This is a genomic window from Bradyrhizobium sp. AC87j1 (assembly GCF_002936975.1).
In the GTDB taxonomy this organism is placed as follows: domain Bacteria; phylum Pseudomonadota; class Alphaproteobacteria; order Rhizobiales; family Xanthobacteraceae; genus Bradyrhizobium; species Bradyrhizobium shewense.
In genome coordinates, this window is record NZ_PTFE01000060.1 from 1 (window position 1) to 50,397 (window position 50,397).

Here is a 50,397-nt window from a genome sequence, read left to right on the forward strand (position 1 = left end):
GCGCTCGTGAGCGCCGCGATCGAAGCCCGGCCGAGACCATCGGCCGGGCTTTTTCTTTGGTCGCGCGCTATCGCGCCGCCTGGATCGAGCGCAGCACCTCTTCGCTCGGCCAGCAATCGACCTTGAGGCCTGCCGACTTCTGATAGGCACCGAGCGCGGCGCGCGTCTGCATGCCGGCCTTGCCGTCGATCTTGTCCTTGTAGAGCCCGACGCGCGTGAGCCCACGCTGCATGGTCTCGACATCCCTGGTGCGCAATTGCTTCGAGGCCACCCATGGCGTTGCGAACGGAAGCGGGCTCGTTATGCGGTCGGCAAGGTGCCCGACGAACAGCACATAGAGATCGGAGAAATTGTATTCCTTGATGACGAAGTAGTTCTTCGTCGTCAGGAACGAGGGGCCATAGATGCCTTCCGGCTGGAGCAGCGAGGCCGGCTGCGCCTGTTCAGTGGCACTCAGCTTCTGCCCGCGCACCGGCACGAAACCTTCACGCAGCCACTGGCTGATCGGCTTCGTCACCTCGGGCACGCCGGTGGTGCAATCGACCTTCGACGGCGCCTGCACCTCGTAGGCCCAGCGCACGCCGCTCTGCCAACCCTTGTTGACGAGCTGCTGCGCGGCGGACGCCAGCGCATCCGGCACCGAATGCCAGATGTCGATGCGGCCGTCGCCGTCGAAATCGACGCCGTGCTTGTAATATTCGGACGGCAGGAACTGCGTCAGCCCGGTGGCGCCCGCCCAGGACGAGCGCATGTCCTTGCGCGTCATCACGCCTTCGCCGAGGATCTTCAGCGCAAGGATGAACTCGGTGCGGTATTGATCCTTGCGTCGCCCGACATAGGCCTGCGTCGCCAGCACGCGGACGAGATCGTAAGGCAGCGTGTAGCGGCCGTAATCGGTCTCGCGGCCCCAGATAGCGAGCATCACGGTTGCCGGCACGCCGGACTTCTTCTCGATCTCGCTCAGCGAAGCGCGATATTTCTGCAGCAGCCGCTGCCCCTCGCCCGCAAGCCGCGCGATCGAGGCTTCCTTGACGTAATCGGCCGGCACCTGCACGAACTCGGCCTGCGACGGCGCACCTAGCGCGGGCCGTCCCGGCAGGATGAGATCAGGCAGCTTGTAGTCGGGCTCAAGCCCGCGCGTCTGCTCGTCGAACGTCTTGCGCGAGACGCCTTCTGCCTGCGCCTCCGGCCACAGCGAGGCGATGAACTGCGTGAAGGCCGCATCGGCGGCGCGGGCGGACGACCAGCCGCAGGTGACAACGATCACCGCAGCAATGAGCGCCCGCCGCATCATGCCGGGATCACCGCGTCAGCTTCTTGTACTTCACGCGGTGCGGAATGATGCTGTCCTGGCCGAGCCGGCGCATCTTATCCTTCTCGTAGTCCTGGAAGTTGCCTTCGAACCATTCGACGTGGCTGTCGCCCTCGAAGGCCAGCATGTGGGTCGCGATGCGGTCGAGGAACCAGCGATCATGGCTGATGATGACGGCGCAGCCGGCAAAATCCTCCAGCGCCTCTTCGAGCGCGCGCAGCGTGTCGACGTCGAGGTCGTTGGTCGGCTCGTCGAGCAGCAGGACGTTGGCGCCGGACTTCAGCATCTTGGCGAGATGTACGCGGTTGCGCTCACCGCCGGAGAGCGCACCGACCTTCTTCTGCTGGTCGGCGCCCTTGAAGTTGAAGGCCGAGCAATAGCCGCGCGAGTTCACTTCCTTCTTGCCGAGCAGGATCAGCTCGTTGCCGCCGGAGATCTCCTCCCACACGTTCTTGTTGCCGTCGAGCGCGTCGCGCGACTGGTCGACATAACCGAGATGCACGGTCTCGCCGACCGTGATGGTGCCCTTGTCCGGCGTGTCCTGCTTGGTGATCATCTTGAACAGCGTGGTCTTGCCGGCGCCGTTGGCGCCGATCACGCCCACGATGCCGCCGGGCGGCAGCTTGAAGGTGAGATCGTCGATCAGCAGGCGATCGCCAAAGCCTTTGCTGAGGCCCTCGAAGTCGACCACGTTGGCGCCGAGCCGCTCGGCAACTGGAATGATGATCTGCGCGGTCTGGGTCTGCTTCTCGCTCGCCTGCTTGAGCAAGTCTTCGTAGCGCTGATAGCGCGCCTTGGATTTGGCCTGACGCGCCTTCGGCGACGAGGCGACCCATTCCTGCTCGCGCGCGAGCGTCTTCTGGTGCGCTGCGTCCTCGCGTCCCTCCTGCTCCAGCCGCTTCTGCTTCTGCACCAGCCAGGATGAGTAGTTGCCCTCGTAGGGAATGCCCTTGCCGCGATCGAGCTCGAGGATCCAGCTCGTTACGTTGTCGAGGAAGTAGCGATCGTGGGTGACGATCAGGATCGCGCCGGGATAGTTGCGCAGATGGCCTTCGAGCCAGGACACCGACTCGGCATCGAGATGGTTGGTCGGCTCGTCCAGCAGCAGCAGTTCGGGCTGGTCGAGCAGCAGCTTGCACAGCGCGACGCGGCGGCGCTCACCGCCCGAGAGCTTGGTGACGTCGGCATCGTCGGGCGGGCAGCGCAGCGCGTCCATGGCCTGGTCGACCTTGCTGTCGAGATCCCAGAGGCCCTGGGCCTCGATCTCGTCCTGCAGCTTGGTCATCTCGTCGGCGGTCTCCTCGGAGTAGTTCATCGCCAGCTCGTTGTAGCGATCGAGGATGGCCTTCTGCTTGGCGACGCCCAGCATGACGTTCTCGCGCGCGCTGAGTGCCGGATCGAGATGCGGCTCCTGCTCGAGATAGCCGACACGGGCGCCCTGCGCGACCCAGGCCTCGCCGTTATACTCCTTGTCGAGGCCAGCCATGATCTTGAGCAACGTCGACTTGCCCGAGCCGTTGACGCCGAGCACGCCGATCTTGGCGTCCGGGTAGAACGACAGATGGATGTTATCGAGCACCTTCCGGGTCGGGTAGCTCTTGGTCAGGCCCTGCATGAAATAGATGAACTGGCGCGCCATCGGTCCCGAAAACCTTCGATTTGAGGAAATTTGCTTAGCCTGCGATGTAGCGATCCCGCCCCCAAAGGGCAACGTTTTCCGTCCGTTCACCACGGATGAATACGGGACGGACACCATCCGGTCACCGATCCGGACAATTGAAACCATCTTTTAATAAATCAGGCCGAAAGCTCGGTTTCGCGCGGAAACAGCGCCACCCGCTCAGAACGAACGGGAGCACAGCGAGGCCGCATCATGGCTCTGATCGAGACCAACTCACTTCCTGTTCCGGCAGAAGCCGGCCACGTCTCCGGGCTCGTCTCGGAGGTCATGGGATTCTGGAAGCGCTTCTTCGCCACCGCCTTCAATCCCTACCGGCCCGAACTGCACTACATGCGTGGCCCCGGTCCCGCCTGGCGCGCCAAGCACGGCATGGATGCGCCGTTCCGCCTCAAGCCCCGCGACCTCTGAGCGCCTCCTTCCTATCGGACTTTTGAAGACGCAAGCGGCTTGCGCGCCGTCCTGATTGCGCGCAACCATGGCCTGGTTCCGACGATGGCGCTCGCCCAGCGCCCTCACCTCTCGCCATCAACTCTGGCCTTGGATGAACGCTGATGAGCCGGCTGCGCTGTGCAATTCTCGACGACTATTTCAACCTCGCGCTCGACGTCGCCGACTGGCAGAAACTGTCCGACCGCCTCGACGTCACCGTGTTCAGCCATCCCTTCGCCTCCGAACAGGCCGCAGCCAGCGCGCTGGCCGATTTCGAGATCATCTGCGCGATGCGCGAGCGGACGGCATTTCCGAAGAGCCTGTTCGAGAGCCTGCCGAAGCTGAAGCTGCTGCTCACGTCAGGCATGCGCAATGCCGCGATCGACATGGATGCCGCGAAGGCGCGCGGCGTCACCATCGGCGGCACGCAATATTCGCGCGATCCCACAGCGCCCCTCACCATGGGGCTGATCCTGGAGCTGACCCGCGGCATCGGCCGCGAGAACGCGCGCATGCATGCCGGCGAGCCCTGGCAGACCTTTGCCGGCGTCGAGATCGAGGGCATGACGCTCGGCATTGTCGGGCTCGGCAAGCTCGGCAGCAGGATGGCCGGGATCGCCAAGGCGTTCGGCATGAACGTGATCGCCTGGAGCCCGAACCTCACGCCGGAGAAATGCGCGGCGGCCGGCGTCGGCTACGCCACCAAGGAGGAGCTGTTCGCCAAGGCTGACATCGTCACCATCCATGTGGTGCTGAGCGAGCGCTCGCGCGGGCTGGTCGGCGCCGCCGATCTGGCGCGAATGAAGCCGACCGCGTTCCTCGTCAACACCGCGCGCGGGCCGATCGTGGACGAGCAGGCGCTGCTTGAGGCCTTGCAGCAGAAGAAGATCGCGGGCGCCGGCATCGACGTGTTCGCGGTCGAGCCGCTACCGGTCGACCATCCCTTCCGCAAGCTCGACAACCTCGTGCTGACGCCGCATCTCGGCTACGCCACCGAGGACGGACTGCGCATCCATTATGGCCAGATGGTCGAGGCGATCGACGCCTTCACCGGGGGCCGCGAGCTGCCACGCAAGCTGGCCTGAATGACCAAGCTGGCCTGAATGACGCGGATCCTAAAAAACTGGGGCGTGCCGATGGCACGCCCTTTTTCAATCTGAATATTCTCGACGCGCTTAGCGCACGGTGACCGGCGCAGGCAGCGGCGGCACCACGGTCGGCTGCGTGCCGGGAACCGGACCGGACTGGGCGGCCATCGGAGCCGGACCTGCGGCAGGACCGGGCGCGGGCGCAGCAGAGGCGGTCGCCGTTCCCGGCGGCGAGCCACCCGGCATCACCACCACGCGGGTGCCGACCTTGACGCGATCGAACAGGTCGGAGACGTCCTCGTTCAGCATGCCGATGCAGCCGGACGAGACGAACTTGCCGATGGTCGAGGGCTGGTTGGTACCGTGGATGCGGTAGACCGTCGAGCCGAGATACATCGCGCGGGCGCCGAGCGGATTGCCGGGACCGCCGGCCATGAAGCGCGGCAGATAGGGCTGGCGCTCGATCATCTCGGTCGGCGGATGCCAATCCGGCCACTCGGCCTTGCGGGTGATCTTCTGCACGCCGGTCCAGGTGAAGCCGTCGCGGCCGACGCGGACGCCGTAGCGGATCGCACGGCCGCCTCCGAGCACGTAGTAGAGATAGGTGTTGGGCGTATCGACCACGAGGGTGCCGGCCGGCTCCTTGGTCTGGAACGCGACCTCCTGGCGGCGCAGGTTTTGCGGCAACTGCACCGGCGCGGCATCGGGCTGCTCCTCTGGCGGCAGCGCGGCCATCGTCATCGGCCTTCCATCGGCGCCGACCGGCGGCTGCCCGGCCTGGACCGTTCCGGTCGCGGCGGGACCACCAACGGCCTCCGGCGGACGCATGCCGTCACCGGCGGGGGCCTGACCTTGGCCCGGACGATTGGCGTAGATCACCGGCGGCGGACCGGCGGGGCGGCCGTAGCGGGGATCGTCGGGCGACATCACGGGGCCTTGCGACGGGGCGGCCGAATAGACCGGTGCCCCAGTCGGGCGGCCATAACGCGGATCATCCGGCGACATCACCGGACCCTGCGGCGGCGCGGCCGAGTAGACCGGGGGAGCGCCGACCGGGCGGCCATAGCGCGGATCGTCGGCCGGGCCGGGCGGCGGCAACGATGCCTGCGGCATCGCGTCGTCGTCATCTTCCAGCGCGTCGAAATTCGGCGTGCGGTCGCCGGGCCGATATTCGGCCGGGGCGCCGTAGCTTGGTGCCTGCTGAACCGGATAGCTCTGAGCCTGCGCGAGCGAGGTTCCCGCCGCAGCGACTGTTGCGGCAGCGCATATCGTCAGAAAGTGTTTGATCATCATCGCTCTTGTATAGTCCCCAAGCCCGATCGGACCGTTAACGGCCAGATGGCCGAAGATAGCGGCACATTCAAGACATATCAGGCTTATTTGCGCCGGACCTGCCGATTTGTGATCCGCAAGACTACCGTTGCCCCGTTGCATCACGGGGCGGAAATCAGCTAATGGCGTCAATTGCCGGAGTCTTCGGCCCCGTTTTTTGCGGAACGGGTCGGAATCGTTGCGGTATGTTCGAATCAGCCTGATTCGCCGCCCATTTGAGCTCCCGATCCCCGCGTGGCGAACGCGGCAAACAGTACCGTCACCGCGTTCAGATGGCTCTTGGGCCCTGGCCTCTTCGCCGCCGGGGCGGAAATTCGCAACCGCTCGATGCTTCCCGGCTTTCGCTTCCTGTTTGCCGCGATCCTGCTGTCAGTCTCCATCCTGGTGTTCGGCCTGGGCGCCGCCGCACTGCTGCGGGCGAGCCATGAGCAGTATGTCAGCAACCCCTCCTGGCGGAACGGCCCGCAGGAGCAGGTGTTCGCGCAGGCTCCCGAGCCGGCCCAGCCGGTGCTCGCGGTCCTCCGCGCAGAGCCGGAGCCGACCGCCGAGTCCGAGCCGTCGCTGCGCGACAGGGTGCCGACCATTGGACTGCCCGAAAGCGAGCCCGACCAGGTCGCCGTGCTGACGACCGAGACCGAGGCTCAGTCCCAGGTCGCGGCACCTCCGGCTGACGTCCCGGTCGCCGAACCGGCCAAGGCCGAGACGACGACGGAGGCCGCAGCGCCGGCGCCCGCCGACACGCTCACCCCTGCCGACACCACGGCGTCGATCCCCGCGGCCGAGCCTGCCGCGACCGCCAGCGAGCCGACGCCGGTCGATCCCAGCGCGGCCCTGGCGTCCTCCGCACTCGATGCCGCCTCGGCCAAGCTGGCCGCTTTGAACGAGCCGGCGACGACGGCCGTGAAGGATGCGCCGGCGAAGGCCAAGACCGAGAGCAAGGTCGATAGCAAGGCTGACGACAAGGCGACCAAGCGCAAGGCGAAGGCGAAGAAGCGACACCGCGTGGTGCGACGTCCGCCGCCTCAGCAGCTGCAGCAGCAGCTCGATCCGTTCGGTCAGCCGCAGACGTTCGCGACGACGACCACGCGCACGCGATGATGCGCTTGCTTTACCTCGCCCCGCTTGCGGGGAGGGAGCGCACCTTCAGCGCGGCGATATCCGAATGACTCACGCCGGCCCGGTCGCGATCGGCGGGCCTTTTTCCTGGCCCCATTCCGACCACGAGCCGTCATAGAGCGCGGTGTCGGTGATCCCAAGGCGATAGAGCGCCAGCGTCAGCACGCCGGCCGACACGCCCGAGCCGCAGCTCGTCACGATCGGCGCATCGAGCTTGACGCCGGCGCTGGTGAAGGCGGCTCGCAGATCCTCGAGCGGCTTCATCGTGCCGGTCGCGGCATCGAACAGCTGATTGTAGGGCACGTTTCGCGCGCCGGGGATGTGGCCGGAGCGGATGCCCGCGCGCGGCTCGGGCGCGCGGCCCTCGAAGCGGTCGGCGGCGCGCGCGTCGATCACCTGCTCGGCACGGCTTTCGACATTGGCGACCAGCTGCTGCATGCTGCGCACGCGATTTGAATCGTAGCTCGCCTTGAACGTCTCCGGCTTCGGCTTCACCTCGCCGCTCTCGACCGCTCGCCCCTCGGCGCGCCACTTCTTCAGGCCCCCATTGAGGATGCGCACATTGCCGTGGCCGAAGGCCAGGAACATCCACCATGCGCGCGGCGCGGCAACCCAGCCGCCGGCATCATAGAGCACGACGGTGTCGGCGTTGGAGATGCCGAGACTGCCGATGTCACGGCCGAACTGCTCGGCGCTCGGATACATGTGCGGCAGCGGGTTGGAATGATCCGACACCGCATCGACGTCGAAGAAAACGGCGCCCGGCAGGTGCGCGGCGAGATAATCGTCCTTCGGCAGCGGCAGCACGCCCGGCAGCTTGAAGCTGGCGTCGAGCACTTTGACGTTGGCATCGTTGATGTGGGCGGCGAGCCATTCGGTGGAGACGAGGGGGTCGGTGGCGGTGGTCATGTTTCTGTACTCTCCAATCGTCATGGCCGGGCTCGACCCGGCCATCCATCCTTCTTGAAATGATGGACACGCGGGTCAAGCCCGCGTGTGACAAGTTTTAGCCCTTCTTCTTCGGCTCCCACGCTTCCGTCGGCCCGCCGGCATCGCGCCAGGCGGCGTAGCCGCCCGCGATGTGGGCGACGGGCTTCAGGCCCATGTCCTGCGCGGTCTTGGCCGCGAGTGCGGAGCGCAGGCCGCCGGCGCAGTGGAAGACGAACTTCTTGTCCTCCTGGAAGACCGGCTTGGCGTAGGGGCTCTGCGGATCGATCCAGAATTCCAGCATGCCGCGGGTGCAGGCGAACGCGCCGGGGATGCGGCCGTCGCGCTCGATCTCGCGGGGGTCGCGGATGTCGACGATGACGACATCGCCGTTCTTGGAGATCTCGATGGCGTCTTTGGCGTTGAGCGTCTCGATCTCGGCATTGGCCTCGTCGATCAGCGCCTTGATGCCGCGGGTGATGTTTTGGGGCATGTGGTTCTCCCTCTTCTTTGCTGTCATTCCGGGGCGCGACGAAGTCGCGAACCCGGAATCTCGAGCGGCAGTTGATCATCTCGAGATTCCGGGTTCTCGCTGCGCGAGCCCCGGAATGACGATGGACGGCGCTAGTGCGTCAATTCCTTCATCGCGCCCTCAAGCCCCTCGATCGTGATCGGGTACATGCGGTTGGCGAAGATGCGTTTGATGATGGTGGTCGATTCCGAATAGTCCCAGTGCTTCTGCTGCACCGGGTTGAGCCACACCGCATGCGGATAGGTGCGGATGATGCGGTCGAGCCAGACCGAGCCGGGCTCCTCGTTGACGTGCTCGACCGAGCCGCCGGGCACCATGATCTCGTAAGGCGACATCGAGGCGTCGCCGACGAACACGATCTTGTAGTCGTGCGGATATTTGTGCAGCACGTCCCAGGTCGGCGTGCGGTCGGTGAAACGGCGCTTGTTCTGCTTCCACACGCCTTCATAGAGGCAGTTGTGGAAGTAGAAATACTCCATGTGCTTGAACTCGCTCTTCGCCGCCGAGAACAGCTCCTCGACCTGCTCGATATGCGCGTCCATGGAGCCGCCGATATCGAAGAACACCAGGAGCTTCACCGCATTGCGCCGCTCGGGTCGCATGTGCACGTCGAGATAGCCGTGATTGGCGGTCTCGCGGATGGTGGTGTCGAGATCGAGCTCGTCGGGCGCGCCGGTGCGCGCGAATTTGCGCAGGCGGCGCAGCGCCACCTTGATGTTGCGGATGCCGAGCTCGACATTGCCGTCCAAATCCTTGAACTCGCGCTTGTCCCACACCTTCACGGCGCGGTTGTTGCGGTTCTTCTCCTGGCCGATGCGGACGCCCTCGGGATTGTAGCCGTGCGCGCCGAACGGCGAGGTGCCGGCGGTGCCGATCCACTTCGAGCCACCCTGGTGCCGCCCCTTCTGCTCCTCGAGGCGCTTCTTCAGCGTCTCCATGAGCTTGTCCCAGCCCATGGCCTCGATCTGCTTCTTCTCTTCATCAGTCAGGTATTTTTCGGCAAGCTTCTTCAGCCACTCCTCGGGGATCTCGGCCTTCTCCATGGCGTCGAGCAGATTTTCCAGCCCCTTGAACACCGTGCCGAAGACGCGGTCGAACTTGTCGAGGTTGCGTTCGTCCTTCACCAGCGAGGTGCGGGACAGGTAATAGAAATTCTCGACCGAATAATCCGACAGGTCAGCGTCGAGCGCCTCCATCAGCGTGAGGTATTCGCGCAGCGTCACGGGGACCTGCGCGTCGCGCAGAGAGGTGAAGAATTGCAGGAACATGGGTGACAGATTGCCCGTCGGGTGGCTGACGTCAAGGGGCGGAGACCGCCGCGGGGCGCTGGACCGGGAAGCTTTTTGCTCTAGAATTGGGGCCCTCACGGGGTTGTTTTGGGGACGTTTGCAATGGGAATTGTCGCAGCGCTCATCATCGGCGCGATCGCAGGCTGGCTTGCGGGCAAGATTGTCCACGGGGCGGGATTTGGACTGATCGGCAACATCGTTGTCGGCATCATCGGCGCGCTGGTCGCAAGCTGGGTGTTGCCCCAGCTGCACATTCAGCTGGCAACAGGCACGGTCGGCGCCATCGTGGACGCCACCATCGGCGCGGTGATTGTGCTCGTCATCCTTTCGCTGATAAAACGGGTCTGAAAGCCTGACCGAACCAGGAACGGCCGCCGCGAGCGGCCGTTCCCTTGTCGCGACCGGGGCCCGCGCCTCGCGCCGACGATTACCCAAGGACACGCAATGAAATTTACCGGCACCAAGGACTATGTTGCGACCGACGATCTCAAGGTCGCCGTCAATGCCTCGATCGTGCTGGAGCGCCCGCTGCTCATCAAGGGCGAGCCCGGCACCGGGAAGACCGTGCTGGCGGAGGAAGTCGCCAAGGCGCTGAACGCCCCGCTTCTGACCTGGCACATCAAGTCCACCACCAAGGCGCAGCAGGGCCTCTATGAATACGACGCGGTGTCCCGCCTGCGCGACAGCCAGCTCGGCGACGCGCGCGTGTCCGACATCAAGAACTACATCAAGCGCGGCAAGCTGTGGGAAGCCTTCACGGCCGAACAGCGCCCGGTGCTCTTGATCGACGAGATCGACAAGGCCGACATCGAATTCCCGAACGATCTGCTGCTCGAGCTCGATCGCATGGAATTCCATGTCTACGAGACCGGCGAGACGATCAAGGCCAAGCAGCGCCCGATCATGATGATCACCTCCAACAACGAGAAGGAGCTGCCGGACGCCTTCCTGCGCCGCTGCTTCTTCCACTACATCAAGTTCCCCGATGCCGACACCATGCATCGGATCGTCGACGTCCACTTCCCCGGCATCAAGAAGCGCCTGGTGGAAGAGGCGCTGCGCATCTTCTTCGAAGTGCGCGAGGTGCCCGGGCTGAAGAAGAAGCCGTCGACGTCGGAGCTGCTCGACTGGCTCAAGCTGCTGCTCAACGAGGACATGAGCGTCGAGCAACTGCGCGAACGCGACCCGCGCAAACTGATCCCGCCGCTACATGGCGCGCTGCTCAAGAACGAGCAGGATGTGCATCTGTTCGAGCGGCTGGCGTTTTTGAGCCGACGGGAAGTGTGAGAAGACAGACTTGTAGGATGGGTAGAGCGTAGCGAAACCCATCATCAGCTTTTCCCGGAAAGAGCGAGCGATGGGTTTCGCTTCGCTCTACCCATCCTACGGACCGCATCCGGAGCCCGAGAGTGCGGTGTGACGCACCGCGGCCTCCCCATCGTCATTGCGAGCGGCTTGTCCGCCATAGCCCGAAGAGCGACGGCGGAAGCGCAGCAATCCAGAGTCTTTCCGCAGAGAGATTCTGGATTGCTTCGTCGCAAGGGCTCCTCGCAATGACGGAGCAGGCGGCGTAGCCGCACCCCTCCAACTGACATCCTGATCGCAGACACGCCTTCGCATCCTCGCGGCTCATCTCGCCCGAGCTTTGCTTCAATCGCTCCACCCTCCACAAAGAGGGCGCAGGGAAGGCCGGGTGCTGGCTCGCACCCGCGGTCTGCTGCGCAAAAGGCACACGCAGAAAACCGCACAGCAGCATACAGGTGGTGCCGAACACACGGCCTTCCCTGCGCGATGGTCGGACGGCTTATGCCGTGCTCTCCCGGGAGCCGAACTTTCCTTCTGGCCTCCCTCGCCCCTGCGAATTGACGATGCCGTCCACCCGGTTGGGCTCGCGCACATCTCCGCAAAGGCTTGACCGTGGCAACGACGGCCAAGACCACACGGTTTTGCCGTACGCGCTCAGCGCCGTTCGTCTACACGCGGCCTCGGGCTCACAGGAACTACCCGCCCTGCCCGCTACCTCTCGTGTCGACGCTGCCGCGTCCACCGCAACCCGGCCCGCGTTTCGAACGACTCGCGAACCGCCCCTCTTCGTCGGGCCGGGCTGCTTCGATGTATGCCGCAATTCCGAATTTCGGTAAAGTGGAATATTTTTGCGAGGAGGGGTTGACGGGCTGCGACACAGCCACCTCGTGGGACAAGCTAGCTTCGTAGGATGGGTAGAGCGTAGCGAAACCCATCATCTTGCCGCGCTGGCTGAGGCGCGATGGGTTTCGCTGCGCTCTACCCATCCTACGGCTACTTCAACTGCGCTCTCCGAACTTTGCACCGTCGTCGCATTGCGACAGATCGCCAGCCCAATCTGGCGGATAGTTACCGAGCGCCACGTGGCGATGGAACGACGATGGCGCCCAGTCGCAGACGCGATCGACCAAGCCGTGCTTCACGGGATTGATGTGCACATAGTCGATATGCCGCGCGTAATCCTCTTCGTCGCGGATGGTGTGCTCCCAATAGCGGCGCTGCCAGACGCCGCGCTCCGCTTTACCAGCACGGCTCGGTGAGACTAGCTCGTCGGGCGAGAGCTTCCGGGAGAAGGCTGACTTAATCTGCCTCCAGCGCATGGCGAAATCGGCATCTCCGTTCGGCATTGTCCAGACGGCGTGAAGATGCTCCGGCAGCACGACGATCGCATCGATCGTGAAAGGATGTCGTTGACGCGTTTCACGAAATGCTGCGCGCAACAGGCCGATATTCGCCGTCAAGAGCGATTGCCCACGGTCGAGCAGGTTGACGGTGAAGAAGAAACTTCCGCCCGGGACGAAGTTGCGCCGATAGGAGGTCATACTGCATGATAGCACAACCTCGGAGAATGATCGAGGAAACACTCAACTAAAAACACAAATCTCGTAGGATGGGTAGAGCGCAGCGAAACCCATCGCGCCTTTAGAAATTGCGGCACGATGATGGGTTTCGCTGCGCTCTACCCATCCTACGAACTTCGCCCTACGCCACCGCCGCGTCGGGAATCCTTGCGGCTTCCATCGGCTGCTTGCCGCGGATCAGGTCGGAGGCGCGGTCGGCGATCATCATGGTGGAGGCGTTGAGGTTCGCCGAGATCATGCGCGGCATGACGGAGGCATCGATCACGCGCAGTCCTTCCAGCCCATGGACGCGGAGTTGGTCGTCGACCACCGCCCAGGTCGAATCCGCCGGGCCCATGCGGCAGGTGCAGCCGGGGTGGAAGGTGGTGGTGCCGCGCTCGGTGGCGGCGGCGAGGAATTCGTCGTCGGTGTTGATGTTGGGGCCGGGGAAATCCTCATAGGCGTAATAGGGCGACAGCGGCGCGGACTTCAAAAGGCGCCGCGCGAGCTTCATGCCGCCGACAATGACGCGGCGGTCGAGCTCGGCGTCGAGATAATTGGTCTGGATGATCGGCGGCGCAAACGGATCGTTGGAGCGGATGCGGACATAGCCGCGGCTCTCCGGGCGCTGCTGCCAGGACGCCACCGTCATGCCGGGCTCGTCCTCGAGCTGGCCTTGCACGCCTTCCTTGTAGGACGCCGGCGTGAAGGTGAGCTGCAGGTCGGAACTGTCAGCGCTCTCACCGGAATGCCAGAAGCAATAGACCATGGTCGGCGACAGCGAGAGCAGGCCGCGGCGCGCGGTCGCCCATTTCAGCGCCTCGATCCACAGCGAGAAGCCGCGGCGGAGCTCGTTGATGGTCTTGATGTCCTTCACGCGCGCCACGGTGCGCGGGGCGTAATGGTCCTGCAGGCCCTCACCGACGGGCAGCGCGTGGCGCACGGCGATGCCGTGCTGCTGCAGCAGATCGGGCGAACCCACGCCGGAAAGCTGAAGCAGCTGTGGCGAATTATAGGTGCCGCCGGAGAGGATCACCTCCTTGTTGGCGCGCACCTCCACCGGCGTGCCGCCGCGGCCGCCCTTGGTGTAGCGCACGCCGACGGCGCGCTTGCCCTCGAAGATGATCTCGGTCGCGTGCGCATGGGTGTGCACATGCACGTTCGGCCGCTTCATCGCCGGCTTGAGGAACGCGGTCGCGCCGGAGACGCGCAGGCCCTTGTCGATGGTGCGCTGGCAGTAAGAGACGCCCTCTTGCTTGGCGCCGTTGTAATCGGGATTGCGGGGAATGCCGAGCGAGACCGCGCCTTCCATGAAGGCTTCGCACAGCGGATCGCGCCACTCCATCGTGGTGACGGTGAGGCTGCCGTCGCGGCCGCGATAGGTGTCCTCGCCCTCGCCCACGCGCTTCTCCAGCCGGCGGAAGTAGGGCAGCACGTCGGCATAGCCCCAGCCGCGATTGCCCATCTGCGCCCAGGTGTCGAAATCCATCCGCTGGCCGCGATTGTAGATGTGGCCGTTGATCGAGGACGAGCCGCCGAGCGTCTTGCCGCGCGGCGCGTAGATGCTGCGCCCGCCGGTCCAGGGCCCCGGCTCCTGCTGGTAAGCCCAGTTGATGCTCTTCATGTGGAAGGTCTTGATGAAGCCCGCCGGCAGATGGATGTAGGGATGCCAGTCGGACGGGCCGGCTTCCAGCACGCAGACGCTCACGTTCGGATCTTCGCTCAGCCGGCTGGTGAGCACGCATCCGGCAGAGCCCGCGCCGACGATCACATAATCAAATCTGTCCATGGTGCCTCGGCCGCTCCTAGCGCGGCTTGTCGTTGAGTTGAAATTCCAGATGCGTCTGCACCGTCGGCCATTCGGCCGCGGTGATGCTGTAGACCACGGTGTCGCGCAGCGTGCCGTTCGGCGCGACCTGGTGGCTGCGCAGGACGCCATCCTGCTTGGCGCCCAGGCGCTCGATGGCGCGGCGGCTCTGGTGATTGAAGAAGTGGGTGCGGAATTCGACCGCAATGCAGTTCAGCGTCTCGAAGGCGTGGCGCAGCAGCAGCAATTTGCACTGCGTGTTGAGCGCGCCGCGCTGCGCGCTCTTGCCGTACCAGGTCGAGCCGATCTCGACGCGGCGGTTGGCGGCATCGATGTTCATGTAGGTCGTCATGCCGACGATGTTGCCGCCGGCATCGAACACGGTGAACGGCAGCATCGAGCCCGCGGCCTGCAGCCCCAGGCGCCGGTCGATCTCCTTGGCCATGTTCTCCGGCAGCGGGATCGCGGTGTACCAGAGCTTCGACAGCTCGCCGTCCTTCACGGCCGTCACCAGCCCATCGAGATGCTGATGCGACAGCGGCTCGAGACGGGCGTGCTGTCCACGCAGGGTGATGGGATCGGGCCAGGGCATTTGGGGTCTCTCCTTGCGTCACTGTGCGGCGAGGCATTCCGGGTGCCAGATCCTCATCCTGAGGAGCGCGGAACGCGCGTCTCGAAGGATGAAGGCCCGGCTGGTGGCCTCGCCCTTCGAGACGCGCGCGAAGGGCGCGCTCCTCAGGGTGAGGGTCTGAGAGTTACCTCGCCTCCCGCACAATGACGGCTTGGCTCACTTGTTCAAAAAATTCAACGGCAATCCGCCTCGCGGCCAGTCCATGGCGATCAGCTCGCCCTTGCCTGATAGCGTGATGTAGGCCGTCTTCAGCTCGGGGCCGCCGAAGGCGATGTTGGTGGTGACGCGGTCGCCGGTCGGGACCTGCTCGACCAGCGTGCCGTCGGGTGCGATCACCGAGATGCAGCCGGAGACGAGGGTAGCGACGCAGACATTGCCGCCGGCTTCCACCGCGAGCGAGTCGAACATCTGGTAGCCGCCGAGGCCGCAGATCGGCTTGCCCCGCTCGCCGCGATAGATCACGTCGCGCGGCTTGAGGGTGCCGGGCGCGGAGAGCTCGTAGGCCCACAGCCGCCCGGTCGGCGTCTCCGCGATGTAGACGGTATTCTCATCCGGCGACAGCCCGATGCCGTTCGCCGGCAATATGCCGTGCACGATCTCGACGAGCTCGGTCATCCCGGGCTTGAGATAGTACATGCCGCCGACGTCCATCTCGCGCGCGCGGCGCTTGCCGAGATCGGAGAACCAGAGGCCGCCCTGCTTGTCGAACACCAGATCGTTCGGCCCGCGCAGATCGTGCTCGCCGCATTTGGTGACGATGGTCTCGACCTTGCCGGATTGCAGATCGACGCGCTGGATCGAGCCGCCGAGATAATCGTCGGGCTGCGGGCCCGGCATGATCATGTTGCGGGTCGGGATCCAGGAGAAGCCGCCATTGTTGCAGATGTAGATCTTGCCGTCGGGACCGAGCGCGGCGCCGTTCGGGCCGCCCGGAATCTTCGCGACGATCTCCTTGCGGCCGTCGGGATAAACGCGGGTCAGGCGCTGGCCGCGGATCTCCACCAGCACGACCGAGCCGTCCGGCATCACGACCGGCCCTTCGGGAAATTCGAGGTCGGTGGCGAGAACACGGACGTCAGACATTGTGGGACCCTCCCGGCTGCTTGTTATGGCTTGCACGGGATGTCCGGCACGGGCCCCACACGCAAGATTTGCCTGCGGTTATGACAAAGTCGCCTCGGCTTGCCAAGCAAGCGGGATGGTATGCCAGCGTTGCGGAAGCCTTAACGCTTCACCGGCAGCCAGATCTCGAAGCCGCCATTGCCGGTTGCGGGTTCGAACGCCTCGTCGTAGCGCTCGAAGCTCGGCGCGTCCGCGGCCGTCAAACCCGAGGCGGGCAGCCATCGATTCCAGATCGTGTTGACGGTGCGGCGGATCGAGGCGACGTGCTCGGTATGCGCGAACACCGCATAGCGCTGCTCGGGAATGCGGATGCGGGCGAAGCGTCGCGGCAGATCCGAGAACTCGGCGACCTCGACGCCTGCGATGTAGTCGAAATTGCCGGAATCGTCGCCGTTGCAGCAGACGCCGTAGGCGACCTGTCCGACCCTCGATGGAATATCGGCGACCTCCTGATGAAAGCGATGCCACAGGCCGGGGATGACGGCGCCGTTGTCGCAGGAGATGCGCTCACCGGGACCGGCGACGAGCAACGCCCGCGCGGTCTCGAAGCGCGGCGGGGCGAGATGGTCGAGCATGGTGGAGTCCATGAGGATCGGCTCCTGAAGCTTGAGGTCATTGGCGCACATTGCCGCCCTGACCGCTTCGGGCGTGGTGCCGAATTGGTCGCGGAACGCGCGGGTGAATGCTTCGTGCGAGCCGTAGTCGGCCTCCAGCGCGACACTGAGGATGTTCGGCGCGCCGTTCGCGAGAAGCCGCGCCGCTTCCGTCAGCCGCCGCGCGCGGACGTAGCGCATCACCGGAAGTCCAGTGGCTGCGGCAAACGCGCGCACGATGTGGAACCGCGACACGCCCGAGATCGCAGCGATCTCGTCGAGCGTCATCGGCTCGGCCAGATGGCTCTCGATATACCAGAGCGCGCGCTGGGCAGGGTTCATGGCAGCTCAACCCTCGTTCGAAGCGTGACGATGATGCGCCGTCAGCGCCGGCTTCGCTTGATCGGCATTGCTGTCCTCGCGTGAGGATAGTCCGGGAATGGCCACTGGCAACGCCCTGGCGTTCGCGGCTAGACTGTTTCGAAACCGCTCACGAGAAAGAGGAACCCGCGTCATGGAAATCACCGATGTGCGGGCGCACCAAATCCGCATCCCCTATGACGCCGGCGTTGCGAGCTTTCGCCAGGGCGCGTCCGCGATCACCGCCCTCGACATGGTGCTGATCGAGGTCACCACCGATGCCGGACTGACCGGTTGGGGCGACGCGTTCGCCTATGTCTGCCCGCGCACCACGCGCAGCGCCGTCGAGGAAATGATCGCACCGCAGGCCCGCGGGCTGAAAGTGCCCGATGCGGCCGGCATCCCCGCCGTGATGGAGCAGATCCAGCGCAATCTGCATCTGTTCGGCCGCTACGGCATCACCATGTTCGCGATCTCGGGGCTCGACATCGCGCTCTGGGATCTTGCTGCCAAGGTCGAGGGCGTGCCCCTGCATCGCCTGCTCGGCGAGACCAGGCGCACGGCCATTCCCGCCTATGCGAGCCTGCTGCGGATCGGCTCGCCCGACAACATCGCGGCCGAATGCAGGAAGGCGCTCGCGCTCGGCTATGGGGCAATCAAGCTGCACGAGACCACGGCGCCGGCGGTGTTCGCCGCGCGGGAGGCGATCGGGCCGACCATTCCGCTGATGGTCGACATGAACTGCCCGCTGACGGCCGAGCAGGCGATCGCGTTCGCAACGACCTGCCGCGACGCACGGCCGATGTTTCTGGAGGAGCCGGTGTGGCCGCCGGAAGACTTCGCCGCGCTCGCCGAGGTCCGCAGCAAGGGCGGGCTCGGCATCGCCGCCGGCGAGAATGCCTGCACCGAATATCAATTCCGCCAGATATTGCAGGCCGGCGCGGTGAGCCACGCCCAGCCGTCGGTGACCAAGGTCGGCGGCATCACGGAATTTCTGAAGATCGCGGCGCTCGCCGATCAACTCGGCGTCAAGATCGTGCCGCACTCGCCGTATTTCGGTCCGGGCCTGCTCGCGACGCTGCACCTTCTGGCGACACGCGAGGACGGGCTGGTCGAGATGTTCTATCTCAAGCGCGAGGCCTGCCTCTGGGGCGGCCGCGCGGACAGCGATGCCACCGGCCATGTCGCGGTGCCCTCGGGCGTGGGGCTCGGCTATGAGCCCGATCGGGACGTGATGGAGCGATATCGCGTGACGTGAGCGGCGCGCTTATTTCGCGTCCTTCGCCGGCGGCGCGTCCTGCTTCTTCTTCAAATCCTCGGCCGTCTTCACCTGGACCTGGGCGGCCTGGAGATCGCCGAGCGTCTTCTGCAAGCCGGCGAGGTTCGTCTTCAACGCGTCGATCTGGCGGTTTGCTGCATCCAGCTTCTGCTGGTGGTCGAGCGTGAGCTTGGTGATCGCCTTCTGCAGGAAGTCGACATTGCTCTGCAGGCAGCTGGTGCGCCGCTCCATGGTCTTCTCGACCGTGCAGATCTCGATGCCGGGCACGTCCTGCGCGTGCATCGGCGCATTCGCCAGCGTTGCGAGCAGCAATATCGCGAAACAAACGCCGGCGTTTCGAAGCAGCATGAAGGGTTCCTCGTCCAATCGATCACGGCAATGTGCGCTGTTTGCGCACAGCCACTCAAGGCTACCACACTCGCACCGCATTCTCGCGTTGAGCTTGCATCGTTCCCTTGGACGGGGAACGATGATCCGCACGCGGAAGAAGTGGGCGCTGTTCCGCGGCTTTGTTTAGGGGAGATTTTTGGAATGGCAACGCGCGATAGACGACTGGCGGAATTCGACGGCGCCGGAGAACCACCGCCGGGCCTTGCGCTCGAAGTGCTGTGCGAGGATCACAGCGGGACGTACCAGCTGCCGTTCGCCTGCCGTTATGTCGAGGGCCGCTGGCAGAACAACGAAGCCGGCATCGCGGTCGAAGCGACCGTCATAGGCTGGCGCCTGCCGCGCGTGAGGCAGCGCGGGGCCGCCTGACGCCCATTTTTGTTCCAAAATGCAACGGGGCCGCGCTCCGTCTTAACCTTCGGAACGCGGCCCGAACGAATCACGTCCGAATCAGCCGAACGACCGCGTACGCAGCTGTTCACGGCTAGATGTCGATGCGGCTTGGCCGGTGCGTACAATATCTGCGCAGCACGGCGGACCGCCCGGGACTGGCACGGGCGCCAAAGGTTAATCGCGACAAGGACATAGCTCGCGGGCCGCCCTGGCCAGTCCCCGCCCTCGAAACGAGCAGGGCTTCGCGCTGCCTGCCTAATATTCGACCTCGAGCTCCTCGATCTCGGCCGGCTCCTCCCTCGCCGCCGCGATCCATTCCTTCATCTCATCCATCGCCATGATGGTGTCGGCGTAGGCCTTCAGCTGCGGCTCGAGCTTGACGTCATAGGTGACGAAGCGCGTCACCACCGGCGCGTACATCGCATCCGCCATGGTGCGCCGCTCGCCGAACAGGAACGGGCCGCCCGACCTCTCCAGGCAGTCGCGCCAGATCGACCAGACCCGGTCGATGTCGGCCTGCGCGCGCGACCAGATCTTGAAGCCGGGGAAATGTCCTTTCAGATTCACCGGCAGCGAGGCGCGCAAGGTGGTGAAGCCGGAATGGATTTCGCCGCAGATTGAGCGGCAATGCGCGCGCTGCACGCGATCATCAGGCAGCAGGCCGGCTGACGGCATCGCCTCGTTGAGGTATTCGGCGATCGCCAGCGTATCCCACACCACCGCACCGTCGTGCCGCAGACACGGCACCAGGATCGACGACGACAGCAAGAGGATTTCGGCGCGCGCCGACGGATCGTCCGGCGCGGTGACGATTTCCTCGAAATCGAGCCCGGAGAATTTCGTCAGCAGCCAGCCGCGCAGCGACCAGGACGAGTAGTTCTTGCTGCTGATGGTCAGTGTCGCCTTTGCCATATGGCCCCTTCCCTCACGCCTGGGAGCGCACTGCCGCGCGTGCGTGCCCCGTCCTTCCCGCCCAAAGAGCAGCAAGCGACGTGCCAATTTTCCCGGCGGTCCGGCCCCCATCTGGCTTCGATATTGCATCAAGACGGGGGGACAGGTGGGCACTTCAGTATGATGTCGATGTATTATCAGGCTTTTCAGAACCAGATGGACCTGGCGGCGCCGTGGCGCGCGGGGGCTTCGTCCGCGCTCAGATTCCTCAATCTGGTGCCGCAGGGCATGTCGGACCAGGTCGTCGGCCGGCTGTCGGCGGCGCTGGAGCTGATCTCGCGCTCCACCCTCACCTATCATCGCCCGGCCTACGGCATCGACAGCGTCATGGTCGGCAATCGCGAAGTCGCCGTCACCGAGGAGATCGCCTACGCGACACCGTTCGGCTCGCTGCTGCACTTCAGGAAGGACGGCGTGACGGAGCAGCCGCGCATGCTGCTGGTGGCGCCGATGTCCGGCCATTTCGCAACGCTGCTGCGCGGCACCGTTCAGACGCTGCTGCAGGACCACGACGTCTACATCACCGACTGGCACAATCCGCGCGACATCCCGCGCAGCGAGGGCCGCTTCGGGCTCGACGACTACACCGAGCATCTGATCGATTTCCTCGGACAGCTCGGCCCGCGCCCGCACATGGTGGCGATCTGCCAGCCGTCGGTGTCGGCGCTCGCCGCCGCCGCGATCATGTGCGAGGACAACCATCCCTCGCGCCCGGCGACGCTGACGCTGATGGCTGGGCCGATCGATACCCGCATCCAGCCGACCAGGGTCAACGACTTCGCCAAGAGCAAGCCGATCGAATGGTTCGAGCGGAACCTGATCAACTACGTGCCAATGCAGTGCCGCGGCGCCTTGCGGAAAGTCTATCCCGGCTTCGTGCAGCTCACCGCCTTCGTCTCGATGAACCTCGAGCGCCACATCAAGCAGCACATGGATCTCGCCAACCACATCGCCAAGGGCGAGAAGGACAAGGCCGCGACCATCAAGACCTTCTACGACGAATATTTCGCCGTGATGGACCTGCCGGCCGAGTTCTACATCGAGACTGTGCGCGACGTGTTCCAGGAGCACCTGTTGCCGCAAGGCAGACTGATGCATCGCGGCCGCCCGGTGAACACCCGGGCCGTCGGCCGCATGGGGCTGATGACGGTCGAAGGCGAGAAGGACGACATCTGCTCGATCGGCCAGACACTCGCCGCGCAGGACCTCTGCACCGGCGTGCGCGCCTATCGGCGCGTCCACCACATGCAGGCCGGCGTCGGCCATTACGGCGTATTCTCAGGCCGGCGCTGGAACAACGAGATCTATCCGCTGCTGCGGGATTTCGTGCACGTGAATTCGTGACACCACGCCGCGGCAGCTGGAATTGCTCTTCAAGCCCGTATCGAGCCGGGCCACGCGACGACTTGCCCTGACATCACCAGGCGGTTGCGTCCGCCCTCCTTGGCGGCGTAAAGCGCCTTATCCGCAGCCGCTATCAGCGACGTGCAATCCGCCTTGTCGCCGAACGAATTATGTGTGGCGCCACCAATACTGAGGGTGACCTGCCTGGATGACGGGTTGAGCGCGTGCAGGATGCCGAGGTCCTCAATCGCCTGCCGGACTCGCTCGCCGACCTGCTCGCAACCTCCTGCGTCGGTATTCGGCAGCAGCAAGGCGAATTCCTCGCCACCGTACCGGGCCGCCACGTCTGCCGGCCGTCTGGCCTGCTGCGCCAGGACCCCCGCGATTGAGCGGAGACATGAATCGCCCGCTTGATGCCCGTACCGGTCGTTGAAGCTCTTGAAATGATCGACGTCCATCAGCAGCAGTGACAGAGGCGTTCCTTCCCGCCTGGCCCGGTCCCATTCCGCCTCCAGCCGCTCGTCGAAGTGTCTGCGGTTTGCCAAGGCCGTCAGGCCGTCCGAACTGGCGAGAGCCGCCAGCCTATCCTCCAGATCCTTGCGTTCGGTCATGTCGCGCGAGATCGCCACCACGCCGTTGATGTGTCCACTCTGCGCACTCCTCGTGACGCGCAGTGCACTTTCGACCCAGATCTCTTCCTTCTCACGATGACGGGTGCGATACGTGATTCTCGCCTCCTCGGCTTCGCCGTTCATCAATGCGGAGAGCGTTTGCTCAACCCGGGCCAGATCCGCGGGATTGATGCCGGCGAGGGCTGATGTATCCATCAATTCGTTCGGAGCCCAGCCAAGGATTCGAGCGGTGGACGGCGACGCATAGAGGATCCGTCCATCGACTGCGACGCGCATGACCATGTCTCCCGACTGCTCTGCAAGGAGGCGAAAATCCGCCTCCTTGGCGACCAGGGCAGCGGCCATCTTCTGCCGTAGGTGCAACTGGCGCACCAGAAAGAGCCCGGCAACACCGAGCCCACCTGTCAGCGCCAGGACTGCGGCAATGCGCGTCAGCGCGGCTCTGCGCCAGGGGGCCAAGACGTCATCTTCCGATTCCGTAGCAACGAGGAGAACGGAGTAGCGGCTGCTGAGTTGATAGAAGCTCAGACGCCGAACGCCGTCGAGAGGCGACGTGAAGTAGTAGACGCCCGCAGCCGGCCGCTCGCGAATAGTCTTGAAAAGCGGAGCACTCGACAGATCGCGGCCCGTGTATCCGTTGTCCGGGGTACGCGCGAGGACAATGCCTCCCGCGGTCGCCAGAGCGATTGAACCGTTCTGGCCAACGTCGAACCCGCGATAAAACTTTAGAAAATAGTCGACATCGATCGTCGTAAGGGCAACTCCGGCAAAACTGCGGTCGGGATGATTGAAGCGCCTTGACGCGGTGATGATCCATTGCCCGCCCGATCGACTCTTCACCGGATTCCCAATGAAGGTCCCCCGGTCCGCCACGGCACGATGATGCTGGAAATAATCTCGGTCGCTGTTGTTGAGACGGGCGAAATCCACTGGCTCGCTGGTTGCGAGCCAGCGGCCGGTCTCGTCGTAGATAAATACGGCGCGGATCCGGTTCGCGGCTTTGCGTCGGGTCAAAAAGGTCTGAATCTTGGCGATTGCCGTTGGCCCGGCTCCCTCCAGTTCGAGTTGACCAACCAGCACATTCAGAACGGTATCCGCGAGTTCGAACGTGTCGTCCGCGTGTTGCGTCAGCGACCGGGCCAGATTGGCCATGTCCGTTTCGGAACCCTTCAGCACCGCCAGTCGCGAGGACCATTCCCGCCAGCCGCTGAGCGCGACAATCGCCATACAGGCGACCGCCACGAATGCCGAGACCCAGAACGTCAGACGCCCCTGGCGAACATCACTCCGGTGATCGATCAAGAGATGTTCCCTCCACCCCAACCCTGTAAACGCCTTGGGCTAAGGGATAGTTGCTCGTTCCGGTTGAGTTTCTGGCAGGGCTCCGAAAGACTGGCGGCATCGATGAGCGGCTAATCCATCGACCGGTCGGGCGAGAAGGACACCACCGCAATCAGCCCGACTTGACGGCCTCGCTCAACGTGCCGGCCACTCGGCCAAAGTGAGGCTCAGTGAAACTGGCGGGATGCAGGTTTCGGACTCCGGCAAGATGTGCCAGATCGTCGATCCGCGGTTGAGGCCGAATGACCAGGCTCTCTGCCGGCAAACGCATCGGCGGCGAAAGCGATGCGGGCTTCGCGCCAGTTGTAACAATTTGAGGCAACGGCATGGCCATTAACCAGATGTTCTTGAGCATCGCCCTGTTCACGGAGCATGCGACGAGACCGTTCCCCTTCAAACGGGCGACGGTAAAGAGCTTGCGAATCAGCAGGTCTCGTTCAAGCGATTGCGGCAAATGGAACTGCATCCCGACCAGCCGGCCTCGTTGTTGTACAATCATCGCGTCGATCCAGCCCACCTGCATGATGTGCACGCGCAGCGGTTCTCCAGCGCCGGGAGAGTCAATGCCGGAGCCGAGCAGAACGCCAGCGCCAGAGAGGGAGATGTTGCTCACGCGCCCAGAAAGCCGTTCGCCGGCCCCAGTCTCGATCAAGACCGATTCATCGACGTCGAAACGCTCCTCGGCGCGTCCCATCCGAGCCTGCAGCGAGGTCATGCAGACGAAGAAGAGCACGACGACGTTCACCACCGACCAGAAGGCGACCATCGGTAAAGCGGCCGGATGATCGATCATCCGCCATTCCGGGATGGTGTTCAGAACCAGGCCGACAACCGTCAACGCCATCAGCGCCGCCGACGGCCAGAATATCTCCGCGGCGTAGCTTGCGCACCGCGCGGCAGTTCCCTTGGGCGTCACCTTGAACGCATGTCCCGTCGGCTTGACGAGAGTTCCGAGCACCGTCGGCAGAATCTTGAAGCTCTGGATCGTCGCCGACACCTGAGCGGCGAGCGGAAAGTGCACGTGCGGCGCAAACCAAGAGATGCCGCCGTTGAGCGCCAGGATCGCGGGGAACAAGTAAAAGAAGACCGCCTCGGGGGTGACGTCGACGACAGGCGCTAGACCGGTCCACATGAACACGATCGGAACCACCACGACCATGAGCGCCCGCAAGCCCAATGAGAGCCAATGAGTCGGAAAGAACAGGAGCCGATGCATCAAGCCCAGTCCGGGGCCGAGCGGGCCGGCGGAGAGATACAGAGTCTGGATCGCGCCACGCGCCCAGCGTTGCCGTTGCACGAAAAACGCGTCAAGGCTTTCCGGCGCCAATCCAATCGCCATGGGCTCGTTGAGATAACGGGTGATGTACCCTTTGCGCAGCAGGACCAGCGTCAGCAGAATGTCTTCGGTAATGGACTGGGTTGGCAAGGCATCCCCAACCACGCGAAGTGCTGCACGACGCGTGACGGAGTTGGAACCACAACAAAAGGCACCATCCCAGCCGTCGCGCGCGGGCATGATGGAATCAAAGAAGAACCGTTGTTCGTCCGGCAATCCCCTGTGCAGGCCGAGATTCGCCTGCATCGGATCCTCGTTGTAAAAGGTGTGCGGGATCTGAACGATTCCGATCTTTGGATCCGCGAAGAAGCCGATCGTGCGCATCAGGAATTTGCACTGCGGCACGAAGTCCGCGTCAAAGATCGCAAAGAACTCGCCGCTCGTCTGCGTCAGCGCATGATTGATATTGCCGGCCTTGGCATTCAAATTGTCGGCGCGCGTGAGATACCCGGCACCCTTTTCCTCGCAGAGTTTCTTGAGCCAAGGCCGGCGACCATCATCCAGAACCCAGACCTGGAAGTTTGGATAGTCCAGACACAACGCGCCGGTGATCGTCTTTTCCAACACCTCGAACGGCTCGTCAAAGGTTGGAATAAGGACGTCGACCGATGGCAGCTCATCATGCGGCAGGCTGCGAAGCCGACGCTCGTGCTGATCTGCCTCGCTGCGGCGATCGGTCCTGCGAAGGAAAATCAGATAAAGAATAAACTGATCCGTGAAGGTCAGTAGCTCAACGAAGAGACAGAACCAGATCCAGTAAACCTGATACCAAGTCCCGGTTGCAGGCAGCACCGTGGTAAAAATGCGCCATTCGAGATAGCGAGCCACGACAAGCCAAACCGCGACAAAGACCGCGACACGTGCCCAAGGGCGCGCGACTGGAAAGGTCGGCGCCAACAGGTACATCGCCGCAAAAATCCCCACCATCGGCGCGAACAGCTGAGAGAGAGACAGAGTCATGGCCTGCATGGAACACCTCGCTCACAGGGACGACTGGTCGAGCTCCAGGCGCGCCGTCAGCCATTTCAACTTCGAGCTGACCAATCGTAGCAAGCCGTCGGCTCTGCGCTCGAAGCGCACTTCGGCCAGTCGTCCGATATCGCAGGAGCCATTGCGCTCGGCCCACGTTTCGTTGGGGGGAAGCGATATCTCAACGGTAATGTTGCCCGGATCAGGCCGCGGCACCCGAGCCGCAAGCAGTCGATCGTCGGCGTAAGCAGCCGATCCGCGGACTTGCCGGACCAGGCCGGTCTTCCATTCGCCGCTCCCAATCAGGCGGACGGTAGCCGCATCTCCGGCCTTGATCTTCTCGAAATCGCGCTCGGGCAGTTCAACGACAATGAATCGGCGTTGGCAGTCTGCAAAATCGAGGACCGATTGCCCTTCCGTGACCATCGAGCCCGGGCTGGCCGCGACCGACCAGACGACATGGGCGGCAGGCAACGACAGATCGTAGTGATCGAGACGATCAAGCCGAGCGCGCTCCTCGACGATTTCCGCGGCCAGTTGCGCAGAACGTGAGCTGTTTTGCAACTCGTCCGTCTCGAGCTCCTGGCGGCGGAGAACCAGTCGCTCGCGTTGCTGCTGCGAGTAGGGCACGTCATTGGCATCGCCACGAAGATAAAGACCTTTCTCGGCCGCCCCCAACTCGGTCTTGAGGCGCTGCAGGCGTTCATCGGCCATCCGGCACCGCGTTGCGGTTGCCTCCTGCGAGGCTTGGGCCTCGCCGGAGCGGATCTGCGAACTGATGCCGAGCTTCACGAGCTTCTCCATCCGGCCCGCGACATCGTTCCGCTGCCGCGCCTCGGCGAGACAGCCGCCTTTTTCAACCTCCGTTTCGCCGATTTCGTGGCTCAGGCGCGCGACCATCCCCAAACGATAGTCCTCGCTGCGCTCGCGGAGCTTGCCATCGAGCCCGGCGATTTCCTCGAGTTGCCGACGTGCGAGCTCGGCGCGTTTGGTGGACACGGCAAGCTGCTGATCGAGGTCCATGAGGTGTCGGCGATCCGGCGAACGCGCCCCGACCATCGGCACCACCCGACTCTGCTGGAAATATTCGCCCTTGCGTGGAAGATCAGGCGAGAGCTGACCCGCGAACGGTGCAGTCACCCGCATGAGCTCGGCATTGACAAAGGCGGAGGGAGCGATTCGGTAGGTCACATACGGCAACAGGGCCCATCCGCTCAGCGCGATGATCCCTAGCGCCAGGGCTCGACGAACACCCCGGCTGCGAATGAAACGTTCGACGTGCAAACGAACCACGACTGGATCTCCAATGGGCTTTGGTCGCTGCGCCTGCCGCAGCGAAGGCAAGCCAATCGCCGGGCGTTGGGATGAAGTCTGCGCCTTGAGGCAAGGAGCAATCCAACAACATTGCCGCCAGCCGAAATCAGGATTCGCCGCCGCGGCAGACTCGCCTTCGCAACCACGAGAAGCATACCTAGGATTCACCACAACAGGTTAAGCCGTGTCAAAACCGGATAACTACGGCTGCCGAATAAAGGATCGAGATATCGCCCCATTCCGGCTGAAGCCGGCGCGGCGCTTGCGCCGATCGAATGACGGCGCGGCTAACGCCTATTCCCAAGCAGCTCTCTCGCTGCCAGGACTTCGGGAAGATTTCGCTCCGCATCGAATTCAGCGAGCACAGGAGTGAGCACTTCAGAGACCGCACCAGCTCGGCCATTTGTCTTGTACAGGCGTGCAAGTTCAAGGGCGCCCCGCAGCTCGAAAGTCCTGGTCTGCTGGTGTCGCGCGATGTCCAGCGCTCGCTTGAAGGCTTCTTCGGCACTGGATTCGTCCGAAGGATCATGGCGCGATACAAGTTTACCGCGGACACGATGCAGCTCAGCATCGAGCCAATGCTGGCCGGATTGTCCCGTCCCGGCGATCGATTCGTCCAGGATTTCCAGCCCGGTCCCGACTTCGCCCACCTCTGCATTCGCCAGGGCGACGTGCATCCCCCAGAACGGTTCGCAGAGGTAGCAGTCGTTCTCGTGCAGGAAGGCCCAGCCGTGACGCATGTCCGCCAGTCCGGCCATTCGGTCGCCGGCACGCCACTTGGCGAGGCCATTCAGGTAGGTGCCCGCGGCCACGTACAGCGGCATCGTGTGGTCGCGCGCGAGACCGAGCGCCAGGATCGTCTCTGTTTGCTGCAACATGCCCCCGCATACCCCGTCGAACACAGCGCGATGAACCAGTGCATTGGCCTGGGACAACGCCCGTTTTTCGCCCGGAGCACCCACCGCTTCCGCGGCCAGCTTGCGCGCACGAGCGGTGCTACCGAGCGGCCAGAGCACCAGGGCAAGAAATCTCATGATCACGAACGGCAGATCCAGCGCAGACGCCCTGAAGGTCGCGGGATCCGGTTCGGCACCATAGATCCCCAGCGCCCGCTCGAGATGCGTTCTCGCATTCAAGTAATCGCCCTCGAACCAGCAGGTGACGCCGCCCGTCCAATGGGCGACGACGGCGGCCACCGGCGAGTCCGGTCGTCGGTCAGCGGCGCTCCTGATGGCGTCCGCCAGCTCCCGCATCGGAGCGAGTTCGCCGTGGGTCAGGCAGGCATTGAAGAGCCCCGACTGCACCGGCGCAAGCTCAACGGGATCATCGATGTCGGCTGCGAACTGGCGCGCACGCGTCCATGCCGCGACCGTCTCTGGAGCGCTGTGGCCGAGGCTGCCCCGCAAGGCACGGCCATATGCGATTTGGAGATGCAGCCTGCTCATGATCCGGCGGGAATCATCAGGCAACTGATCGGCGGTCGCAATGGCCTTGCCGAGATGCGCGATCGCCTCGGAATAGGCCGAGCGTTTCAACGCCTGCTGGCCCGCCTTACGCCACCATTCGAGGGCCACCTCGCTCAGCCCCGCCTCAGTGAAGTGGTGCGCCAGAACTTCCGGTTCGGTCTCGGCGACGGCTGGAAACTTCTCGCGCAGGACATCGCCAATGCGGGTATGAAGCAGCTGCCGTTTGCTCTTGAGCAGACTCTCGTAGGCCGCCTCCTGAACAAGGGCGTGCTTGAAACTGTAATTTGCTTCGGGCGGCGTGCCACGACGCAACAGCAGTTCGGCCTCTTCAAGTTGTCCCAACGCAGCGTTCAGCGTCAGATCGTCGCGTCCCGCCACGGTTTTCAGCAGTGCGTACGAGAAGTCACGGCCAATGGCGGCGCCTATCTGCGCCACCTCCTTGACCGGAGCGAGCCGGTCGAGCCGCGCCATCAGCGAATCCTGCAGCGTCGCGGGGATAGCAAGCGGCGGGAGCGGACTATTCAGGCGGTAGCGCCCGGCATCTTCGACGAGCAGCCCGGACTCCAGCACCATCTTGGTCAACTCTTCGACGAATAGCGGTATGCCATCGGTCTTGTCGATGATTTGCTTCATCATTTCGCGTGGCAGCTCGCGACCGACGACCACCTGCTCGACCAGCGCGCGCGTGTCCTGCCGATCGAGCCGGTCGAGCCGCAACAGACTGACATTGGCAAGGCCCGACCAGGAGGGCTCGAACTCCGGCCGGGACGTCAAGAGCACGAGTATCTGCAGGCCCCTGATCCGATCGACCGCGAGATCGAACAGTTCAAGTGTCGTCGCATCGGCCCAATGCATATCCTCGCAGATGATCAGCAGAGGCTGGTCTCGCGCCAATCCCTCGAGCTGATCGAGAAGGGCGGCAAATGTCTGTCGCCTCTGCTGGGCCGGGCTCAAGCCGAGTGGCGGGCAATGGTCGCCGGTCGGAATCGAGAGCAGAGCCGCAATGAGCGGCGTGGCCCGGGCGACTTGCCGGGTTCCTATTGCCAGCATCGCCTCGAGCTTGTCGAGCTTTTGTTCTGGCGTGTCGTGCGAGCGAACTCCGGCGGCGCGCTCGAGCTGCGCGACAAAGGGATGAAGTGCGCTGTTGGTGTGGTAAGGCGAACACTGATATCGCACGCGACGGTGCGTCCCCAACGAGGGGCTCTCGGACAGCATTGCCACGATGCGCGACTTGCCGATGCCCGCTTCGCCGGAAATCAATACGATCTGGCCCTGGCCCTGCCATGCCTCCCGCTGGCGCGAGAGAATGAACTCGATCTCGTCCTTGCGGCCGACAAAGCCGATCGAGCGCGCGGCGCGGACCGCCTCGAAGCGACTTTCCGATGAGGTCGCTCCTTCCACCGCCCAGACCGCGATCGGTTCGGCTATCCCCTTGACCTCGCGGCGGCCGAGATTGCGAAACGTGAAGAGATCGCCAAGCAGCCGCCGCGTCGACGAAGCAACGACGACCGCCCCCGGTTCCGCCAGGCTCTGGAGCCGGGCAGCGAGGTTTGGTGTATCGCCGACGGTTGCGTGCTCCTCTGACGCATCTCCGCTGATGAGGTCGCCGACCACCACAAGCCCGGTCGCGATTGCGATCCGCAGTTCAACCCGTTCGTCGGCGCCCATCTTGAGCTGGCGAACCGCGGAGATAGTGTCAAGGCCGGCTCGCACTGCGCGCTCCGCATCATCTTCGTGGGCGCGCGGATAGCCGAAATAGACGAGTATTCCGTCGCCGACGAACCTGGCTATCCTGCCGTCATAAGCAGCAACGACGCGCCCGCAGGCGGCGCGGTAAGCCCGGATCACTTCCCACATATCCTCGGGATCGAGACGCGCGGAGAGCGCAGTCGAGCCGACCAGATCGCAAAACATGACAGTGAGGTGGCGACGCTCGGCGTCGTGAGGAGGAGTCGGCGATGCGATCAGCGCGGCTGGATCAAGGTCGGCAATCGCACGCAGCATTTTGCGGCGATGCCCGAGCAGGACTCCGAGCTTGTCGAAGTCCTCGACCATCAGCTCGGGAAGGACGCCCATGTCGATCCCATTTTGGGCAAAACGCTCTGCGTATTGCCCAAGCCCCAGCTTCTCGAGCCACTCCGCAATCTGCATTGGCTCCACCGATCGTGTGGTTGGCGGTTAGCAGAATTTTGGACCACGGCGCGCAGGGACAATATCCCAATGCCACCATGATGGCACGTCTTGTTTGTTGCGCGATAACTTAGGTTGCTCAGTACCGATACCGCTTCCACGCTGGGACATTGTTTGATGCGAGCGGCTGCGCTACCAAAAATCGTCTGCACGCCGCATTGGACGACAGAAGTTGCGATGAGTCGTCAGTCACTCGCCTTCAGGCCTGACGCCTAATCCCGGTACCGGGCTTGTGCTCACATCACGACGCCAAGCAGACGTTTTTCCGTGAGCACAATTATCTTTAATCCTTGTTGTCGGGCACTTCGTAGTTACGCGCCATCGTTCCCGCCGCGACTTGAAGCGAAGAGCCAATCACCCAGCAGCCGGCGACAAAGGCTACGAGGCCATTGGGGAGGGTTTGATCAAGGACAAGGATGCTGACGGACAGAGCTGCTGCAATCGCTGCGCCGAACGTTCCGGCCGCACTCATGATCTCAACCATCTCGGAGCCGTCGTATTCTTCGGAGGTACTCGAAATCGACCTCCGAGCGATCGTACGAGACAAATCAATTCCGACATAATAGCTGAGAGCTCCGTAGAGCATCGTCAGCAGCACGATCCAGCCGCTTTCAAAAAGTCCGCCCTTCTGACGCAACAAGGCCGCACCCACATAGAGGCCGCAGGAGGCCCCGACGGCTGCAAGCCCAATTCTTTCAAGAAGATGGGCCGACTTGATCAGACTGGAACGGGCGATCCGAAGATGGCCGGCGTACCTTGTCAGGGAAAATGCGCTGGGTGCCGCGTTGCTTGTCTTCATTGGGTACTCCTTACTAAGTAGCAGCCTACCGGCCGACCCCGAATAGGAGCTGCGTGGACGCGTTTCGCGATGTCCTCGATTCCAATTTCTGAAAGATCTGTGCTGAGTGATGGGGGTTGGCTTGCTCGTGACCAAAACGAGAGCCAATCCAAAGCTGCGAGCACGCGGCTTCGCAGGCATTTGCATCTCACCCGTGTCTGTCAGTTGGCTCCGGGTGCGGCAATTTCTTGGAGGAGTGATAGCTCGAAAAGAGAGTGATGGAATATGAGGCGGTTCACATGCCGCAGTTCCCTCTCGCTCCATCCAGTCACGATTTCAGGAGGACAAGTCCTCATCGTCGCGCCAACCCTCCCCCGCAACCCCCAAGAGGAGAGAACCCTCACCCGACGCTGCGCGCCGACCTCTCCCGCATGCGGGAGAGGTAAGAGGAGCTCGTGGCTACACCGATGTTCTCAACACCATCACGCCCTCAGTAACCGCGGCTGCGATCGACACGCCCCGGCAACGCCTCGCCGCGGCGGTGACGGTCGATGACATCGAGCACGAAATCGACGGCCGTGTCCGGCGTCGTCATGCTGGCATTGTGCGGCGTCAGCAGGATGCGGGGATGGCGCCAGAACGGATGTCCCTCAGGCAGCGGCTCGGGTTCGGTGACATCGAGCACCGCGCCTGATAGCGCACCGCTGTCGAGCGCCGCGAGGAAGTCGGCTTCAACGAGATGCGGGCCGCGTCCGACGTTGACGAGGGACGCACCGCGCGGCAGGCGCGCGAACAAATGCGCGTTGAGGATGCCGCGGGTCTCGTCGGTCAGCGGAAGCAGACAAACGAGAATGTCGGCCTGCGAAAGAAACGCCGGAAGCGCATCCGCACCTGCATAGCAGGTCACGCCCTCGATCTCCCGCGCCGAGCGATTCCACCCCGACAGCGGAAAGCCGAACACCTTGAGGCGTTCGAGCACGGCCTGGCCGAGCTGGCCAAGCCCCATCACGCCGACACGCCGCCGTTTCGCCGGCGTGATCCGGATCTCGCGCCAGACCTGCTGCTTCTGCTGATCGATGAAGTTCAGGAGGTCGCGATGCAGACCGAGCACGGCCATGGTGACATACTCCACCATGGTCTCGGCGATGCCGGGCTCCAGCATGCGGACCAGGGGAATGTGCGCCGGGACCTTTGTGGCGTCGAACTGATCCACTCCCGCGCCGACCGAGAAGACCAGCTCGAGATTGGGGAACCTCGTCGCGATGTCGTCGGGCGGCACCCACGCCACGAGATAGCGGATATCAGCGGGGTCGCCGATGTCAGGCCAGAGCCGGAACGGGATGTCGGGCGCGCGCTCCGCGAAGAAGCGCGCCCATTCGGCACCGCGAACCATGTTGGCCTTGTAGAGAACCGTCATGCGAGCCCTCAGAACGGACTGACCGGCGCGAGCCGGCGGCCGTCGATCATGCGCTTGTGGCTGTAGGCGGCGGGATCGACCAGCGGCGTGGTGCCGGTCACGATGTCGGCGGCGAGCTTGCCGGCGGCGGGGCCGATGCCAAAGCCGTGGCCGGAAAATCCGGTGGCGAGGAAGAAGCCCGGCAGCGCGTCGACCGGCGAGATCACGGGAATCGTGTCCGGCGTGCAGTCGATCGTGCCGCCCCAGGCTTCCGCGATCTCGATGTCCTTGAGTTCAGGGTTGGCCTTGATCAGCGAGGCCAGCGCCGCATTGACCAGTGACATGTCAGGCTCTGGATCGCGCACGCGCTCGGTCTCGAATGGCGACGGCTTGTCAAAGCTCCAGCTGGTGCCGCGCACGATCTGGTCGAAGAAGGACTTGCCCAACGACAGCTTCAGTCCATTCTTGCGATGCAGATAGGTCGGCCAGAACGTGCGCGCATAGCGGAACAAATCGGGCGACAGCTCCACCGTGCCGCGGTTGCGCAACGCCAGCGTAAAGCCGCCGTCAAGGCGGCGGCGGACGCAGTAGAGATCGGTGCCCAGCGCGCCCGAGGTGATCTCCGGTCCCGGCGTGGTCCGGCAGGCCGTCGCATTGACGAGACCGATCGGCAGCTCGATGCCGTGACGGCGACAGAACAGCGACGACCACGCGCCGCCCGACAGCAGCACGGACTGGGTGCGGATGGTGCCCTTCTCGGTGACGACGGCGCTGACGCGACCGGCTGAAGTCTCCAGCCCGCGCGCGGCGCAGTCCTGATGGATGGTGACGCCGTGTTTTCGCGCGGCGGTGGCGAGCGCAGGCACGGCCATCGACGGTTCGGCGCGGCCGTCGCTCGGCGTATGCAGCCCGCCGACCCAGGTGTCGGTATTGCCCGGCATGCGCTCGGCGACCTCGGCCGGCGTCAGGACGGTCGAGTGGACCTGCATCTCGCGCGCGACCGCGGCCCAGCGCTCCCAGCTCGCAAGCTCGTCCTTGCTCTTGGTCAGGAACAACACGCCGGTGCGGCGGAAGCCTGCATCGACGCCGGCGTCGTTCTGCATGTCCTCCCACAGAAGCAGCGCCTCGCGGGCGAGCGGGATCTCCTCACGCGCGCGGCCCTGCTGGCGGCACCAGCCCCAATTGCGGCTCGACTGTTCGCCGCCGACATGGCCCTTCTCGACCAGCGCGACCGAAAGGCCCTTCTTCGCCAGATGATAGGCCGCGGAGACACCGATGACGCCGCCGCCGATGACGACGACATCGACCTGCTGCGGCAGGCGTTCGTCGCTGTTGATACGGTTGAGTGGCGGGGACATGGGGCACTCCTGGAGTTCAGTTCGAACGATCACGCCTCAGTACAGCTGTCAATCGCATTGCTTGTATGCGCGCCCTTCGCGCCAGACCGATTCGCCCGCAGGTTGAGGCCGAAGAAAGGCTAACACCACCGCAAATTGCCCCTCGACGCCGCCGCGCGGAGTCTGTAGCTCACATCAAAGCGGCACCCGGGACCGGGCGGCCGATGCGGTAGTCTTCTTTGGTGGGAGACCATGAAACTCAGGGGGCTTCTGACACTCGCGATGGCCGCACAGGTCGTGGTGACCGCGGCGGCCCTCCTCGCCTCCTATGCCGTGGCCGGACCCGGGTTCGGCATGGCCCAGATCGCAGCCCTAATCGCAAGCGCCGCCGTTGCCGCGCTGCTCGTGCACCTCTGCACGCGCGCGATCGAGACCTCGGAGGACAAGCGCGCCGCCGGACGATCGGCGGAAGACGCGCGAGCACGCAGCGACAGCGCGCAGATGATGCAAGCCGTCATCAAGACCGCGCTCGATGCCTTCATCCAGATCGACGACAGCGGCGCCGTGCTGGAGTGGAGCTTTCAGGCCGAGGCCCTGACCGGATGGACGCGCCAGGAGGCGCTCGGCGCCGACGTCGTCGATCTCATCGTCGCCGAGCCGCTGCGCGCCGCCTTCAGGCAGCGCATGGCGCGGCTCGTTCCGGAATTGTCGGATGCGCCGGCCGGCCTGCGCTTCGAGCTCACCCTGATCCACCGGAACGGTGACCGGATCCTGGCCGAGGCCTCCAGCACGGTCATGCGGCTCGCAGGGCGCACCCTCATCAACACCTTCGTCCGGGACATCACCCAGAAGCGCGCGGCCGAGGAGCAACTGGTCCAGTCCCAGAAGATGGAGGCGGTCGGGCAGCTCACCGGCGGTATCGCGCATGAATTCAACAACATGCTCACGGTGATCACAGGCACGATCGAGATCCTGGCCGACGCCGTCAGGGACAACCCGCCGCTTGCGACCATCACCAAGCTGATCAGCGAGGCCGCCGACCGCGGCGCCGCGCTGACCTCGAGCCTGTTGTCCTTTGCCCGCAAGCAGGCGCTGCAGCCGGCCGAGATCGACGTCAACGAGCTGTTGGAAGAGCTCGCAAAGCTGCTGCTGGCGACCTTCGACAAGAAGATCGAGATCGTCACCAGGCTCGACCGCAACGTCTGGCTTGCCTACGCCGACCGCGGCCAGTTGAGCTCGGCCCTGCTCAACCTCGCGATCAACGCGCGCGACGCCATGCTGGACGGCAGCAGACTGACGCTGACGACGCGCAACGTCGTGTTCGGCGTGCGTGAGGCCGTCGCGGTCGGCGCCGGCTATGCCGGCGACTATGTCGAGATCGAGATTGCCGACACCGGCACCGGCATTCCCCAGGCCATCCTGGAGCGGATCTTCGATCCGTTCTTCTCCACCAAGGAGGTCGGCAAGGGCACGGGGCTCGGCCTCAGCATGGTGTTCGGTTTCGTCAAGCAGTCCGGCGGCGGCATCAAGGTCGCCTCCGAAGAAGGCCGCGGCACGATCTTCACGCTCTATTTGCCGAAGGCGGAGGCGAGCGCGCTGCGCCCGACCGGCTATGACGACCGCAAGATCGTCGGGGGCAAGGAAACCGTCCTCTGCGTCGAAGACGACCGCGACGTCCGCCAATACGTCACGGTCCAGCTCGAAGGCCTCGGCTACAAGGTCATCCCGGCCGCCAATGCGACCGAGGCGCTCGCGATTGCGGCCGAAGGCAAGCCGTTCGACCTGCTCTTCACCGACATCGTGATGGCTGGCGGTATGAACGGACGCGAGCTCGCCGAGCAGATGGTGGCGGCGCGCCCTTCCCTGCGGGTTCTGTTCACGTCGGGCTACGCCTACGATTCGCTGCATGCGCAGGGACGCGCGACGATGGGCGCCCCGCTGCTGAGAAAGCCCTACCGCAAGGCCGAGCTCGCCCGCATGCTGCGTCGCTGCCTCGACACTGCCGTCGATTCCGTCGGCGACGCGATCCCGACGCCCTATTCGGTGCAGGCGGATGTCGAGGCGTTCCTGCGCAAACAGGCGGCGGAAGACAACGGCTCGACGCGGCCGCGGAAATAGCTCTCTCCCGCTAGCTCATCCTTCGCCGCAGCGTCGCCGACGGCGTCTCGCCGAATTTTTCGCGGTAGGCGCCGGCCATGCGGCTGAGATGGGTGAAGCCGAGATCGAAGGCGATGTCGGTGATGGAGGCATCGGGCGCGGCCTGCGCCAGGCGGGCGTGCAGACCGGCGAGGCGCATGTCGAGCAGCATCCGCGAGATCGACAGGCCGAAGTGACGGCGGAAGCCGAGCTGGAGCGCGCGGATGCCGATGCCGGAGGCGCAGGCGAGCTGCATAAGATCGAGCGGCTCGCCGGCATTGTCCGCAAGATGGTCCCGCGCAGTGCGGAGCGCGCGCGGCAGCCGCTCGGCTCGCCCCGAGAACGTTTGAATCGAATCCGACAGGCCATGGCGCTGGCCGTTGAGCAGATGATCCAGCAGCAGCTCCCGCCAATCGGCCATCGCGACCGCCGACAGCCTGCCGGAGGGGCCGAGACGTTCGGCGAGCATCATCAGTTCGGCAAGGCTGCCTCGCAAAGCCCGCCCGGACGGCGCCTCCAAATCGATCACGGGATCGAACTCGACCGTGCCTGACGCCCCGCCCGACAGCGCCGCGGCGCGCTGCTCGACCATGCGGCGGTCAAACAGCAGGATCGCCTGCGCGCAGTCGCGCCACATCATCCGGGTCGGGATCGTCGGCGACAGCAGCGACGCCGTCCGCTCCGGCGCGGCGTCGAGCTCGGTCGTGCCGGCGCGAATGTAGGCCGTGCCCGTGAGCGGGACCTGCACCAGGAAGAAGCGCTCGAGGCAGCCGGGATCGATGCCGACCGATCCGCCATAGGCGACGTAATTGATGGAAAAGCCGTCGAAGGCGGCGCAATTGTGCCGGGCGGAGAAGCCGGTGGCGCGCGCCTGTGCCGGCTTGAGATCGTGCGGGCAGAAGATGCGCCCGATCTGCTCGGCCGCTTCGTCGACATCGTCGGTGGTGACGCGGGCGAAGTCCGCGAGCCGATCGGCCGCGGGCATCCTTGCGCTCATTTCCAGCACGGCTGCGGACATGGTCGACCACGCTTCGCGTCAGGGGATTGCTTTAAGCCTATAATAGTTCCCCGGACGCGAAAAGGGCGGCGTCGGCAAAAATCGTCATGCTGCACGGCAACAGGCGCTTCGCGGATTCGTTTAGCGGATAGACAGGCGACCCATTGTTGACTGAAGCTCCATCCTCGCCGGAATCCATTGGGAGCGCGCCATGACTGCACCTGAAAAGACTGCACTCGAAAAGGGCATTACCACCGCTGGCACGGGCTACGGCGGCAAGAGCTGGAACATTCTGGGCCAGGTCTACTTCCCCAAGGCCGTCACCGACTCCACCTTCGCGTTCGAGACCAACAGCGATCCTGGCCAGTTCGTACCGGTGCACATCCATCCGACCCAGGACGAGTTCATCCTGGTGCAGGAGGGCACGCTCGACCTCAAGCTCGACGGCAAATGGGTCAAGGCCCATGCCGGCGACCTCGTGCGCATGCCGCGCGGCATCCCGCACGGCTATTTCAACAAGTCCGACAAGCCGTGCCGCGCGCTGTTCTGGGTCTCGCCGATGCAGAAGCTGGAGGCGCTGTTCAACCAGCTGCACAATCTGACCGACCCTGCCGAAGTCGTGCGCATCTCGGCGCTGCATGAGGTCGACTTCCTGCCGCCCGAGGCTAACGACTAGGCAACCCGCCTCCCCGTCCACTTTCATCTGCTTGCAGGTCCGCCGGCCGCGCCTTGCGGCCGAACGAGGCCGCTTGCGCGCGGAAAACACATTGATTGCGAGCAAACCCATGGTCAGCCCCAAGCATGTCTGCGTGATCGGCGCCGGCGTCTCCGGCCTTGCCGCCGCCAAGGCGTTCTCCAGCCGCGGCCACCGCGTCACCATCGTCGAGCGAAGTACCGATCTCGGCGGCGTCTGGGAGCCGGCGCGCTCCTATCCTGACGTGCAGACCCAGAGCCCGAAGGAGCTCTACCGCTACACCGATCGCGCCATGCCGGACGCCTATCCGGAATGGCCGACCGGGCCGCAGGTGCATGCTTATCTTGCCGACTACGCCAAGAGTTTCGGTCTCGACCGCATGCTGCGCCTCGGCACCGAGGTCGCCGGCATGGCGCGCCGCACCGACGGCAAGCCCGGCTGGACGCTCGCGCTGAAGGACAAGCACGGCACGAGCACGAGCGAGGATTTCGATTTCGTCGCGGTCTGCACCGGCCAGTTCAACGAGCCGCGCGAGCTGCATTGCCCGGGCGAGGACGGCTTCCTGGCACAGGGCGGCCAGATCCTGCATTCGTCGAAATACGGCGATCCCACGCTGGCGAAAGGACGCCGAATCGTCGTGCTCGGCGGCTCGAAATCGGCGACCGACATCGCCGTGAACGCGGTGAAATCGGGCGCGCGCGAGGTCACCATCGTGATGCGCGAGCCGGTCTGGCGCATTCCCTATTTCATCGGCGGGCTCGTGAACTTCAAGCGCATCCTCTACATCCGCGCGCAGGAGGAGATGTTTCCGGGCTGGGGCATCGGCGCGATGACGCGGCTCGCGCACCGCATCGCCGCGCCGCTGGTCTGGGCGAACTGGCGCGGGCTGGAGAGTCTGCTCAAGGCGCAGCTCAAGCTCGGCCGCTGCAAGATGGTGCCGAAGGAGCGGATCGAGGACGGCGTCAATTGCTCGGTGCCGATCGCAACGCCGGGCTTCTATCCGATGGTCGCCGACGGCCGCATCAAGGCGGTGTTCGGCACGTTCGACCATTATAACGGCGACAGCATCGTGATGAGCGGCGGCGAGCGCATCAGTGCCGACGTCGCGGTGCTCGCGATCGGCTACAAGCTCGGCGTGCCGTTCCTGCCCGCGGCTTACAAGCAGAAGCTGGTCGATGCCGACGGGCAATACCGGCTCTACCGCCTGATCGCCAACCCTGACCTACCCGAACTCGGCTTCGTCGGCTTCAACTCGTCGTTCTGCACCGTGCTCTGCGCCGACCTCGCCGCGAACTGGCTGGTACGCTATGCCGACGGCCAGCTCGCCAACCAGCCGACGGCGCAGGCGATGCACGACAACATCGAGATGATGCTGCACTTCAAACGCGTCGAGCGGCCGGCCGCGGGCGTCTATGGCGGCCTCTGCGTCGCGCCCTATCACTACCGCCATTTCGACGAGCTGATGGCCGACATCGGCGCGAAGAACCAGAAGCGTGGCGGGGTCGCCGGACATTTCCAGCCGCCGGATGCGGATGCCTATGCGAAATTCCTGGCGACGGCGCCGGACTACCGGGCGGCATAAGAATTCTGGCTGAGCGGGATTTGCATCTCGCCAGCCCATCCCTCCAATGCTTACGATCTCCCTGGCCATCGAATCGACAGGAACCGGCCATGGGATCCAGACGTCTTGCCGCCCTTGCGGCTGTTGCCTACTTCGTCGCGGCGCCCGCCGTCGGACAACAGCGCGCGCTCACGCCTCGCCAATCCGAGGCGGTCGCCACCTATGACAAGGCTCTCGCCGAGTTCAAATCGATCCTCGCCGAGCGGCGGCGCCAGATCGAGGCGAAGCAGCCGCTGCCCAACCTACCGGGACAGGCGCTCTACCTCGCCCGCGTCGCCGTGATCAGTTCTTACAAGGATCTCACCGACGCCATGCCGTCGCGGATCGGCCGGCCCAACAAGTTCGAGATTCCTCCGGCCTATTTCGATGCCGAGATCGAGCCGCTGATCGACGAATATTCGAAGCTGTTTGACGTCATGGAGGCGCCGCCCGCCGGCGCGCAAAATTCGCCGACGCCGTTCAAGGACGTCGTCGATCTCGCGACAGTGATCGCGCGCGCCAAGGGGCTTGCGCCCGCCCACGCCGACGCCGCGGGGCGCATCAGCCTCGGGCTGTTCTTTGCCGAGACCAACGGCAAGCAGAACGTTCGCAACGGACGCTCGAACACCTATATGGGCAGCTTCCAGACCGGCCCGTCCGAGGACCGCAACGGCCGCAGGAAGTGGGAGACCATCAAGGGCGAGATCGCGGCGATCGATCCGGCCTTAAGCGCGCGCGACGACAAGGAAGAGGCGCGGGCCCACGGCACAGATCACCGCTTCAATCACTGGACCAACGTGCGCGACGGGCTGATGAACGCACATGCGGATGTGTTCCGTGAGATCCCACAAATCGTGAAGACGCTGCCCGACCCGATCGACCAGATGAAGCTGTTCGAGCTGATCCAGATCGTGCCGACGCCGACGAGATCGGCGCTGAAGTCGGGCGACCTCCTGAACTACCGGGTGTCCAGCCCGACGATCATGAAGCATCTGCGCAACAACAGCATCTTCGCGTTCGGACAGGCCGACCGGGCGCGCAGCTCGGCCAGTTACCGCGAGATCCTCGCGGCAATGTGGCTGTTCAACCGCAAGTTCGAGAAGGCGATGGCGAAATACGCGGAGATCAAGCCGCGCTGACGATCGGTTGCAAATGCTACCGGACGTCGTAGGCTCCCGGCGCCAGATCGGCAGAAGGGCGATCGCATGCGCATTTTAATCCTCGGCGGCAGCCAGTTTCTCGGGCGAGCGATTGCGGCCCATGCCTGTGCTGCCGGCCACGACGTGACCTGCGCGGCCCGCGGTCTTGCGGGGCCGATCGCACCGGGCGCGCGCTTTGTGCGGATCGATCGCGACGTTGCTGATGGTCTCGCGCCACTGACCGGCGCGACGTTCGACGCTGTCGTCGACGTCTCGCGTCATCCCGGCCAGGTTCGCCGCGCGGTCGCAGCGCTGAAGCGGCCGGGCGTGCATTGGACCTTCGTCTCGACCATCAGCGTGTATGCGGACAATCGGATACCGGGGCAACGCGCCGACACGGCGCCATTGCGCGAGCCTGCGGCCGAGGATCTGGAGCACAGCACCGATGCCATTTACGGCGCGGCCAAGGTCGCCTGCGAACAGGCGGTCGGCGGCGATGCCTTCATCTGCCGTGCCGGCCTGATCGCAGGGCCGGAGGACCCGACCGGGCGCTTCGCCTATTGGCCGGCGCGGCTCGCGCGCGGCGGCGAGGTGCTGGCGCCGGGACCGCCTGACGACGCCGTCCAGTTCATCGATGTCCGCGACCTCGCGCAATGGATCGTGCATGCGGCGGAAGTTCGCCTCACCGGCATCTATGACGGGATTGGACCAGTGCGCTCGCGCGGCGAGTTCCTGGCCGAATGCGCATCGGCGCTGAACGCATCCTGCACATTCACCTGGGTCGATCGGGCGTTTCTCGAGGCACACGACGTTCGGCGTTGGGCTGGTCCGCGGTCATTGCCGATATGGTTGCCTTTGCCCGACTTCGCCGGCTTCCTGACACGCGACACCTCGCCGGCACGCGAGGCCGGACTGACCTCGCGACCACCGGGAAACACCGCGCGCGACACGCTGCATTGGCTTCACGTCAGTGGCGGCCCGGTCGTCGGGCTTACTGGCGATGAAGAGAAGGACGTGCTCGCCGCGTGGCACGCGGAAAGAGTGACCTAAGTCTCCGGCCTGTAGCTGTCTGTCAGCGTCTTCGGGAAGGCGAAGAAATCCGCCTCAAAGTCGCTTGGTGAAATGGTAGCGGCGAACGCCGCCGCCCAGTGTCTTGTTGCTGGAGGCATCGGCGATCTCTTCGCGCACGTTCTCGTATCCCGCATTACGATACAGCGCCAGCGCATCCTCCTGGAGCTCAGACGTACTCAGCTGCAATTGCAGACGAACGCGGCGACGGCACTCCTGCTCGGCAAACGCCAGCATCTTTCGCGCGATACCGCGGCGCCGCGCGGCGGGAGCAACGTACATGCGCCGTAACTCCATCGCATGCTCGCCAAGGGCCTCTAGTCCAAACATGCCCACGATTTCGTCGCCATCAACAGCGACCCAAAAACCGCCATTCCGGCTCGAATAATAATCGGAGAGCCGATCTATCTCCTCTGCGAGCGAGCGGCTAATGTATCTTTCAAACGCCTCCTCCAAGCGCGCCGGCGCCAACAGGCGATTTACCCGGATGAACAGCTCCCGCACAGGAACTGCATCGGGCGGTGAGAAGGCGCGAATCTGAATCTCTCTTGTCATGGAGCCGCGCGCATTACTCCGTCCGGATCTGCGAATCCTTCAGGCCGTTGTCGTCATAGGCCTTGCGCAGCGTGCCGTTGGTCGTGGCCTCGGTCATGAATTTGGTGACGAAGGCCAATGCCTGCTCATGGCCGAGCGGCACGGCGACGGCGGTCACCGTCTTCTTGAAGGTCTCGTCCAGCACCTTTGTCCCCGGAATCTTCTGCGCCATCTTGTTGAGCTGATCGCGGGACAGCGCGAAGGCGTCGATCTCGCCGCTCTTGAGCAGGCCGAAGATCTCGTCATAGGTCTGATAGCCGGTGACTTTCGCATGCTTCAGATGCGCGATCGCGCCGCGCATGGTGGTGGTGGCGTTGACGGCGGCGACCTTGATGCCTGGTTGGTCGAGCGTGGCAAAGTTTGTGACGGCGGAGCCGGGCTTGACGATATAGGTGGCGTCCGCGACCTCGTAGATCGGGCCGAACAGCATCTTGGTCTCGCGCTCGGGATCCTTGGGCAGCCACGTGACGTCCCAGGTGCCTTTTGACGCCGCGTCGGTGATCTGTCCGGAGTTCTGGTGCACGACATATTCGACGGGGACGCCGAGCTGGGCGGCCATCGCCTTGCCGAGATCGACGGGAACGCCGGCATAGCCGGCTTCGGTCTTGGTCGACCAGAATGCGCCGCCTGCGGGGCTGATCGCGATCGCGACCCGCAGCTTGCCGGTCGGCGCGATCTCGTCCTTCACACCGTCTGCTAGCGCCGGCATCGCGACCATCGCTGCGAGAACGAGGCCGGCAAGGCCCGAGCGGAGGGACGTGGGCATGTCATGTTCTCCTCACCTTTTCTTCTTGGCTTCTACCCGGCTGGCTCGCGCAGCGTCACACGGTCTTTGACACAATTCTGGTCGATCGTGCGCTCGGTGAAAAGCGGTTTGTCATGACAAATCTGTCAAAGGCCACACCGCCCTGTGCAGCGCAAGGCCGGCGACTGCCATGGCTATGGTGTTCCACGGCCGGACATTTGTTGATAGCCTGCCGCACCGACAGACGATACTCGGGGGCTACCGAATGACCTCATCCAATCCCGCATCTGCTGCACGGCGCAACGAAGCGTGGAGACAGGCCGGGCGGACACTGGCCGCCGCTGCGGCCGTGGTCGCACTGGCGGGTTGCGAGGACAAGAACACGTTCGTGGCACCGCCGCCGCCCAAGGTGGACGTGGCAACGCCGGTGCAGCGTCCAGTCACACGCTACATCGAGGCCACCGGCAACACCGCGCCGATCAAGAGCGTCGATCTCGTGGCGCGGGTGCAGGGCTTCCTGCAATCGATCGACTATCAGGACGGCACCTTCGTCAAGCAGGGCACCCAGCTGTTCACGATCGAGCCCGAGACCTACAAGCTCAAGGTCGAGCAAGCGCAGGCGGCCGAGGTCGGCGCGCAAGCCACGGTCAAGCAGGCCGAAGCCGATTTCAAGCGGCAGGTCGAGCTCGTGCAGCGCCAGGCGGTCTCGCAGTCCACCCTGGACACCTCGACATCGACCCGCGACAACGCTCAGGCCAACCTCCAGCAGGCCCAGGTCAATACGAGGCTGGCCGAGGTCAATTACGGCTACACCAGGGTGACAGCGCCGTTCGACGGCATCGTCAGCGCCCACCTGGTCTCGGTCGGCGAACTCGTCGGCGTCTCCTCGCCGACCCAGCTCGCCTCCATCGTCGCGATGGATCCGATCTGGGTGAACTTCACGGTCAACGAGCAGGACGTGCTGCGCATCCGCGCCGAAGCGGTCCGCCGCGGGCTGACCGTCGCCGACCTCAAACAGTTGCCGGTCCAGGTGGGCCTGCAGACCGAGGCCGGCTATCCGCATGAAGGCCACCTCGACTACGTCTCGCCGACCCTCAATACGTCGACAGGCACGCTCGCGGTACGCGGCGTCATACCCAACGACAAGCGGGCGCTGCTGCCCGGTTATTTCGTGCGCGTCCGCGTGCCCTTCGACCAGGAGAAGAGCGCCCTGCTCGTCCCCGACACGGCGCTGGGCAGCGATCAGGGCGGTCGCTATCTGCTGGTGGTCAACGGCGACAACGTCGTCGAGCAGCGCAAGGTGCAGATCGGCCCGGTCGACAACGGGCTGCGCGTCATCGAAAGCGGCTTGAAGCCGGACGACCGCGTCGTCATCGCGGGGCTGCTGCGGGTGATCCCGGGCCAGAAGATCGATCCGCAAACAACGAAGATCGAGCAACCGCAGGCGTCTGCCAAGTAGGAGCGCCAGCCATGATCTCAAAATTCTTCATCGAGCGGCCGGTCCTGTCGAACGTCATCGCGCTGTTGATGATCTTGATCGGCGGCGTCGCGCTGTTCAACCTGGCGATCGCGCAATACCCCGACGTGGTGCCGCCGACGGTGCAGGTCACCACGCGCTATCCCGGCGCCAGCGCCAAGACCGTGATCGACACCGTTGCCTTGCCGATCGAGCAGCAGGTCAACGGCGTCGAGGACATGCTCTACATGCAGTCCTATAGCGGCTCCGACGGCAGCTACACGCTGACCGTCACCTTCAAGATCGGCACCGACCTGAACTTCGCGCAGGTGCTGGTGCAGAATCGCGTCTCCAGCGCATTGTCGCAGCTGCCGCAGTCGGTACAGAACCAGGGCGTCACCGTGCAGAAGCGATCGACCTCGATCCTGCTGTTCGTGACGCTGACCTCGCCGGACTCCAGGTACGACAGCCTTTACCTGAGCAATTACGCCACCATCAACATCCGCGACGAGCTCTCGCGCCTGCCCGGCGTGGGCAACGTCACCGTGTTCGGCGCCGGCCAGTATTCGATGCGGGTCTGGCTCGATCCCAACAAGCTGCAGGTCCTTGGCCTCGTGCCGCAGGACGTCATCAACGCGATCCAGCAACAGAGCCAGCAGGTCTCCGCCGGCCAGGTCGGCGCGCCGCCGACGCCGCCGGGCCAGGCGTTCCAGTACACGCTCAACGTCAACGGACGGCTCGACGACACCAGCCAGTTCGAGGACATCATCGTCAAGTCGGGGACCAGCGGCGACGTCACGCGCGTGCGCGACGTCGGCTGGGTCGAGCTGGGGGCGCAGACCTACAGCCAGATCTTTTCGCTCAACAAGCAGCCCGCCACCGGCATCGGCGTATTCCAGTCGCCCGGCGCCAACGCGCTCCAGGTCGAGCAGGCCGTCGAGAAGAAGATGGCGGACCTCGCCAAGCGATTCCCGGAAGGCATCAAATACGACACGCCGTTCGACACCACCAAGTTCGTCGAGGCCTCGGTGCACGAGGTCTACATGACGCTGATCGAGGCCGGCCTGCTGGTGCTGGTCGTGATCCTGGTGTTCCTGCAGGACTGGCGTGCGATGCTGGTGCCTGCGACGACCGTGCCGGTCACCATCATCGGCGCCTTCGCGGCGATGGCGGCGCTCGGCTTCACCATCAACATGTCGACGCTGTTCGCGATCGTGCTCGCGATCGGCATCGTGGTCGACGACGCCATCGTCGTGGTGGAAGGCGCCGCCCACAACATCGAGCAGGGCATGAACGGCCACGACGCCGCGATCAAGGCGATGGACCAGCTGTTCGCGCCGATCGTCGGCATCACGCTGGTGCTGATCTCGGTGTTTTTGCCGGCCTCGTTCCTCGCGGGGCTCACCGGGCGCATCTATTCGCAATTCGCGCTGGTGATCGCGGCGACTGCGCTGCTCTCCGCCATCAACGCGGCGACGCTGAAGCCGACGCAATGCGCGCTGTGGCTGCGGCCGACGGTGCCGCCGGAGCAGCGCAATTTCTTCTACAGAGGTTTCAACGCGGTCTATGACCGCGTCGAGCGCGGCTACACAAGGCTGATCACCTTCCTGTGCCGGCACGCGACGGTGTCGGTCGCGTTCGCGCTGCTGGTCATCGGCGCCAGCGCCTACGGCCTGTCGCGGGTGCCGACCGGTTTCCTGCCGATCGAGGACCAGGGCTATCTGATCGCCGCCGTGCAGTTGCCCGACGGCGCCGCGCTAGAGCGGACCCAAACCGTGCTCGACAAAGCGAGCGGGCTGATCAAGGAGACGCCCGGCGTGGCGCAGGTCATCACCATCGCTGGCATCTCCGCGCTCGACAACAGCGCCAGCCTTGCCAATGCGGGCGTCGCCTACATCATCCTGAAGGATTGGGACGCGCGCAAAGGGCCCGGCGAGGATCTGCGCTCACTGGTGTACGGGCTCAACGACAAGCTCGCCACCATCATGGAGGCGCGCACGCTCGTGCTGCCGCCGCCGCCGATCCAGGGCATCGGCAACGCCGCCGGCTTCTCGATGCAGGTCGAGCTGCGCGACGGCAACAGCGATTTCGCCAAGCTGCAGGCGATCACCGGCGCGATGGTCAGCAATGGGCAGAGCCAGAGCGCGCTGCAGCGCGTGCAGTCCTCGTTCCGCTCGTCGGTGCCGCAATTCAACATCGAGATCGACCGGGTCAAGACCCAGACACTGCACGTCACGACGGACCAGGTGTTCTCGGCGCTGTCGACCTATCTCGGCTCGTCCTATGTCAACCAGTTCAACAAGTTCGGCCGCGTGTTCCAGGTCTATACCCAGGCCGATCCGGCCTTCCGCGTCACCGAGCGCGACATCGCCAACATGCAGGTGCGCAACTCGAACGGCGACATGATCCCGATCGGCACCGTCGCCAAGATCACGCCGGCCACGGGACCGTCGCTGATCAGCCTCTACAACCTCTATCCGTCCTCGACCGTGATCGGCCTGCCGGCGCAGGGTTACTCCTCCGGCCAGTCGTTGAAGCTGATGGAGGAGATCGCCGACAAGACGCTGCCGCCGGGCACCGGTTATGAGTGGACCGCGATGTCCTATCAGGAGAAGGCGGTCTCGAACCAGATCTACTGGGTGTTCGGCCTTGCCATGCTGCTGGTCTATCTCGTGCTCGCCGGCCAGTATGAGAGCTGGTACGCGCCGATCTCGGTGATCCTCGCGGTGCCGCTGTCGCTGCTCGGGCCGATGCTGATCCTCTCCGGGCTCAAGATCGACAACAACCTCTATTGCCAGATCGGCCTGATCCTGCTGATCGCGCTGTCGGCCAAGAACGCGATCCTGATCGTCGAGGTCGGGCTCGAGCTGCACGGCCGCGACGGCAAGCCAGTGCTGGAGGCCGCGATCGAGGCGGCGCGCGCCCGCTTCCGCCCGATCCTGATGACCTCGTTCGCCTTCATCCTCGGCGTGGTGCCCTTGGTGCTCGCGACCGGCGCCGGCGCCAGCGCGCGCAAGTCGATCGGCATCACGGTGTTCTCGGGCATGCTGGCCTCGACCTGCCTCGCCGTGCTGTTCGTGCCGGCCTTCTTCGTGGTGGTGCAGCGCTTCGAGAACTGGCGGGCGAGCAAGAAGGCGCCGAAGGTGGAGACTGTGGCAGTGAAGTAGGCAACGGCTGCCAACCACAATCGTCATTGCGAGCGCAGCGAAGCAATCCCAGAGCCTTTCCGGGGAGAGAGTCTGGATTGCTTCGTCGCTTCGTTGCGCTCGCAATGACGGCGAGAGGGAATGCACCGTAGTTCACGCCTTCTCCGCCGGAGCCTGCCTTGCCTCGCCGCTCGACACCAACAGCACCGACACCTTCGACTGCCGCAGCACGGCGTCGGCGACGCCGCCGAAGGAGAGGTGGTCGGCCTGGATGCGGTCGACGCCCATGACGACGAGATCGACGTCGGTGGTGTCGATCTCGCGCAGGATCGCGGCCTCCGGCGCCCGGTTCACCCGCAGCGTGGTGGTGATGTCGACGTCGTAGCGGGCGGCGAGATCGCTGGCGTCCTTGAGGATGCCCGCCTCCTGGCCGAGGCCACGCGAGGCGCCGCGCTGCGCGCCCTTGTCGCGCGTCGTCGCGACATAGATCACCCGCAGCGAGCCTGATCCTCCTTGCGCGAGCGCGACCGCCACCTCGGCGCCGCGCTTGGAGATGCCGCTGCCGGAGACCGGAACCAGGATGTTGAGCGCCTCGGGCGCAGGCTGCTTCAGGTGCTTGCCCTTGGCCGCGACGATCGCGAGCGGTCCTTCGAACTTCGCGGCGATGTCGTCGATCCTCCGGTCGAAACGGTCCTTGGCCGTCACGACCTTGTCGACGCCGACGACGAGAAGATCAAAACCCTTGCGCGCCTCGTCGGCGATGGTCTCGCCGAGCTCCGCTTGCCTCGCGCGGGTGACGACATCGACGTTGCCGGCCCCGCCGTCGCCATGGGCGGACACGACTTCGGCGGCCTTCTTCACCACCGCTTCGTGGCTCTCCTCCTGGTCGCGGCCCTTCTCCTGCTCCTTCGCGCTCTTGCCGATATGCAGCACGGTAATCGGCAGCCCGCGCATGCCGGCGATCAGGCCGGCGATGTGGGCGGCAAAGGTGGCGTTGACGCTTTCGTCCACCGCCAGCAACGGGCGCTCGAGATTGGCGAGGAAACCGCGCTTCTCGAACTCCTCCCGCTCCAGCCGCTCCTTCTCGTCCTTGTTCATCGGCAGCCTTGCCAGCGCAGCGCGCAGCATCGGCGGCATCGCCATCGTGGTCACGATCGCCATGGTCACGATCATCGTGAACAGGTTCTGGCTCAGCACGCCGATGGACAGGCCAATGGTCGCGATGATCACCTCGGTCGAGCCGCGGGCATTCATGCCGCTCGCCAGCGCCAGCGACTCCCGATTGTTCAGGCCGCCCAATGTGCCGCCGACGAAGGCGCCGCCGAACTTGCCGACGCTGGCGATCACGACCAGGAGGCCGGTGAGCATCAGCAGATTGGGATCGCGCAGCACCGAGAGATCGGCGCTGAGGCCGGCGAGGCCGAAGAACACCGGCATGAAGAAGCTGGAGATCAACCCGCGCAACCGCTCGTCGATCTGCCGCGTCAGGATCGGGGATTCCCCGACCAGGATGCCGGCGACGAAGGCACCTAACACGGTGTGCACGCCGATCAGATGCGTGATCAGCGCCATCACGCTCATCAACAGCAGGATCACCGTGATCACCGCCGCCGCGCTGACGAGATTGTCGTTGGCCCAGCGGATCAGCTGGAACACCAGGCGACGCCCGATGGTGAAGCTGACGGCGAGGAAGGCGAGCGTGCCCAGCACGGCTTTCGCCACCGAGGCGATATCCAGCGTACCGTGCGAGGCCAGGCTGAAGATGACGGCGATGATGATCCAGCCGATGGTGTCGTCGATCACGGCGGTCGCAACGATGATCTGACCGACATTGCGGCGCATGAAATTCATCTCGCGCACGACCACCGCGACGATCTTCACCGAGGAGATCGACAGCGCCGTGCCCATGAACAGCGAAGCGACCAGGCGCTGTTGCGGATTGGGCAGTAGCGCATCGGGCAAAAACTCGCCGAGCGCAAAGCCGCAGGCGAAGGGCACGAGGATGCCGGCGATCGAGATCGCGATCGCGGCCCTGCCGACTTTCCTGACCAGCTTGAGGTCGGTCTCCATGCCGGTGAGCAGCAGCAGGAGCAGGATGCCGAACTGGGCAATGCCGTCGAGCATCGCCTTCTGCTCGGGTGCCTTCGGGAAGATCGCGTGCTGCGCTTCGGGCCAGATCCAGCCGAACAGCGACGGTCCCAGGATGATGCCGGCGAGCAACTCGCCGATCACCGAGGGCTGGCCGACGCGCTGCATGATCTCGCCGAGACCGCGACCGACCGCGATCAACAGCACGATCTGCGCCACCAACAGGAATTCGGATGGGCCAGCCGCTTTGCCGCCCTCGGCACCGGCCGCAATGGTGGTGAGGACAAGCGCCGCGGGGACGAGGCCGACCGGTCGGAGCAGGCGCCATGGCATGCTGGTGTCTTCCCCCTTTGCCCGCCCCGAGGTCGGGGCCACGGGGATAGAACCCGCCGGAGGTGGAGCGGGTTCCCGAGACGTGAGGCGTGCCCCGGACGCAGCGCAGCGCCGCTTGGCGGTGCGCTGCCGAGCCGGGGCCCACGCAACACGGGAATACTTGGCCTCTGGGTCCCTGTGTCTTGGAAGTCTGTCAGGATGGGGT

At 64.6% G+C, this 50,397-nt stretch carries 39 protein-coding genes; 15 read left to right on the forward strand and 24 right to left on the reverse strand.

Annotation, left to right across the window (positions count from 1 at the left end; all coding sequences use genetic code 11):
* Positions 1-67: 67 nt before the first annotated feature.
* Both CV770_RS26395 and ettA read right to left on the reverse strand, forming a co-directional pair.
* Positions 68-1,294, reverse strand: a complete 1,227-nt coding sequence (locus CV770_RS26395) for a lytic murein transglycosylase (protein ID WP_104464443.1) — start codon at positions 1,292-1,294, stop codon at positions 68-70.
* 7 nt (positions 1,295-1,301) lie between these two features.
* Positions 1,302-2,951, reverse strand: a complete 1,650-nt coding sequence (gene ettA / locus CV770_RS26400) for an energy-dependent translational throttle protein EttA (protein ID WP_091966139.1) — start codon at positions 2,949-2,951, stop codon at positions 1,302-1,304.
* Positions 2,952-3,185: 234 nt separating this feature from the next.
* Between ettA and CV770_RS26405 the strand changes: the two genes are divergently transcribed.
* Entirely contained in the window at positions 3,186-3,401 is a 216-nt protein-coding gene (locus tag CV770_RS26405) for a hypothetical protein (protein ID WP_104464444.1), read from the forward strand.
* A gap of 143 nt (positions 3,402-3,544) precedes the next feature.
* Positions 3,545-4,507 (forward strand): D-2-hydroxyacid dehydrogenase family protein, encoded by a 963-nt coding sequence (locus CV770_RS26410; protein WP_104464445.1) that lies wholly within the window; start codon positions 3,545-3,547, stop codon positions 4,505-4,507.
* A 90-nt stretch (positions 4,508-4,597) separates the two neighbouring features.
* Here CV770_RS26410 and CV770_RS26415 read toward each other — a convergent pair whose 3' ends face one another.
* A complete protein-coding gene (locus CV770_RS26415; protein WP_201760049.1) occupies positions 4,598-5,800 on the reverse strand; it encodes a L,D-transpeptidase family protein in 1,203 nt (400 codons plus the stop codon).
* A gap of 369 nt (positions 5,801-6,169) precedes the next feature.
* On the opposite strand from CV770_RS26415, the gene CV770_RS26420 reads away from it, so the two are divergent.
* A complete protein-coding gene (locus CV770_RS26420) occupies positions 6,170-6,940 on the forward strand; it encodes a hypothetical protein (protein WP_201760053.1) in 771 nt (256 codons plus the stop codon).
* Positions 6,941-7,009: 69 nt separating this feature from the next.
* Here CV770_RS26420 and sseA read toward each other — a convergent pair whose 3' ends face one another.
* From sseA to CV770_RS26435, 3 genes are all read right to left on the reverse strand, one after another.
* Positions 7,010-7,867 (reverse strand): 3-mercaptopyruvate sulfurtransferase, encoded by an 858-nt coding sequence (gene sseA, locus CV770_RS26425; protein WP_104464448.1) that lies wholly within the window; start codon positions 7,865-7,867, stop codon positions 7,010-7,012.
* Between the two features lie 97 nt (positions 7,868-7,964).
* Positions 7,965-8,378, reverse strand: coding sequence for a rhodanese-like domain-containing protein (locus tag CV770_RS26430; protein WP_028145610.1), 414 nt, complete (start codon positions 8,376-8,378; stop codon positions 7,965-7,967).
* Between the two features lie 131 nt (positions 8,379-8,509).
* Positions 8,510-9,685, reverse strand: a complete 1,176-nt coding sequence (locus CV770_RS26435) for a vWA domain-containing protein (RefSeq protein WP_104464449.1) — start codon at positions 9,683-9,685, stop codon at positions 8,510-8,512.
* A gap of 123 nt (positions 9,686-9,808) precedes the next feature.
* Between CV770_RS26435 and CV770_RS26440 the strand changes: the two genes are divergently transcribed.
* Positions 9,809-10,054: a GlsB/YeaQ/YmgE family stress response membrane protein gene (locus CV770_RS26440; RefSeq protein ID WP_018318587.1), complete on the forward strand. Its 246-nt coding sequence runs from the start codon at positions 9,809-9,811 to the stop codon at positions 10,052-10,054.
* Between the two features lie 96 nt (positions 10,055-10,150).
* A complete protein-coding gene (locus CV770_RS26445) occupies positions 10,151-10,993 on the forward strand; it encodes an AAA family ATPase (protein WP_018318586.1) in 843 nt (280 codons plus the stop codon).
* 1,016 nt (positions 10,994-12,009) lie between these two features.
* On the opposite strand, the gene CV770_RS26455 is transcribed toward CV770_RS26445, so the two are convergent.
* The 5 genes from CV770_RS26455 to CV770_RS26475 form a co-directional block, all read right to left on the reverse strand.
* A complete protein-coding gene (locus CV770_RS26455; RefSeq protein ID WP_091966313.1) occupies positions 12,010-12,552 on the reverse strand; it encodes an REP-associated tyrosine transposase in 543 nt (180 codons plus the stop codon).
* Between the two features lie 160 nt (positions 12,553-12,712).
* Positions 12,713-14,359: a GMC family oxidoreductase gene (locus CV770_RS26460; RefSeq protein ID WP_104464450.1), complete on the reverse strand. Its 1,647-nt coding sequence runs from the start codon at positions 14,357-14,359 to the stop codon at positions 12,713-12,715.
* 16 nt (positions 14,360-14,375) lie between these two features.
* Positions 14,376-14,969, reverse strand: a complete 594-nt coding sequence (locus CV770_RS26465; RefSeq protein ID WP_091966315.1) for a GNAT family N-acetyltransferase — start codon at positions 14,967-14,969, stop codon at positions 14,376-14,378.
* A 195-nt stretch (positions 14,970-15,164) separates the two neighbouring features.
* Complete coding sequence (locus CV770_RS26470; protein ID WP_104464451.1) at positions 15,165-16,091, reverse strand: SMP-30/gluconolactonase/LRE family protein; 927 nt, start codon at positions 16,089-16,091, stop codon at positions 15,165-15,167.
* Positions 16,092-16,231: 140 nt separating this feature from the next.
* On the reverse strand, positions 16,232-17,065 hold the full coding sequence (locus CV770_RS26475) for an AraC family transcriptional regulator (RefSeq protein WP_104464452.1): 834 nt from the start codon (positions 17,063-17,065) through the stop codon (positions 16,232-16,234).
* Between the two features lie 172 nt (positions 17,066-17,237).
* Between CV770_RS26475 and CV770_RS26480 the strand changes: the two genes are divergently transcribed.
* Entirely contained in the window at positions 17,238-18,341 is a 1,104-nt protein-coding gene (locus CV770_RS26480; protein WP_104464453.1) for a mandelate racemase/muconate lactonizing enzyme family protein, read from the forward strand.
* A 9-nt stretch (positions 18,342-18,350) separates the two neighbouring features.
* Here the strand turns inward: CV770_RS26480 and CV770_RS26485 are convergent, their stop codons facing one another.
* Positions 18,351-18,710, reverse strand: a complete 360-nt coding sequence (locus CV770_RS26485) for a hypothetical protein (protein ID WP_104464469.1) — start codon at positions 18,708-18,710, stop codon at positions 18,351-18,353.
* Between the two features lie 183 nt (positions 18,711-18,893).
* On the opposite strand from CV770_RS26485, the gene CV770_RS26490 reads away from it, so the two are divergent.
* Positions 18,894-19,118 (forward strand): hypothetical protein, encoded by a 225-nt coding sequence (locus tag CV770_RS26490; protein ID WP_091966320.1) that lies wholly within the window; start codon positions 18,894-18,896, stop codon positions 19,116-19,118.
* Positions 19,119-19,397: 279 nt separating this feature from the next.
* On the opposite strand, the gene CV770_RS26495 is transcribed toward CV770_RS26490, so the two are convergent.
* Positions 19,398-20,054, reverse strand: a complete 657-nt coding sequence (locus CV770_RS26495; RefSeq protein ID WP_104464454.1) for a glutathione S-transferase family protein — start codon at positions 20,052-20,054, stop codon at positions 19,398-19,400.
* Between the two features lie 159 nt (positions 20,055-20,213).
* Here CV770_RS26495 and CV770_RS26500 point away from each other — a divergent pair, with 159 nt between their 5' ends.
* Complete coding sequence (locus CV770_RS26500) at positions 20,214-21,437, forward strand: polyhydroxyalkanoate depolymerase (protein ID WP_104464455.1); 1,224 nt, start codon at positions 20,214-20,216, stop codon at positions 21,435-21,437.
* A 29-nt stretch (positions 21,438-21,466) separates the two neighbouring features.
* Here CV770_RS26500 and CV770_RS26505 read toward each other — a convergent pair whose 3' ends face one another.
* The 7 genes from CV770_RS26505 to CV770_RS26540 all read right to left on the reverse strand — a co-directional run bounded on the left by CV770_RS26505 (position 21,467) and on the right by CV770_RS26540 (position 34,217).
* Positions 21,467-23,296 carry a diguanylate cyclase domain-containing protein gene (locus CV770_RS26505; protein ID WP_502693614.1) on the reverse strand — a complete coding sequence of 610 codons (1,830 nt, stop codon included), beginning with the start codon at positions 23,294-23,296 and terminating at the stop codon, positions 21,467-21,469.
* Positions 23,297-23,522: 226 nt separating this feature from the next.
* Positions 23,523-25,715: a glycosyltransferase gene (locus tag CV770_RS26510; RefSeq protein WP_104464456.1), complete on the reverse strand. Its 2,193-nt coding sequence runs from the start codon at positions 25,713-25,715 to the stop codon at positions 23,523-23,525.
* A gap of 12 nt (positions 25,716-25,727) precedes the next feature.
* Positions 25,728-27,008 (reverse strand): HlyD family secretion protein, encoded by a 1,281-nt coding sequence (locus tag CV770_RS26515; protein WP_245453868.1) that lies wholly within the window; start codon positions 27,006-27,008, stop codon positions 25,728-25,730.
* A 308-nt stretch (positions 27,009-27,316) separates the two neighbouring features.
* Complete coding sequence (locus CV770_RS26520; RefSeq protein ID WP_201760051.1) at positions 27,317-30,646, reverse strand: adenylate/guanylate cyclase domain-containing protein; 3,330 nt, start codon at positions 30,644-30,646, stop codon at positions 27,317-27,319.
* Positions 30,647-30,968: 322 nt separating this feature from the next.
* On the reverse strand, positions 30,969-31,484 hold the full coding sequence (locus CV770_RS26525; protein ID WP_104464458.1) for a hypothetical protein: 516 nt from the start codon (positions 31,482-31,484) through the stop codon (positions 30,969-30,971).
* Between the two features lie 469 nt (positions 31,485-31,953).
* The gene (locus CV770_RS26535; RefSeq protein WP_104464459.1) at positions 31,954-32,880 is read right to left on the reverse strand and encodes a 2-hydroxyacid dehydrogenase; all 927 of its coding nucleotides are present in this window, start codon (positions 32,878-32,880) and stop codon (positions 31,954-31,956) included.
* Between the two features lie 8 nt (positions 32,881-32,888).
* Entirely contained in the window at positions 32,889-34,217 is a 1,329-nt protein-coding gene (locus CV770_RS26540; RefSeq protein WP_091966326.1) for an NAD(P)/FAD-dependent oxidoreductase, read from the reverse strand.
* Positions 34,218-34,448: 231 nt separating this feature from the next.
* Here CV770_RS26540 and CV770_RS26545 point away from each other — a divergent pair, with 231 nt between their 5' ends.
* A complete protein-coding gene (locus CV770_RS26545; RefSeq protein ID WP_104464460.1) occupies positions 34,449-36,314 on the forward strand; it encodes an ATP-binding protein in 1,866 nt (621 codons plus the stop codon).
* Positions 36,315-36,324: 10 nt separating this feature from the next.
* Here CV770_RS26545 and CV770_RS26550 read toward each other — a convergent pair whose 3' ends face one another.
* Complete coding sequence (locus CV770_RS26550) at positions 36,325-37,350, reverse strand: AraC family transcriptional regulator (RefSeq protein ID WP_104464461.1); 1,026 nt, start codon at positions 37,348-37,350, stop codon at positions 36,325-36,327.
* A gap of 190 nt (positions 37,351-37,540) precedes the next feature.
* On the opposite strand from CV770_RS26550, the gene CV770_RS26555 reads away from it, so the two are divergent.
* The 4 genes from CV770_RS26555 to CV770_RS26570 all read left to right on the forward strand — a co-directional run bounded on the left by CV770_RS26555 (position 37,541) and on the right by CV770_RS26570 (position 41,812).
* Positions 37,541-38,005 carry a cupin domain-containing protein gene (locus tag CV770_RS26555; protein ID WP_091966329.1) on the forward strand — a complete coding sequence of 155 codons (465 nt, stop codon included), beginning with the start codon at positions 37,541-37,543 and terminating at the stop codon, positions 38,003-38,005.
* A gap of 109 nt (positions 38,006-38,114) precedes the next feature.
* Positions 38,115-39,605 carry a flavin-containing monooxygenase gene (locus tag CV770_RS26560; RefSeq protein WP_104464462.1) on the forward strand — a complete coding sequence of 497 codons (1,491 nt, stop codon included), beginning with the start codon at positions 38,115-38,117 and terminating at the stop codon, positions 39,603-39,605.
* A gap of 89 nt (positions 39,606-39,694) precedes the next feature.
* Positions 39,695-40,762, forward strand: coding sequence for a hypothetical protein (locus CV770_RS26565; RefSeq protein ID WP_104464463.1), 1,068 nt, complete (start codon positions 39,695-39,697; stop codon positions 40,760-40,762).
* Positions 40,763-40,828: 66 nt separating this feature from the next.
* Positions 40,829-41,812, forward strand: a complete 984-nt coding sequence (locus CV770_RS26570) for an NAD-dependent epimerase/dehydratase family protein (protein ID WP_104464464.1) — start codon at positions 40,829-40,831, stop codon at positions 41,810-41,812.
* A 54-nt stretch (positions 41,813-41,866) separates the two neighbouring features.
* Here CV770_RS26570 and CV770_RS26575 read toward each other — a convergent pair whose 3' ends face one another.
* Positions 41,867-42,385 (reverse strand): GNAT family N-acetyltransferase, encoded by a 519-nt coding sequence (locus CV770_RS26575; RefSeq protein ID WP_104464465.1) that lies wholly within the window; start codon positions 42,383-42,385, stop codon positions 41,867-41,869.
* A 13-nt stretch (positions 42,386-42,398) separates the two neighbouring features.
* Entirely contained in the window at positions 42,399-43,190 is a 792-nt protein-coding gene (locus tag CV770_RS26580) for an ABC transporter substrate-binding protein (RefSeq protein WP_104464466.1), read from the reverse strand.
* 244 nt (positions 43,191-43,434) lie between these two features.
* Between CV770_RS26580 and CV770_RS26585 the strand changes: the two genes are divergently transcribed.
* On the forward strand, positions 43,435-44,628 hold the full coding sequence (locus tag CV770_RS26585) for an efflux RND transporter periplasmic adaptor subunit (RefSeq protein ID WP_201760052.1): 1,194 nt from the start codon (positions 43,435-43,437) through the stop codon (positions 44,626-44,628).
* A gap of 11 nt (positions 44,629-44,639) precedes the next feature.
* On the forward strand, positions 44,640-47,792 hold the full coding sequence (locus CV770_RS26590; RefSeq protein WP_104464467.1) for an efflux RND transporter permease subunit: 3,153 nt from the start codon (positions 44,640-44,642) through the stop codon (positions 47,790-47,792).
* A gap of 132 nt (positions 47,793-47,924) precedes the next feature.
* On the opposite strand, the gene CV770_RS26595 is transcribed toward CV770_RS26590, so the two are convergent.
* Entirely contained in the window at positions 47,925-50,192 is a 2,268-nt protein-coding gene (locus CV770_RS26595; protein ID WP_104464468.1) for a cation:proton antiporter domain-containing protein, read from the reverse strand.
* Positions 50,193-50,397 lie beyond the last annotated feature (205 nt).

Coding starts and splice junctions, on each gene's coding strand:
- CV770_RS26570 (WP_104464464.1), top strand. CDS start 40,829: ATGCGCATTTTAATCCTCGGCGGCAGCCAGTTTCTCGGGCGAGCGATT.
- CV770_RS26560 (WP_104464462.1), top strand. CDS start 38,115: ATGGTCAGCCCCAAGCATGTCTGCGTGATCGGCGCCGGCGTCTCCGGC.
- CV770_RS26485 (WP_104464469.1), bottom strand. CDS start 18,710: ATGCTGCTTCGAAACGCCGGCGTTTGTTTCGCGATATTGCTGCTCGCA.
- CV770_RS26540 (WP_091966326.1), bottom strand. CDS start 34,217: ATGTCCCCGCCACTCAACCGTATCAACAGCGACGAACGCCTGCCGCAG.
- CV770_RS26470 (WP_104464451.1), bottom strand. CDS start 16,091: ATGTCTGACGTCCGTGTTCTCGCCACCGACCTCGAATTTCCCGAAGGG.
- CV770_RS26465 (WP_091966315.1), bottom strand. CDS start 14,969: ATGCCCTGGCCCGATCCCATCACCCTGCGTGGACAGCACGCCCGTCTC.
- CV770_RS26395 (WP_104464443.1), bottom strand. CDS start 1,294: ATGATGCGGCGGGCGCTCATTGCTGCGGTGATCGTTGTCACCTGCGGC.
- CV770_RS26410 (WP_104464445.1), top strand. CDS start 3,545: ATGAGCCGGCTGCGCTGTGCAATTCTCGACGACTATTTCAACCTCGCG.
- CV770_RS26455 (WP_091966313.1), bottom strand. CDS start 12,552: ATGACCTCCTATCGGCGCAACTTCGTCCCGGGCGGAAGTTTCTTCTTC.
- CV770_RS26475 (WP_104464452.1), bottom strand. CDS start 17,065: ATGAACCCTGCCCAGCGCGCGCTCTGGTATATCGAGAGCCATCTGGCC.
- ettA (WP_091966139.1), bottom strand. CDS start 2,951: ATGGCGCGCCAGTTCATCTATTTCATGCAGGGCCTGACCAAGAGCTAC.
- CV770_RS26575 (WP_104464465.1), bottom strand. CDS start 42,385: ATGACAAGAGAGATTCAGATTCGCGCCTTCTCACCGCCCGATGCAGTT.
- CV770_RS26500 (WP_104464455.1), top strand. CDS start 20,214: ATGATGTCGATGTATTATCAGGCTTTTCAGAACCAGATGGACCTGGCG.
- CV770_RS26420 (WP_201760053.1), top strand. CDS start 6,170: ATGCTTCCCGGCTTTCGCTTCCTGTTTGCCGCGATCCTGCTGTCAGTC.
- CV770_RS26550 (WP_104464461.1), bottom strand. CDS start 37,350: ATGTCCGCAGCCGTGCTGGAAATGAGCGCAAGGATGCCCGCGGCCGAT.
- CV770_RS26595 (WP_104464468.1), bottom strand. CDS start 50,192: ATGCCATGGCGCCTGCTCCGACCGGTCGGCCTCGTCCCCGCGGCGCTT.
- CV770_RS26415 (WP_201760049.1), bottom strand. CDS start 5,800: ATGATCAAACACTTTCTGACGATATGCGCTGCCGCAACAGTCGCTGCG.
- CV770_RS26445 (WP_018318586.1), top strand. CDS start 10,151: ATGAAATTTACCGGCACCAAGGACTATGTTGCGACCGACGATCTCAAG.
- CV770_RS26435 (WP_104464449.1), bottom strand. CDS start 9,685: ATGTTCCTGCAATTCTTCACCTCTCTGCGCGACGCGCAGGTCCCCGTG.
- CV770_RS26430 (WP_028145610.1), bottom strand. CDS start 8,378: ATGCCCCAAAACATCACCCGCGGCATCAAGGCGCTGATCGACGAGGCC.
- CV770_RS26565 (WP_104464463.1), top strand. CDS start 39,695: ATGGGATCCAGACGTCTTGCCGCCCTTGCGGCTGTTGCCTACTTCGTC.
- CV770_RS26590 (WP_104464467.1), top strand. CDS start 44,640: ATGATCTCAAAATTCTTCATCGAGCGGCCGGTCCTGTCGAACGTCATC.
- CV770_RS26555 (WP_091966329.1), top strand. CDS start 37,541: ATGACTGCACCTGAAAAGACTGCACTCGAAAAGGGCATTACCACCGCT.
- sseA (WP_104464448.1), bottom strand. CDS start 7,867: ATGACCACCGCCACCGACCCCCTCGTCTCCACCGAATGGCTCGCCGCC.
- CV770_RS26490 (WP_091966320.1), top strand. CDS start 18,894: ATGGCAACGCGCGATAGACGACTGGCGGAATTCGACGGCGCCGGAGAA.
- CV770_RS26585 (WP_201760052.1), top strand. CDS start 43,435: ATGACCTCATCCAATCCCGCATCTGCTGCACGGCGCAACGAAGCGTGG.
- CV770_RS26495 (WP_104464454.1), bottom strand. CDS start 20,054: ATGGCAAAGGCGACACTGACCATCAGCAGCAAGAACTACTCGTCCTGG.
- CV770_RS26535 (WP_104464459.1), bottom strand. CDS start 32,880: ATGACGGTTCTCTACAAGGCCAACATGGTTCGCGGTGCCGAATGGGCG.
- CV770_RS26460 (WP_104464450.1), bottom strand. CDS start 14,359: ATGGACAGATTTGATTATGTGATCGTCGGCGCGGGCTCTGCCGGATGC.
- CV770_RS26580 (WP_104464466.1), bottom strand. CDS start 43,190: ATGCCCACGTCCCTCCGCTCGGGCCTTGCCGGCCTCGTTCTCGCAGCG.
- CV770_RS26480 (WP_104464453.1), top strand. CDS start 17,238: ATGGAAATCACCGATGTGCGGGCGCACCAAATCCGCATCCCCTATGAC.
- CV770_RS26505 (WP_502693614.1), bottom strand. CDS start 23,296: ATGGCGATTGTCGCGCTCAGCGGCTGGCGGGAATGGTCCTCGCGACTG.
- CV770_RS26405 (WP_104464444.1), top strand. CDS start 3,186: ATGGCTCTGATCGAGACCAACTCACTTCCTGTTCCGGCAGAAGCCGGC.
- CV770_RS26510 (WP_104464456.1), bottom strand. CDS start 25,715: ATGCAGGCCATGACTCTGTCTCTCTCTCAGCTGTTCGCGCCGATGGTG.
- CV770_RS26545 (WP_104464460.1), top strand. CDS start 34,449: ATGAAACTCAGGGGGCTTCTGACACTCGCGATGGCCGCACAGGTCGTG.
- CV770_RS26440 (WP_018318587.1), top strand. CDS start 9,809: ATGGGAATTGTCGCAGCGCTCATCATCGGCGCGATCGCAGGCTGGCTT.
- CV770_RS26520 (WP_201760051.1), bottom strand. CDS start 30,646: ATGCAGATTGCGGAGTGGCTCGAGAAGCTGGGGCTTGGGCAATACGCA.
- CV770_RS26525 (WP_104464458.1), bottom strand. CDS start 31,484: ATGAAGACAAGCAACGCGGCACCCAGCGCATTTTCCCTGACAAGGTAC.